This window comes from Nitrospirota bacterium (genome assembly GCA_016180645.1).
In the GTDB taxonomy this organism is placed as follows: Bacteria; JACPQY01; JACPQY01; order JACPQY01; family JACPQY01; genus JACPAV01.
The window spans coordinates 1-56015 of sequence record JACPAV010000023.1 but is presented as its reverse complement, the minus strand read 5'-3'; the positions used below and the strand labels follow the sequence as shown (position 1 = coordinate 56015).

Sequence of the window (56015 nt, the reverse complement as noted above, 5' to 3'; positions counted from 1 at the left end):
CTGAAAGGTCGCACGCCTGACAATCGATGAAAAAGAAACCTCGAAAACATACCCCCACGGCAGCCCCCGGAAAAGCCATATTCACGCCGGATTCAGGTTTAGGCTCCGCCACGGTGCCTTGGGGAAGGCGCCGCCGGAGATTGCGTCCGCCGCGAGTTTATCTATAATCCGTGCCTGGGAGGTCTAAACCCATGCGAATAGGAGGGTCCGGATGAGCGATCAATATAAATTCCTGCTCGAAGAAAGCAAGATTCCCAAGTCCTGGTACAACATCAACGCGGACATGCCGGTGCCGCCCCAACCGGTGCTGCATCCGGGAACCAAACAGCCCGTCACCCCTGACTTCCTGAGCGTGCTCTTCCCTATGAGCATCATCATGCAGGAGGTCAGCCAGGAGCGGTGGATCGAGATCCCGGAACCGGTTCGGGAAATCTACCGGCTTTGGAGGCCGACGCCGATGTATCGGGCGATCCGGCTCGAAAAGGCCCTCGATACGCCGGCTCACATTTATTACAAGTACGAGGGCGTCTCGCCCGTGGGTTCGCACAAGCCCAACACGGCCGTGGCGCAGGCTTTTTTCAACAAGGAAGGCGGCACGAAGGCACTGACCACCGAGACCGGCGCGGGCCAGTGGGGTTCCGCTCTCGCCATGGCGTGCAGTTTTCTCGGCCTCGATCTCGAAGTCTACATGGTAAAAGTTTCCTACCATCAAAAGCCCTACCGCCGAATCATCATGGAGAACTTCGGTGCGAAAGTGTACGCGAGCCCGACCGATCGAACGCAGTTCGGCAAGAAGTTGCTGAGTGAGACTCCGGATTCTCCCGGATCTCTTGGAATGGCCATCTCCGAGGCCGTGGAAGTCGCGGCGACCTCCGGAGGCAAGAAGAAGTACAGCCTGGGCTCCGTGCTGGGGCACGTTCTCATGCACCAGACGGTGATCGGCCTCGAATCTCTCCAGCAGATGGAAATGGCCGGAGAATATCCGGACGTGGTCATCGGATGCGCGGGGGGTGGATCGAACTTCGCCGGTTTTGCCTTCCCCTTCCTCTGGAAGAACTTCACGGAGAAGAAAAAGACGAAGGTGGTGGCGGTGGAGCCGGCGTCATGTCCCAGCATGACGAAGGGAAAATACACGTTCGATTTCGGCGACACCGCGGCGATGGCCCCCATCGTGAAGATGCACACACTGGGTCACACCTTCGTTCCACCGGGCATTCATGCCGGCGGCCTGCGTTATCACGGCATGGCTCCTCTGGTGAGCGCGCTTGTGAACCATGGCGATATTGAGGCGAGATCGGCCAAACAACTTGAAACTTTCGAGGCGGCGGTGCAGTTTTCCAAGTCGGAGGGCATCATGCCGGCGCCGGAGTCGGCCCACGCCATCCGCGCGGCCATCGACGAGGCGCTGGAGGCCAAGAAGAGCGGGCGGAAGAAGGTGATTGCGTTCAACCTATCGGGTCATGGCCACTTCGATATGACCGCGTACGAAGACTACCTCCACGGGAAGCTCACGGACTTCGAATACCCCGTGGAGCGGGTAAATGAGGCCATGGCGCATCTGCCGCAGGTTCCGCCGGGAATGTAGGAACCGTCCGCCTGACCGTCATTCCCAGGATATTCAGATCTGGAGACAGTATACCTACTTCCTGTTTGAAAACCCCATCATTGCGGGGGCGCTTCTCTTGGTAGTCGCACCCTTTACGGGTGCGTCTTCGGACGCAGGCTGAAGCCTGCGTCTACCGGTCCAACGCGTTCTCAAACAGAGCCCAGTCCCGGCGGCGGAAATAGGTCAGTTGGCGTTGCCGGTGGTGGCCGAGACTTCGGTCAGGTTGGAGTCGGTATTCCCGGCCTCATCCCGCGTGCGGACGACGAAATAGTAGGTTGTGTTTCCGCTCAGGCCGGTGAAATCAAACTTCGTCACTCCCGGGGCGGTGACGGCGGTGGCGTTGAACGAAGCGCATACCCCGGCGGTGACGGACCTGCAGATGAGGTACCGTATCGCGAGGGGAGGAGAAACCGCGTCGGTGGCGGTTGACCACGACACGCGCACGGCGTTGGCCGCGCTGATCGCCGATGCCGCTCCCGCGAAGGCGGGAGGTGTCGAATCGAATGTGAAGAGGGAGATTGAATCGCGCGTTTCCAAATTGCCGGCCACATCAATCGCCCGCGAGCGAATGACATACCGTACGCCGCTTTCCCAGGTCGGAACACCCGTGAAGACAAAATTGGATTCCCCCGTCGCTTTGTTCCAGCTTGGCTCGCTCCCCCAAGATGTACCCTCCCAGTAGAGCCCGTCCGTTTCCCGCCGGATCGTCAGGCCCACGCCGGCCACGCCGCTGATGGTATCGGCGGCCGTTCCGCCGATGGCCGACAGGGCCGGGAGCTTGGATCCGCTCTTGGGCTGGAGGATGGTTGATGTGGGTTCGCTCACATCCACCGTGAGACCTGGTGAAAAAACCCAACTTCCGGCGTTTCCTGCGCGATCCGTGGCCCGCACACAGCCGAAGTAGGTTTTCCCATCCTGAAGTTGCAGGCCGGCCGGTTCGACGGCGTGCGCCAGACCGGCATCGCCGGCGGCTTGGATCGCCCCCGTGCAGTCCGATTGAGTGTTGACCTGGGTGTCGAAGGATTGGATGCCGGCGGGCTCATCGGAAAAACCCGTCCAAGCCATGAACAGAATGGAGGTCGAGCGGAGGTAGCTCGATTCGCCCGGACCGGTGGCGGCGACTTGCCCCGGCTTCGGAGGCGTCCGATCCACCAGCCATTCGTAAAGGGCGGGGGACGCATCGCGATTGCCCGCGGCGTCGACTGCGAAAACTCTGAACGCATGGCCGCCCTCTTTGAGCCCGATGAGGGCGAAAGGCGACGTACACGCGAAGGGGGCGCCCAAACCCAAGCCGCACGCGAAGGCCGCCACAGGCTCTGAGGCCGCGAATTCGAAGGTCGCGGTATCGGCCCGCGTGACTCGCGGAGGCGTGGCGGTGAGCTGCGTGTCGGGTGGCACGCTGTCATCACCGGAAAGGGAAATGACAGGCGCGGGGTCAGACGGGGGAGAGTCCACCGGCGATTCTTGGGGTGGGGGGGTCCCACAGGATTCCGACACGCAGACGACATCGGAGACAACATGGAAGACGATCTCCGCCGGACTCAGATCACGGGTGCCGAACTTATCCACGGCGGCGACGAAGAGCCGATGTTCTCCGGTTCGATCACTCTGAAAGTTCAAAGGGCTTGAGCAAACCTCGCCCGCGCGAGAGCCGGCGGGCGACGTCCATGAACAACGGAAGGCGCACTCCGACTTGGAGCAGGTTAGCGTGATGTTCGCCGACTCCGCCACCCGCACGATGGCCCTATCTGCCGTGGCGACCGTATCTGGATGTGAGAAGTCGGCGGGAGCCCACGCGAGCTCCGGGACGTCCTCCGGTGGGACCCCCGAGGCCCTGGCCGTCTGGACGAGTTTTTCACGGAACCGCTCGGCGAGGTCTTCGAAGGCGAATCGAAGCTCGGATGGATCCGGTGCGGTCGGACCGGCCGCCAGGGTGTACGCGGAAATGGGCCACGAAGCCGAGGGATGACAAGTCCGGCGGCGATGCAGGGGCCGCGGGTGGAAGCTTGCCTAGATTGGGGGATTTGTCCTCGAAGGCCGGTGTGGATGGGAACTCGGCGGTCAATGTGAGGGGGACGCGCATGCGGTCGAGTGGATTTGTTTCGGGAGAAGTGTCCGGGTGGAAGATGGACGGAGCCAAGCCCCGGCCGGACGCCAAGCGCACGCCTTCTTGTGTGGCCAATCTCACGCCGAGACGAACGCCGGAGGTATCTTCTGCGCGACGGCCCGCCCGAATGCCGGCGCGAACTCCCAGTCGGACCCCGGCCCGCACTCCCTCGACACCCTCGCCACCGTCGATTGTCAGAAGGGCTTGGAGGTCCGTCTCATCTTCGATTGCACTCATGGCGGCGGCAATCTCCGGATGGAGCGGGAGGACGGCTTCCAGAATCAGGTCGGTGCCCTCCACGGCCTCAGGAGCCTGACGGGCGGAGCCTGGCGGTATCCCCGGCGTACAGCGCCCTGCCATGAGGCCCGCGGCGGCGATGGCGAGCGGAATGAAACAAGATCCGAGTTTCCGGGCTTCCTTGCCCACTGATCCCCCCTTTCGGTTTTCCCTGGGCGTTGCTCCCTAGATTTCAGCTACTGAACTCATCGGCCAACCTGAAGGAAGAGTTTAGGTTGGGGCGACGGGAACGGGTCCTTTGGAAAGCATGCTTGGTCATCGATTTCAAGAACAGAAACGCAACCCGCGTACCACTTCGATCGTGTGGAAAGGACCGACGCAACAAGAGGTTGCAGTTTCCCGAATTCCACGCTCAACCGCCCGGCAATAGGTTCCGGAAGGCCGGACTAACTTTCCCGTGATCTACATCACAATTGAAGACGCAGCTCGAAGATTCTGGCGCTCAGTTCTGGCCGAAAATGTGGAGACCCTGGCCGGAGCCGAGGTAGAGCGCGCGGCCGCGTCCGAGGGAGGGGCTGGAGTCCGATCCGGCGGCTACGGGGGTGCTCCAGAGAAGTTGCCCCGTGGGATCGAGCGCATGGATGACGGCTCCGCCCGTGCATCCGCCGCCGCGGTGCTTGAAGAAAACGTTTCCCTCCACGTCAACGATCGGGCTTTCGGTGACGGGGTTCGAGCAGCCGCCGCCGGGTCTGAAGCTCCATACGGGTGACCCGGATCGGGTGTAGACATCCAGTCCACCTGCGGACTGAACGTAGACGTTGTTCGAGTCCACGCTTGCGGTTCCGCCGCCGGAAGCGTACCAGAGGAGGCCGCCTCCGGAGGTCAGGGCGAAGAAGTAGCCGTTTTGAGTGGATACAAAAACGGTTCCGTTCTCGCTCACCGTGGGCGTCGTCAGCACGGGCCCGGTAAAACCGCGCTCGAAAAGGAGGGCTCCGGAAGCGCTGAACTTCCGGAGCCTGTTGTCTCCCCCGCCCACGTAAATGTTCCCCGCGGCATCCGTTGCGCAGGCGTTCCGCATGGCGTCGCCGAGAGAGGTTTTGAACTTGAGCGCGCCGTCCGCGCTGATCCCGAAGAATTTTCCCGAGGTATCCCCGACATACACGCTTCCGTCCGGGCCGACGCACGGCGTGGCCTGAATGGTATTGGCCACCCAGTACGTCCAAAGAAGCACGCCGGTGGGACTGATCTTGTGGACCACGCCTCCCTGTGATGCCGCGATGACATTGCCCCAACCGTCCATGGCCGCCGAGCCCCGCAAGAGGCCCGTTGGATAGGACCATTTCACCGTCGCGTCACGCTGAAGGGCGTAGAAAGTTCCCGAGGCCGTGCCAAAATGGAGCTCACCTTGATCGTTCAACACCGCGCTGCCGTTGACGCCGCCGCCCGCGGTGAAGACGAATTGTTCGCTTCCGGATGTGGGGCCGAGCGTGGGCGCGGAGCCGGTGTGTCCGGCGTCCGCTCCGAGCGAGGTCCACGTGCGTGTCAGGGACTGGAGTTTGCTCGAGTCGCCGAGGACGTGAATCTTCCCGTCCGATGAGCCGACATAGATCATGCCGTGGGCGAGGGCGGGCGAGGCCCAAGTTTCCACGCCGAGGGCCGTCGAATCGACCAACGATCCATCGGTCAGTTTGAAGCGGTAGACCGTCCCCGGCCGGCTGACCGCAATGGCGTAGTCCGGCGTGACTGCCACGTTGGACCGGATTTCCCCATCGGTGAGGGCGCTCCAAAGAAGTTTCCCCGTGAAGGCGTCGAGGGCGTAGACCTTGTGGTCCCACGAGCCGAAGATGACCTTGCCGCGAACGACCGCGGGCGTGGTGGAAACACTGTGACCGGCCAGGAAGGTCCAACGGCGGACGGCCGTGCCCACGTCATAGGCGGAGAGTCTGCCCGAGAGGTCCCCCACGAACAGCGTGTTGTATTTGGCGGCGGGCGCGGATTGGACCAGGCCGTCGACCACCGTGGTGGTTTCAAAGCCCGTAGGAGAAGCGTTCCAGCGGTCCAGATAGGTTTTTCCGATGGAGGGCATGGGAGTAGCCGTCCAAATCTTTCCGTTGTAGAGGGTGGGGCTGCCGGAGGGGGTGGTTACTTGTCCCCCGTGCACGAGCGCATTCAGCACGGCCGCTCCGGTGTGCAGGCTGAAAACCCGGAGATTGCTCTGGCAGTCGATGGCAGCGACGAGACCATCGGCGATCGCGGGCGATGTGGAGTCGCTGCAAAGGTCCAGGCTTTTCGGCCCCCAGAGGAGACGGCCGGTCGCGACCTCGTAGGCGTAGAGTTCGTTGCCCGTGGTGAACACGATAACGCCTTCGCCGATGGCCGGAGTTGGGTCGTCCGAGGCGTAAGGTACCGGGAGCGACCAGAGTGCTTTGCCCGTGAGGGCGTCGAACGTGTGCAGGCGGTCCGAGGTGGTTGTATACAACAGGCCATCGCTGATGGCCGGCGAGAGGACGGGAATGTTCAGCTCCTGTCCGCCGATGCCTCCTGAACCCGAGGGCCAGATGGAAGGCAGAATATCGAGAGTCGAGGGCAGTCTCGCCGGAGAGAAGTTGTGGTGCGCGGCGTTCGCCCCAAACATCGGCCACGCATCAGCGGAACCCGTATCGCCCTCCCAGACTTCGATCCACACGGTGGCGGTACCCCTCGCTCCGTCGTCGTCGGTGACGGTAAGCTTGACCTCGAAATCCCCCCACACTTTGAACATATGGGCCGGTGTCGACCCGATGCCCTGCGTTCCGTCACCGAAATCCCATTCGAAGGTGACGACCGATCCATCCGAATCCCAGCTCGCCGCGCCGTTGAGAGAAACGGCCAGCGGCACAAACCCGGCTCTGGGATCGGCCGAGAGGACGGCGACCGGCGGTTTGTTGGGCGGCTCCACGACGATGCCGACTTGTGCGCTGCACGAAACGCCGTCGTTGTCGCCGGCGGAGAAGACGGCTGTATAGGAGCCCTGCGTTGTGTAGGTGTGCGTCGCGCCGGCGCCGGCGGTTTGCGAGCCGTCTCCGAACTTCCAGGTCGTGCTCTGGATCGAGCCGTCGGCGTCCGTAGCCGTTCCGCTGAAAGTGACTTGCAGAGGCTGATGGCCTTTGATCGGGGTGGCCGAGGCGGAGCAATTCGGGGCGATCAAGACCTTTTCGGCGACGACCACCGCCGAGGCCGAAGCGGTCGCGCCGTCGTCGTCGGTGACCACCAGTGTGGCGGTGTAGGTTCCGTCTTGTGAGTAGAGGTGTTGCGGAGAAGCCGCTGCGGATGAAGTTCCATCCCCGAAATTCCAGGCATAGGTTACCACCTGACCGTCGGGATCGGAGGTGGTGGCCGTGAATCCGACGTTCAGGGGTTCGGGGCCTTTCGGTGGCGTGGCCGCCATGGATACCGTCGGCGGTTTGTTCGGTGGTTCGATCACGATCGATTGGGTGCTCGCGCAGGTGGCTCCCTCGTTGTCCGTGACCGTCAGCTTGGCCTCAAACGAGCCTGGCGTTGTGTAGAGGTGCGAAGGATTTTGCGAGCTGGATGTCGAGCCGTCTCCGAACGCCCAAAACAATTGGGCTACGCTGCCATCAGAGTCCGAGGCCGTGCCGTAGAATGGGATGTTTCCGGGAACGTGGGCTTTGGCCGGCGAGGCGCTTGCCGCGCAGGTCGGCGGTTTGTTGGGTGGGAGGACCTTGATGGATAGTGATGGTGTGCACGTGTACCCGTCGTTGTCGGCGGCGGTGAATGTGGCCGTGTATTGGCCCTCGGATTGGAAGGTGTGTGTGGAGAAGCCGCCGCCGGGAGAGGAGCCATCGCCGTAGTTCCAAGTGGTCGCCATCACGAACCCGTCAGAATCGGTTGCCGCGCCGCCAAAGGAGACGGTGAGGGGAACGCGCCCTTGGGTGGGTGTAGCCGAGATCGCGCAAACGGGCTTCGCATCCACTTTCACGCTGGAATTCTTGGAACAGGTTGCCCCGCTGCTGTCCTTGGCGGTGAACACCGGATAGTAGGTGCCGGCCTGTGCGTAGCTGTAACTTCCCGATGTGGTGGTGAGGGTGGACCCGTTTCCGAGGTTCCAAGAGGACCCGACGATGGAGCCGTCCGAGTCCGCCGCGTTTCCGGTGAACGTGGTCTGGAGCGGCGCCGGTCCACGCGTCGGGCTCACGGCGGCGGAGCAGGTCGGTGGCATGTTCGGGTTGGCTTGGATTTGGATTTCCTTGATGCACTGTGCGCCCTGCGGATCTTGCGCCGTGAGACGGGTGGTGAAAATGCCCCTAGAAACATAAGAATGGCTGGGGTTCGATCCCGTGCCCGGGTTTCCATCCCCAAAGGTCCACGCGAACGATACCGGCTGGCCCTCGGGGTCCGAGCCCTGTGCGGAGAAGGATACGGTCAGGGGCACCGGTCCAACGACGGGGGTGGCGGAAACCGAACACACCGGCGGCTGACTGGGATTCACGCTTATGTGTAGAGTCTTGGTGCAGGCGGAGCAGAGGGAAGAAGCGATCGGCTCAGGGACGGCCCTGATCACTGTGGGATCGCTTGCCCCGTCTCCGAGTTGACCTTCATGGTCGGACCCCCAGCACTTGATACTCCCACCGGCTAGAAGAGCGCAGGAATGTTCCTCGCCGACGGCAACGGCCTTCGCGTCTTGAAGATCGATTACGGCGACGGGATCGGGCCGGTCCACTGTCGTGCCGTCGCCGAGCTGCCCCGAGGCGTTGCTTCCCCAGCATGCGACGGTTCCGTTGGATGGGATGGAGCAGGAATGGGAGTAGGCCGGGCTCGGGTCTCCAACTCCCGAACTGTCCGCGACAGCGACCGGCACAAGGCTCGACGTCCCGTCGCCGCCCGCCAACCCGCTCAAGTTCCCCCAACACTGGACGGTCTCATCTTGAAGCACTGCGCAGGTCCGATCTCGTCCCGCCCTTAGCTCGGTCACGCCGTTCAGACTGGAAACGGCGACGGGGACATCCCGGTCCACGGTGCTCCCGTCCCCGAGTTCACCCGAACGGTTGGATCCCCAACAGGCCACGGTCCCATCGGCCAGGAGGGCGCAGGTATGTCGATCACCGCTTACGATCTGCTTCGCGGCGCAGGCGGACTTGACGCGCAAGGTTGCGGTTGGCGCGCCCTCGATCCCATAGGTATGCGTGGGGCTCAACTGTGTTGAAAACGCGCCGTCGCCGAAGTCCCACGTAGACGAAACGACATCTCCTCCCGGATCGCTCACGGTACCCGTGAACTGGACCGGAAGAGGCGCGGACCCCCACTCGGGGACTGCCGATGCAGTGCAGGACACGGGGAGGAAAACCTTGTCCACGCGAATGACCGTCGAGGCGGTGGCCGTTGCGCCGTCGTCGTCCGTTACGGTCACCGCGGTGGTGTACTTCCCATCGTTCACATAGACGTGTGAAGGGTTGGCTTCGGATGACGACTGCCCGTCGCCGAAGTTCCATTGGTAGGCGACGATGGTTCCATCGGCATCGCCGGCGTTGGAGGTGAACTGCACCGTCAGCGGCTCGTTCCCGATGGGTGGCGTGGCTTGGAGCGCCAGCGTAGGCGGCTGGTTGGGGGGGCGGACATTGAGCTGCACCGAACCGTGACAGGTGGCGTCGTCGTTGTCCGTGGCCTTGAAATCGGCGGAAAACGTCCCTGCCCTGGAATAAACGTGGGAGGTGGCGGCGCTGTTGGAAGAAGTTCCGTCGCCGAACGACCAGAGTGTGCCGGTGATCGACCCGTCCGCATCGGCGGCGCTGCCGCTGAAGCTCACCGACAGCGGCGCTTTTCCCTGGGTGGGTATGGCCTCGATGGTGCAGGTGGGTGGATGGATGACTTGCTTCACCTGCACCGACGCCTTGGCCGTTGCCCTCGCACCGTCGTCATCGGTTACGGTGACCGTGGCCGTGTAGGCGCCGTCCTGCTTGTACGTGTGGGCGAACGAAGCTTGTGACGAGGTTCCACCATCGCCGGTAGTCCATGCGTACGAGGAGATCTTGCCGTCGGAGTCCCACGCGGTGGCACTGAGTACGATGGGCAGGGGCTCATCTCCGAATGAGGGATTCGCGTTCGCGATGACGGTCGGCGGCGTGTTGGGTGGGAGGACCATAACGCTCGTCTGATCCACGCATGTCGCCCCGTCGTCATCCTTCACGGCGAGGGAGACGGAGTACGTACCCGCGGTTGTGTACAGGAAGCTTGCCTGCGATTGCGTCTGGGTACTGCCGTTGTGGAAGGTCCACAGTGTTGAAGCAACGGTTCCATCCACGTCTTGTGCCCCGGAGGAGAACTGCACGTGCAGAGGTGCTTTGCCGGTGGCCGGACCTGCCGAAGCCTTGCACGTGGGCGCCTTGTTCGGCGGCTCGGCTTGGATGGGGATGATCGTTGTGCAACTGCCGCCATGGGCATCCGTTGCCGTGAATGTGGCGTCCGGATGGCCGGGTGAAATGTACGTGTGCTTCGCGGCCATGCCGGTCGCGGTTCCTCCGTCGCCGAAGCTCCACGATCCGGTCGGGATGGACCCGTCGGGGTCGACGGCGGAACCTGCGAACTCCACTTCGAAGGGAATGTGGCCTTTGAGCGGCAAGGCCGAGGCGTAGCAGGTGGGAAGTCGGTTGACCACTTTGACCTTCGCGTTCGTCACCGCACCCTTGAACTCGGCGACGATCTGCCCTTCGCCGGGGTTCTCCGCAGTGAAGAGGCCGCCCGCGGTGATGGAGCCGACCCCTTGAGCCACGTTCCACGCAGGCGATTCGTTCAGAACCTGGCCGACCTCGTCCTCGATGCGCCATTTCATCTGTTGGGTCTGCCCTTTGATCATGTCGGGCACGATCCCGGGCATGATGACCAGGCTGTAGACCTCGCCGGTTTTCACCGAGATCGTCAAGGAGGCGGGGACCATGTAGTGGGTGTCGCTCACTTTCACCGTGATCGAGTAGGCCCCGACTTTGTCCGGTGCGTTCCATGTGACGGTGGTACCGGTACCGGTGAGCGTGCCGCCGGTGGAGGTCCACGCGTATGAGAGAGGATCGCCGTCCGAATCGGAGGCCTTCGCCGTGATCGTGGAGACGCCCAGGGGCTTCAGAGACGAAGGATCGGCTTGGAGGGCCACCATCGGCGGCTTGTTGCCGTTGGATGTGCACGCCTTTCCAAGGTTGAGGCGACCGGCGCCCAGCGGCTTGTCCGTCTGGATTGAATCCGCCACCGCTTTCAGGAGACTTTCCGCTTCATCGGGTGAGGAGGCGGCCCCCCGTGAAAAAATGCAGCCCACGGCGCCGGTCACCATGGTCGCGGCCATGGACGTCCCGCTCATGTATTTGTAGCCGTTGTTCGGGTAGGTCGACCAGATGTCGACGCCGGGCGCCGATACATCCACGATCGATCCGAAATTCGAGAACGTCGCGCGTTGGTCAGTTGAAGATGTCGCAGCCACCGTGACCGCGGAAGGCGCCGCGGCGGGCAGCATGAAGGAAGCATCGGTATTCGAATTTCCCGCCGCCACCACGGAGAGGGCTCCTGACTTCCGGGCTGAAGCGATTGCATCTTCCATCATTTTGTAGAGATCTTCCGACCGGCCTCCGCCGAGGCTCATGTTCAGCACATCGGCCCCTTGCTGGGCGGCCCACGCAATTCCGTTCAGGACTCCCATCCACGTGCCCCAACCGCCATCGCTCAGCACTTTGACGGGCAGGATCTTGCACTCCCAGCAGCCGCCGGCCATACCTTTTTCGTTGTTGCCGCGTGCCGCGGCTATGCCGGCCACGTGGGTGCCGTGCCCGTGACGGTCGGTTGTGTCGGTCCCTCCATAAACAAAGTCACGCCCGGGGAGCATGCGGTCGGCGAATTCGGGGTGGGAGGAATCGACGCCCGTATCGAGGATGGCGATCACCACCTCCGTTAACGTGGCGGTGGTTTGCCAGGCCGGCCCCGCGCTGATCTTCGCATAGCCCCAATCGTTCTTGGCGTCGCAGTCCTTGAACACCGGGTCGTTTGGAAAACCATCGGGCCAGCCGCAGGTGGACTGAGAGTCCGTTTGATCGCCCTTAGCGATGCCGTTGGGAAAGGCCTGATCGACAGCCGGATTGGCCTTCAGTTTTTCGCGAGCCTCCCCCGGCGTGAGAGCGGCCGGTAATTCGACTTCATATAAATCAAGAGTCGAGTTGAATCCGACGAGCTTTCCCCCGATGGACTGCACGGCGGCCTCGGCGTCCTGCGCCGTCGTGCCCGGCTTGAACGTGACAAGGATCTCGTCCGACACCATTTGAAATCCGGTCGCGGGATCGGTGGCAACTTTTTCTGGGTCGAACGGTCGATTTTCGAGAACGAGTTCATCGGTGCGTACATCAGCCTGTTGTGAAGGCAGGCGTCCGTCTCGGTAACCGATGCGGCCGCCCTTCCCCGTGCAACCTGCAACGGCGAGGAGAAAAGCCGAGCCGATCAGAGCGCGGATCGACAGCCTAGACCAAGAAGGGTTGCCTCGTGCCACTATCCCCAACTCAATGCCTCCAATGGCGTCGTCGGACGGTGCGGGTGAATCGTTAGTGAAATTCACATTGAGTATTTCGCAAAGTCGGGGCCAAGGCGCAGGGACGCCACAATTTCGGCGCGCTCCGTGTTTTCAGGACGTTACAGGCTAAGGGTGAGCAGGCGAGTAGATATCTGTGGACTCTTCTGACAGGCGGCTCCGCGGTGTGGAAATCCAGCACACGGCCGCGACTGTGGCAGGCGCGAACAAATGGGCTATCGCTTGGGCCAGCGCGGGGAGTAGCGGCGGAGGGCTTCGAGAACGATTGGAACCCAGTCGGGTTGCGGCTGGCGCTCGTAAACGAACGCGAACCAGTAGGAGAAGTAGCCGACGACGAGGCCGGCCATCACGTCCGCCACGTAATGCTGTTTGACGCAGAGTACGCTGACCAGCACCGCGGAGGCGAGAATGCGGCAGATGATGCCGAGAGTTCGATTGAAGGAGCCGCAGATCCATGCGACGAGAAAGGACATCCCGATGTGCATTGAGGGAAAGAGATTGACGGGCGCGTCCAGCCAGTAGAAGAAGAGGAGAATTTCCTTCGTCCATGTTCCATCGGCAACGACCATCGGTCGATGCATGGCTTTCACCGGCACCAAAGCGAAGAAGACGAAGTGGATCAGGGCGAGGGCGAGGATGGCCTTGGCCGCTTTTTTCAGCGTGGGCAGGTCCGGTGCGGCGACATAGAGAATCGCGACGAGGGCGATGACGAGCAGGTAGGGATAAATGAGTTCAGGGATGAAGGGGATCATCGAGTCGATCCGCAGCGAGACGTCATAGTAGTATCGGCGATGGAGATTGAATTGGCCCAGGCCGAAGTAGCCGCCGAAATAGAGGCCGAGGAGCGGAAGCAGAATCATCAGGCGTTGGAAGAACGGATAGCCCTTCGGAAGGAAGACTTCCCGAGTCCTCCCCAGAAACCCCCTCATGCCCCTTATGCGGCTGAGTCCCACAACTGAATTCTACAGGAAAGGGAGGGAGGTCACCAATGAATTGGGCGTTGCTGGGTCATGATCAGGTGGATTCAAGACTCCGGACTGGCCGCCCTGAGGGAATTGATCCCCGTTTCCACGGTTGGATTCCTGCCAGGGTTTTGGCGAGGAAATCCTTGGCCCTTGCCGCGTCGTAATCCACCTGCAAGCCGATCCAAAAGCCGTCGGACATGCCGAAGAAGCGTGAGAGACGGAGACCGGTGTCGGCGCTGACCGAACGGGTTCCGGCCACGATCTCGCCGATACGCCGTTGCGGCACGCCGATTTCCTTGGCGAGACGGTACTGAGAAATGCCCATCGGCCTGAGGAATTCTTCCATCAGGATTTCACCGGGTCGTGGGTACGGAATTTTGCGCATGCTCTCCTCCTTCAATGGTAATCCACGATCTCGACGTCCTTCGGGCCGGCCGAAGTCCAGGCGAAGCAGACGCGGAAGCGTTCATTGACGCGTATGCTGTATTGACCGGCCCGGTCGCCCTTCAACGGCTCCAATCGATTTCCGGGTGGCACCCGCAGATCGGCGAGGGTTGCGGCCCGGTTCAACATGGCCAGTTTGCGCATGGCCACGCTCTCGATGTTTGCGAATCGTTTCACCCGTTCACCGTTGAACAGCGCGCGCGTCTCCGCGCATTTGAACGATCGGATCGCCAAGGGAGGATACTAACGCGTAACGTTAGTATCGTCAAGCGTCAGGGATGACCAGGCGCGTGGACGCTCAGGGCAGGCCGAGGACCAGCCAGGAGGGTGCGGCACTCGACCGATCAACCCGACTCAGGATGAGGAGGGAATGTTTGGCGAGTGCCAGCCAGGAAGGTGCGGCACTTGTCCGATCAGGCCGAGCCACGAAGGTGAGGCGCACCAGGATAAGTGCGTGGACGGTTACGGAAGATTCAGCACCTGGACGGGGGTGAGGCGATTGGTTGTGGTCCCATCGCCTAGCTGTCCACTGCCATTGTTCCCCCAGCATCTGGCTACTCCTTCCGCCACGAGTCCACAGGCGTGGGAGTAGCCGGCAGTTACGGAAGTCGCACCCGTGAGCCCCAAGACGGGCACAGGTACGCCCCGGTTGGAAGTGGATCCATCTCCTACCTGCCCGTAGAAATTGTCTCCCCAACAATTCACCGTACCGTCCGATACGAGTGCGCAGGTGTGGTAAGAGCCGCAGGATATTCCCTTCACTTCAGCGCCTTGGAAGACTTGCAGTGGTGTGGAAAGATTGATGAACGATCCATTCCCAAGCTGACCTTCCCAGTTAAGCCCCCAACACTTCATGGCTCCCTCTGCCTCGAGCGCACATGTGTGATAGAAGCCCGTGGCTATGGCCACGACGTTTGTCAGAGAGGAGACATGTACAGGGGTCTTGCTTCCCGTCGTGGTTCCGTCTCCGAGTTGTCCGTACCAATTTGCCCCCCAGCACCATACCGTTCCTTCGAGTAGAAGTGCGCAGGTGTGGGAATTTCCCGCCGAGAGCGCTACGACGCCGTGCAGGCCAGAGACTTTGATGGGCACTAGGTTCTTTTCCCCCGATCCAGTCGCCCCCCAGCAACTGGCCGTTCCATCTGCAGCAAGTGCGCAAGTGTGGGAAGGTCCGCTCGATATCGCGACAGCATCCGTAATCGAGCTAACAACCTGGGGTGTTAGTCTGTTCTTAGTTGTCCCATCACCGAGTTGCCCAAAGAAGTTGTCGCCCCAACATCGAACCGACCCATCCCAGGAGGCTTCGCAGGTGTGATTCAATCCGGTAGAAATTGCCGCAGCGCCAAGGGAAAAGGGAACGGTGATGGGGATGGGTCTACTAGTTGTTGTCCCATCTCCAAGCGCTCCGTAGCCATTGGATCCCCAACACTTGATTTCTCCGTTAACGGCCAATCCGCATGTGTGGGCGCCCCCCGCCGCAATGGCCGTAATCTTTGGCTGGCTGCGCAGGGCGGAAGCTTCTGCCGAATAGGGGGAGATTCCCTTGGCAGAGTAAGCGGCGACGCGGTACCAGTAGTCGGTGCCCTCGGTCAGGCCGGAATCGGTGTAGGGGGTGGTGTTGGCGGCAGTTGAAGCCAATTGAGTGTATGAGTCGGTGGAGCCGATCTTTCGCTCGATGATGAAGCCGGTTTCGTTGGTGGAGTTGTCGGTCCAGTTGAGGCGGATGGAGCTGGAAGATATGGCCGTCGCGGTGAGGTTGGAAGGGGCGGCGGGAATGCAGACGTTGTCCTCGTCCGTCTGGCCGTCGCAATCGTTGTCGAGGCCATCACAGAGTTCAGGTAACGGTGCGCCCGCGAACACGGAGCAGGTCGAACCTGAACCGTCCGCGAGGCAGATGAACGCGCCCGTTGTCTTGCATTCGCCAGCGCCGGCGGAGCAGGATTGGCCCAGATTTGTGAACGTCTCGTCCGTGGAAGCGTCGCAGTCATTGTCGAGGCCGTCGCAGGACTCGGCGGAGGGCGATAGGCGTTGGGCGCAGGTGAGAGCGCCGTTGGAGCAGGCGAAGGTCCCTGCGGAGCAGACGCCGGATTGTCCGGTGCTGCAACTTCCGCCGCCCGTCTCCTCATCAATCGCGGTGTCACAATCGTTGTCCTGGCCGTCGCATAGTTCGGCACCCGGAGTTTTCTGGCCGGAGCACATTCCCCAATTGCCACTCGAGCACGTCTGGGTGCCCGAAGTGCAAAGTCCCACGCCTTCGGTATTCGCCGGACCCATGTAGCAGGGTTGCGTGGCGCCGTCGAGACAGTTGCACCCTTCATCCGTGAGGCCATCGCAGTCGTTGTCGAAGGCGTCGCAGGATTCAGGGGTCGGAGGCCAGGGGTCAGCCGAACAGATCAGGACCGAGCCATCGGAGCTACATTGGAAGGTTCCCGTGGCCTGGCACATCCCAACTCCCTCCGAGCACGCATGACCCTTGCTGAAGAAGTCTTCGTCGGTGCTGCCATCGCAATCGTTGTCCAGTGAGTCACAGAGTTCAGGTGCCGGGGGGCGGGGGGCAGCGGAACAGACCGTGCCCGAACCGTCGATGGTACAGACCACAGATCCCGACGCCTGACACTGGCCGATGCCCACCATGCAAATCTGGCCCTTGGTAGAGAACGTTTCGTCCACCGACCCGTCGCAATCGTTATCGAGGCCTTCGCAGATTTCGGCGGAGGGCGATAGGCGTTGGGCGCAGATGAGAGCGCCATTCACGCAATTGAGAGTCCCTTCGGCACACAGGCCGGGCTTGCCTGTGGAGCAGGCGGCCCCGCCTGTGTTCTCATCCACTTGGCCGTTGCAGTTGTTGTCGAGACCATCGCACACTTCCATCGCCGGAGTCGTTTCCCCTGCGCAGATGCCCCATTGACCGCCGGGGCATGATTGGGATCCCATCGAGCAAAGGCCAGTGCCCGCTGTTCCGGCCAGACCTGAGTAGCAGGGGCGGGAAGTCCCGTCCACGCAAGAACAGCCGTTGTCGATCACGCCGTCGCAATCGTTGTCCACCGTGTCGCAAAGTTCGGGACTGGGGGACAGCGGGACCGCGGAACAAAGCGTGCCTGTGCCATCCGCGGAGCAAGAAATCACCCCCGCCGCCTGACATGCGCCGGTTCCAGCGAGGCAATTTTGTCCCCTATTCAAGAAATCCTCGTCCGCGAGGCCGTCGCAGTCATTGTCGAAGCCATCGCACAGTTCAGGGGTCGGGGATCGGGGGTCGGCCAGACAGGTGACGGACGTTCCATCCGTGCTGCAACCTACGACGCCCTCCACTTCACAGGCGCCGGTGCCCGTGGAGCAAGATTCCCCTTTAGTGGGGAAGTTCTCATCGGCAAGGCCGTCGCAATCGTTGTCGAGGCCGTCGCACCTCTCGGCGGAGGGCAGCGCGAGGGGAGCGCAGACGAGGGAACCCGAGGCGCATTTCATGGCGCCTTGGGCGCACACGCCCGGCTGTCCCGTTGAGCATGAGCCGCCGCCCGTCTGTTCGTCCGCCTGTCCATTGCAATCGTTGTCCACCCCGTCGCAAATCTCCGGGGCGGGGAGCTTCTGGCCTGCGCAAACACCCCATATGCCGCTTGCACAGGTCTGAGTCCCCGCCCTGCACACTCCCACGCTGTTCGATCCGGCCGGCCCGGTGTAGCAAGGCTGGCTTTTTCCGTCGATACACTCGCAATTCTCATCCACCGTCCCGTCGCAATCGTTGTCGAGGCCGTCGCAAGATTCGGCGGTGGGCGCGAGGCGCGGGATGCAGGCCATGACGCCGTTCTTGCAAGCCATATCTCCCGTGGAGCAGAGCCCCGGCTTGTTTGCGTTGCAGGCTTGTCCGCCGAGGTTTTCGTCGATCAAACCGTCGCAGTCATTGTCCAGGCCGTCGCAGGATTCGGCGGTGGGCGATAGGCGTTGGGCGCAGGCGAGTGTGCCTTTGGCGCAGACAAGTGAACCGGAGGAGCACGTGCCGGCCATCGTTGTGTTGCAGGAACCGCCGCCGGTGTTCTCGTCGATTTGACCGTCGCAGTTATTGTCCAGCCCATCGCAGATTTCGACGGCGCCGGGTGTCACGACGCTGAGATCATCCCGGCAATCGCCTCTCTTCGCGGTCTGAGTCCAGCCGGGACCCACCGGGCAGCCCTTCAAGAAAGTGCCGTCCGTGTACCCGTCGCCGTCCTGGTCCTTCCAGAAGACCATTGTGGCGGGAACGTCATCGACCTTCCCGTTGCAGTCGTTGTCGGTCTGATCGCAGATCTCCGGAGCGCCGGGGTGGACACTGGAGTTCCGGTCGTCGCAGTCGATCTTCTCGATGAAGCCGTCGCCGTCTTGATCCTGTCCGACGGGGATCTCCACGCTTGCGATGGCTGTTGCGCCGCGATCGTCCTTGGCGATGACGCTGACGGTGTATACGCCGGGTTCCGCGGGGGCTTTCCAGGTGATTTGGCGGGTGGGACCAGCCTGAGGTGGGCGTTCACTCCCACCCTGACCCTCCCCCGTCGAGGGGGAGGGGGAAGCTGTGTGAAGCGGGTTCCCTATCGTCCCTTCCCCCCTTGAGGGGGAAGGTGGGGATGGGGGGTGCTGGCCGGAAATCTTGGAGTTTGGGGCTTGGACCTCACCGCCGGTGGAGGACCAGACGAAGCCCATCTCTGCGTCTTCGGGATCGGTCGCTCGGAGCGTGATTTCGGTTTCTTCGGATGGGTCCACGCGCTTGTCCCTCGCCTTGATCGAATCGATGGCCGGTGGCTGGTTGATGCGAATGGTTGCGTCATGCGAAGTGCAATTCTTCTTTGCGTTCGCGCTGCACAGGCCGGGACCGCTGGTTTCGACTTCGACGGTTTCCTCAGATTCGGATGCGGCGCCGCCGATCCCGGAGAAGGCTCTGAATCGAATGCTCTGCTTCGCGCGGGCTTGGGCCTGGATGCAATAATGACCGGTTTTATCGGTGGTGACCATTTGGTTGCCGATCTGAACAACCGCGCTGTCGAGGGGCTTGCCTGCTTGGTCCTTGACCGTGCCGGAGATGCAGGCATCTCCGAGTTCCACGACGATATCCGCATGGACGCACCGTTCGTCCCCTCCGCCGCAATAGCCGCCTCCCACGATTTGGTAGGGGGCTTTTTTCGTGTGGAGGCGGCCGCGGCCACGATCATACAGACGAAGGTTGAGTTCCTGCGCGCCGGTGAGCGACTCCAGGCAGTAGTTCCCGCCTCGGTCGCTTTGGACGAAACTTCCGCCCAAGGCGAGATTGGCATTTTGGACCACGTTCCCCGTTTCGTCCACGACTTTCCCTCGCAGACATCCTGTTTCCGTGTTCATGGGAATGTCTCCAAGATCGATCGGGGGGAGCTGTTCGCACTTGCCCGGCTCGGGGGTCACTCCGGGAATGTTCGCCCCGCGCGTAGTCTGGCCGAACTTTGCGCCCTTGGGGTGGGTGAAAGAAATCGTGAGGTTCTCGGTTGGCTCACTTCTGAGTTCGAAATGACCGTCGCCCGCCGCCTCAAAAACCCTCCCATTCACACTAACCAGGGCGTGGCCCACCATCTCCCCCCCCTTGTTGACAATTCGGCCTACTACTCGGCGTAGAGAGCGGAGCACCACCACGTCCCCGAGGTCCGTGCATGCGAGTGGTGATTGGCCGCATGTGGCCTCCGTACCCGATACGGAGAGCTGTTTCTGCCAAAGGACTTCATCGAGATCGAATCTTCCCTTGTAGATCCCGCCCCGACCGACTTGGAGATCGACTGTGCTACCCTTCAGGATGTCCAAGCAAAATAATCCTTCCTGTCCCAGCCCATCTTCTCGCTTGTAGACGAACTTGGTCGCACCGCGACAACTTGCCCCCTGGAAACTCACTCCGTTGGCACAGACGCTCACATTGGTAACGGGCAGATTGCATGGGTCGATTACCCTTCCGCGCAAACAATGCCGTGTGGAAATGGGCTGGTCCAAATTCCACCACGTAAAATGTTTCGCCATGAACTCTGCCTGTAGACCGGTATCGGCTCCCAGGACGGTCCCGACGGTCTGCTCACCCTTCTCATCGATTTCCGGGACCCATGTGCCAGCGTCGGGATCGATGTACCACATGGGGACCGTATCGCCGATCTTGAACGGCGCGTTGGTGGCGGGATTCAGCGTGCCAGGCGTGATTTTCATTCTTACCTTGGCGGGTGAGTTCAGCTCATGAATCTCGTTTCCGGCGGAATCACGGAGGGTAATGTCCGCATAGGCGACCGAGGCGAGCTGAACAATCTCCTCTGGTCCGGGCCCCGAACGGCGAACAGCCTGCTTTCGCACGTTTTCACCCCCACCCTGACCCTCCCCCGTCGAGGGGGAGGGGGAAGGGGTGCGGGACAGAATCGCCATGAATCCGCCGGGCATGGGCACATCGGCGCCGCCTGAAGAAGGTGAGGAGACTTCCACTCGAATCGGACCGGTCGTTCCCAGTGCTCGGGCCGGGTCGGGAATCTCGATGGAGACTGAGTTGTCGGGAAGGTCGATCTTGAGTTCCGGGGTGTCGGCCTTGATTTCGTAGTCCTTCACAAAGTGGATCGCGGGAAGCGTGAGAGACAAGCTCGTGCTCTGCTCGACAAGATCGACAATCGTGCTTTGAGTGGCGAATCCTTCAGCCGTGGAAGACACCGCCACGGTTTCGAGTTGATCCCAGTCGAAGGAGAAAACTCCATTGCCGTCCGCCATCGTCTCGCGCGAAAGGCTGGAATCACCAAACCGCATGACCTTCACCTTTGCGCCGGGAACCGGTTCGCCGGATTCGGAAACGACTCGGCCGAGAATCCTTGCGGATGCAGGCGATATTTCGCCGGTGATGGTGGCATCAGCGGGAGATTCGGAGGCCTTCCCTTCATTTGGAGAAGATGTCGTCCGCGGGGTTCGGAGCAAGCGACCGCCCTTTCGGGTGCACGAACTCAGATTCAACAGCAGGATGGCGGCGAGAATGGCGCTAATGAAAGTTGCGCGAGTCAGAGAGTCCAAAGTCACTTCGGGAAGCATTGAAAATTGCAAACGCAAGGAGATTGCCAAGATGTGATCTGAATCACTGAGTGAATAACAAAGAAGTTATGAAGGGTTATGCAGCGTGTCAATGGCAAAGATCGTTTCCTCGTTGGCGCTCCCCACAATCTTCAGAAGTTTGTTGAATTTTCCAACAAGGACTGTAGGATTGGGTCAGGAGGAATAGGCGCAGGGGAGTGCGAACAGGGCCCCGGCGCTTCAATCGTGATGGCTCGACGACCGCAGGTGTTGGTAGTGGACGATGATCCCGCGGTCACCGACTACCTCGCCCATAAGCTGAAAGATGAATACGAGGTGTCAACGGCATCGAGCGCGGCCGGCGCGCTGGAACTCCTCGTGCAGAAATCCATCGATCTCGTGCTCCTCGATCTTTGCCTTGGGGATCAGAGCAACGCGGGCCTCGGACTTCTCCCCAAAATCAAGGACATCGATTCGACGATCGAGGTCATCGTGATCACCGCGGGGTACGAGCCGGAGAACGCCTTCGACGCGGGCAAGCGCGGCGCGTTCGATTACGTGCAGAAACCCATCGATGACGAGCAACTCACACGGCTCCGACTGACCGGACGGAAAGCCTTGGAGAAGCGGCGAATGAATCGCGAATCGATGGCGTATCGCAAAGCGGCGGAGGAGCAACACCCGCACCAGATCCTGTTCGAATCTTCCGCGATGCAGTCGGTGATGCGCGCCGTGAAAGAAGTGGCCCCGACCGATACGGCCGTTCTCATTACAGGCGAAACAGGCGTGGGAAAGGAACTTGTCGCCCGAGCCGTGCATCGACTCAGTCGGCGGGCGGAACGTCCATTCGTGGCCGTTCATCTCGCCGCTGTGCCGGACAACCTCCTTGAAAGCGACCTCTTCGGCCACGAGAAAGGCGCCTTTACAGGAGCGATGAATCGCCGGCTTGGAAAATTCGAGCTGGCGGACAACGGGACACTGTTCTTCGACGAGATCGGCACCATGTCGCCGCAGGTGCAGGTCCGTCTCCTCCGGGTTCTGCAAGAGCGGGAGATCGAACGGATCGGCGGCGAGAGGATGATTCCGGTGGACGTTCGCGTCATTTCCGCCACGAACATGGATCTCCAGAAGGCGATGGATGGCGGGCAATTTCGAACAGATCTCTACTATCGGCTCCACACCGTGCCCATCCACGTACCGCCTCTCCGCGAGAGGCAGGAGGATATTCCCGTGCTGGCGAAAGCCTTTCTGGCGCGTTTCGCCTCCCGATACGGCAAGAAGTTTTCGTCGCTCAGTCCGGAAGCCGCGAGAAGTCTCTCGGCTTACTCCTGGCCGGGGAACGTGCGCGAGTTGGAACACGTTGTCGAACGGATCGTGTCCATGCACGAGGGTGAGACCGTGGAGGAGCGACATCTCCCGCTTGAACTGGGACTTCACGCCGGCGGAACCGGCTCGTCGAATGCCAGATTGAAGAGCACTCTGGAGAATGCGGAACGACAAATCATTGTCGAGGCCCTCTCGGCAAATGCGCACAATCAGTCGCGAACGGCGGAAACGCTGGGAATCGATCGCACCACGCTGATCTATAAGATGAAGAAGCTCGGAATCCGCTCGTCCGTGCAGTGAGGAAAGGCGGATGACCCGACTGGCGGCCGTGGTGGTTCTCGCCGCCATGTTGTGCCTGGCGCTCACGGGTGTGGCGTGGCTATCTCTGGTCCGAGACCGCGATCCTGCCGAGGCGACGGCCGAAGCTCTGATTGCGGCCGCCGTGGAATTGGCGGAGTTTGCGTCCATTCGTGAGGTCGACTCCGAGCCGGCCAGGCAGGCATTGGAACGGCTTCGGTCCCTTGGAACATCGGGGCTGCTCTCGAAGGCACTCCGCGCACAGTGGGCGGAGGGTATCGAGGCGCTCCGGTCTCCAGCGGCTTCGGGCGATCCAGCGCTTCATGCCGATGCAGTGCGCCGGCTCCGGCGGCTGATCGATTCAGAGCAGGGCGCGATCCGATGGTCGGAGCAGGAATCCCGGAGGCGATTCCGGCTCCAGCTAGCCGGTGCCGGCGTGTTGGCGCTGATCCTGTGCGCTTGGGGTTTGTTCGAAATCAACGCCGGTGTCCGAATCCCGCTTCGGAGGCTGACCGGCTTCGCGGCTGGAATCTCGCATGGCGCCGTGCCTTCCCACGTACCGCGCATGAGCCGGGGGGGGTGGAAGGCCGCCGCGCAGTCCCTTGCCTCGATGGCCACGGAGGTCGAGGGCCAACGCCGCAAGTTTGAAGCGCAGGCCAAGGTTCGCGAGGTACAGGCCGAACAGATGGTGGCAGACCTGCGGCGGGCCAACCGTCTAAAATCAGAGTTTCTGGCCAACATGTCCCACGAGATCCGCACCCCGCTCAACTCCATCGTGGGCTACACCGCGCTCCTCCGCGACGAAGTGTACGGCTCCGTGTCCGACAAGCAGAAGGAGGCCTTGCAGAAAATCACTCACAGCAGCCAGAACCTTCTCAGGCTCATCAGTGACGTTTTGGATCTCTCTCGCGTAGAGGCGGGAAAAATGCCGGTTAAGATTGAAACCGTCCCCCTGAAGGATCTCTACGCGAGCGCCCTCACCACCTTCATGCCGCTGGCCGAGGCCAAGAGTTTGTCCCTCAAGACCGACGAAGTCCCGGGCGATTTGCACGTCCGGTCCGATCGGGGGAAACTCCAGCAGGTGCTCTACAATCTCCTCTCCAACGCGATCAAATTCACGGCCCAGGGAGAGGTTCGAATCACCACCCGGCTCTTCACCCCGGACGGACTCCGGGAGGAGTGGGTTCAAATCCATGTGTCGGACACGGGGATCGGCATCCGGGAGGATGACCAACATCTCGTTTTCGAGGAGTTCCGACAGGTCGACTCGACGGCGACGCGCGCGTACGGGGGAACGGGTCTCGGCCTCGCCATCAGCCGGAAGCTGATGGGACTTGTCGGGGGCCAGCTCACCGTGCACAGCCGGGTGGGAACGGGGTCCACATTTTCCATGGCGTTTCCAAGGGAATTCGGAGGGGTTTCCGCATGATGGCCAAGGTGCTCGTGGTGGAAGACAATCCCGACACGCGCGACATCTGGACGACCTTGCTCGAGGCGAGTGGATTCGAAGTTGTGGTGGCGGAGGACGGCGCGCGAGGAGTCGAGACGGCGCTCGCCCATCGCCCGGACGTAATCCTGATGGATTATTCCCTCCCGGTCATCGACGGATGGGAGGCCGCCCGCCGAATTCACCTGAATCCCGAAATGCGATCGACCCCGGTCATCGGGATCACCGCGCACGCCTACGTGGCGGATCGCGAGAAAGCCCTGCGCGCCGGCTGCGCCGATTTCCTGACCAAGCCCTGTGAACCGAAAGAAGTACTGGCCGCCGTGCGGCGCGCGCTGAACGCAAAGGCGGCGGCATGAGCGCCAAGATCCTGGTGGTGGATGACAACGCTACCAACCTTGACGTGCTTGGGGAGGTGCTGAGATCGAAAGGATACACCGTCGACTCGGCCTCCGACGGCGCCGAGGCGATGGCCAAGTTTAAGAAGGACCCGCCGCACATGGTTCTACTTGACCTCCGGATGCCGGGCCTCACCGGATTCGACGTTCTCTCCCGGATGCGGGTGGACCCGGCTCACGGCGATATCCCGATTCTCATCCTCTCCGGCAGCGAGGATCTGCCGACCAAAGTGCAGGGGTTGGACGCCGGCGCAGATGATTTCCTCACCAAGCCCGTTGAGCCGAAAGAGCTCATCGCCCGGGTCCGGGCCCACCTTCGGGCAAGGGATCTGACCGAACAACTGAAGGCCAACCTCGAACGGGCCCGGCAATTTGCGGAATTCAGCCGGCATGTGACGGTCCTCGACCGTTCCAAGCTATCCGAAACGCTCAAGGCCGATCTCCCGGCGCTCCTCGGAGTGAATCTCTTCTCGCTCTATGTCTTGACCACGCAAGGCGAGATTCTTGAACACTGGGCGGACAACCACCCGTCGCCTCCGCTCGATCAGTATGTGGACGTTGAACGGCCGGGGATGATGTCACAGGCCGTCAAATCCGGCCTCCCGGTCATCGTGTCGGACTACTCGAAACTCGATTTCCCCACCGGCTCCGAAGAGGTGAAGTACACCCAATCATTCGCCGCTTCCTACCCGCTGCTCCTGGAACAAGGGTCCGCCATCGGGGTGCTGAATCTCAATGACCTCCAGGACGGATCTTTCGATCCCATGGACCAACTAAACGTCTCGCGGATGAGCGACCAGCTCGCGCTCGTCGTCAACAACATCCTCATGCACGAGCGCGCCCAGGAATTATCCCGTAGGGACTCACTCACCGGACTCCTGAACCACGCGACGTTTCAGCTTGAGATGGACGCCTTGTTCAACACCGCCGCGCGATACAATCGCGATCTTTCGGTAGTCATGGTGGATCTGGATCATTTCAAGCTCATCAACGACAAGTACGGCCACCTCTTTGGCGACAAAGTGCTGGTCTCGGTCGGTTGGAACATCCGACAGCTTTGCCGTCAGGCGGACATCTCCGGCCGTTACGGGGGAGAGGAATTCATCCTTGTCCTCCCGGAAACCGATCTCGAAGGCGCGGTGAAAATGGCGGAACGGCTCCGCGAAGGGATCAAGGGGACTCGATTCCTACGGGAAGGGCTCCCGGTGGAAGTGCGCGCGAGCGCCGGGGTCAGTTCCATCGCCTCGGGCCGGCCGCGGGACAAGGCCGAACTGATTCAGCAGGCGGATCAGGCGCTGTATCTGGCCAAACGGAACGGCCGCGACCGAGTCGAGACCTTCGCCGCCTGACCTTCCTTGCGAAAAGTCGCGTGTTGGGGCTAGGATTGCGCCGCAAAGACCCTTTGGTGATTGGAACTTGGTAGCCGCGGCCTTTAGGCCGCGTTCTTTGTCGCAGGCTGAAGCCTGCGGCTACCCTGCAATATCGTTGGAAGCCCCAAGCAGGCTTCAAGTGTGGGAGACACAAAGGCGCGGAAGGCGCAGGAGGTTTTCATGGCATACGAACCTGAAAAAGATAAGGCGATCAACGAAGAAATGATCGATGTGGACGGCGCGCGGATCCGGGCGGGCGTCTACAGCTACAACGGTGGCGAGAAAAAGATCGGATTCACGCGGATCGTTCGGAAGAAGGACGGAATGGAATCGTTTGCCGCGCTCGGCCGGCTGAAGAAGGGCGAGGCCGAACGCGTTCGCGAGGCTCTCGACCGGCTGATTCCGCTTCTCAGCTAGAAGGCGGCTTCGCGGGGTTCCGGACTCGAAGCCAGAACACCAGGCCAGCCACCACCGAGAAAAGGACGATGTTGAGCCAACCGAAAACCCGGAAGGCCGCATCCGGTGAGGAAATCGCTCTCGGCGTCATGAGGACGATGCACGCCCACACGCCCCCGGCCCACGTCAGGCTGATGTCCTGCGAGCTTTTGCGCCGGACCAGGTGCCAGATGAGCGGTAGATTGAAGAACGGCAAAATGACGCTGGCCCAATACCCGATTTCGTTCGCCATGGATCGGACCCTTGTACACGCTGCGAGCTGAATCGTCAAAACCGTCGATGGCAAGAAAGATTCTTCTCTCCTGGAGCAGCGGAAAAGACAGCGCGTGGACCCTCCACGTTTTGCGGCAGTCGGGTGAATTCCAAATCGCCGGCCTGCTGACGACGGTCAACGAGGCGTTCGACCGAGTCGCGATGCACGCGGTTCGTCGCGAGCTTTTGGAAGCGCAGGCCGCCTCCGCGGGCCTACCCCTCTGGCCCGTTCCGCTCCCCTGGCCGTGCCCCAACGAGGAATACGAAAGCAGGATGAGAACGGCATGCGAAAGGGCCGTGCGCGAGGGAATCGAGGGCGTGGCCTTCGGGGACCTCTTCCTGGAGGACGTGCGCCGCTATCGCGAGGAGCAACTGGCCGGGACCGGGCTTCAGCCGGTTTTCCCACTCTGGCAGATTCCCACCGATCGGCTCGCGCGGGACATGATTTCCGGCGGGCTTCGCGCGCGGCTGACGTGCATTGATCCGAAAGTCCTTTCGGCCGCCTTCGCCGGGCGCGAATTCGACTCCGCGCTCCTTTCAGATTTCCCCGCCGGCGTCGATCCCTGCGGCGAGAAAGGGGAATTCCACTCCTTCGCCTACGCCGGCCCAATGTTCAGGGAGCCGGTTTCCATTCGATCCGGTGAAGTGGTCGAACGCGATGGCTTCGTCTTTGCCGACCTCCTTCCCGGCGCCGCCGAGTTGCCTCGTTCGCCTTCCTGAATGGGGGCTCATGAGATGAAAGTCGATCACATTGCATTTGCCGTCGAGGACATCGAGAAGGCCGTCGAGTTCTTCACGAAGTACCTGGAGGCCAAAGTGGGCACGAGCCGCACGCCGGGGTACGACGGGCGGTTCAACTTCGCCAATCTGAAGATCGGTGATTTCAAAATTGAGCTTCTCGAGGACGGGGGGCACGAAAGCTTCGTGAAGAAATACATCGAGAAAAGGGGCACGGGATTTCATCACATCACGCTGTACGTGGACGACCTCGATGCGGTTGTGTCGCGATTGGAAAAGGACGGCATCCGGGTGGTGGACCGGTGGGAGATGGGCGGCTGGAAGACCGCCTTCATTCACCCCAAATCCGCGTTCGGCATCCTGGTGCAATTCTGGCAGAAACCCGCCAAGGGAGCGGAGGAAGAATAGCTGTGCTACACTTGAGGCCCATGGGATGGGTGGGCTTCATTCTGCTTCTGTTCCTGGCCATGCCTGCGGCGGGCCGGGCCTTCACGCTCGAACCTGTGGACCATGCCACAATCGACACTCTACTCCGAAAAGGCCCGCTCCTTAGTCTTGAGCAGGACGAATTCGGGAATATCACCTGGACCCTGGCCGGCACGATCATCCACGCGCCTCCCGAAGCGATCTGGGAGGTGCTCAACAATCTGGACGACTACGAAAAGTTCGCCCCCCACACCGAAGAAGTCCGGGTGCTCAAGAAAGACGGCAACAAGTCCATCGTCAACTTCCGGATGAAGATCAAGTTTTCAGTTCTCTCCGTTGGTGTCGATACCACCGATGAAGTTATCCTGGATCGGGACAAATGGAGCCTCGACTGGACGTATCTTCGTGGAGATTTCGCCGGATCGCGGGGCGGTTGGAATCTTGTGCCGCTTTCGGACTCGGTGTCGGGCGCCGGGACGCAGAAGCACACCGCCGCCTTCTATCGCTTCCATGCAGACCTGCGCACGCTGGGATTTGGCGTGAGGCTTTTGCTGAGGACTCACCCCGAAGTGGAGATGGGCGTGCTTACCGCCATGGCCGTGCGTTTCGTTCAGGCCCTGAAAGATCGAGTCGAACACCCGGAACGATACGTGCCGGAGGGGGCGCAGGCGTTTCAGTAGGAAATGCTCAGTGGTCAGTTATCAATGTTCAGTGCTTGAACAACCCATTGATAATTGAGCATTGACAACTTACTACGATTTCTTCCGAAGAAAATACCACGCCGCCAGCGCACCCGCGGCGAAGGAAATCAGGATGACCGTTGAGAAGCTGACGCGGACGATGTCCCAGTCGATGATCTGAAGGTTCTTCTTCACATCGAAATTGCTCAGAATGAAGATCGCGGCGAGGCCGATCCCGACGGCGGCCAGGGCCTCCTTCGGATTCTCCATCGCCTTGTTCAGGAGCTTGGGGGCCTCCTTCTTGAAGGAGGTGAGGAGGGTGAAAAGATTTCCTTTTTTCTCTTCGGTCATGGGGTCTCGAAGGCCCCCGCGATGTGTTGGATCATCGGGCGGTCATTCTGCCAATCGATGGCCACCACGTCAAACCTGAAATCGAATCCATCCCATTTTCCGGACGCGAGGTAGGCTTGCGCCGCCTTGATGATTTGCCCCTGTTTCCGGGGCGTCACGGCCGCGGCCGCCGGCCCGAACCGGGCGGATCGGCGCGATTTCACTTCTACGAAGGAAATCGTTTTGTCGTGGAGGGCGACGATGTCGATCTCACCGAGGGCGCATCGGTAGTTTCGAACCAGGATGCGATAGCCATTCTGCTTGAGGAATCGGACGGCCAGGGTCTCGCCTTCGTCGCCGACATCCTTCTTTGATAGGACCCGGAGGCGGCGGAAGAACGCCAAGGAGTAGGAGCTAGGCTTTTCCTTCGGAGGAGGGAACCGCGGCCTCGGCGGCGGCGACTTCGGCCTGGATCTCCTCGGTGGTCACGGGCGGCTTTTCGGCCACGGCCATCTGGAGAACGGATTCCTTCAGCCGCGCCTTCCGCCCCTTGAGTTTGCGGAGGTAGTAGAGGCGCGAGCGGCGAACCTTCGCGCGGCTGACGAGATCGATTTTCTCGATGAGGGGAGAGTGAAAGGGGAAAGTCCGTTCGACGCCTACGCCGAAGGAGACTTTGCGAACGGTGAAGGTCTGCCCCATTCCAGAGCCGCGCTTGCGCGTGACGACGCCCTGGAACTGCTGAATCCTTTCCTTGTCACCTTCGCGGATTCGAAAATGAATGCTGACGGCATCGCCCACACGGAAGGCCGTTCCGCGGACCTTCAAATGGGCCTGTTCCGCGAGTTGGATAGCTTTCATGGTCGGTCACCGTCATCCTTTCTTCCGAGGGAGTACTTCATACCCTTGTTCTCGCAAGAATGCAACATCCTCATCGGTCAGATGGGCGTGGGGCAGAAGATCGGGCCGGGTTCGGGCGGTGGCGATCAGGCTTTGCTGACGGCGCCAGGCCTCGATTTTCTTGTGATCGCCGTCCAGGAGAACGTCCGGTACGCTGTGGCCTCCGAACTCGCGTGGCCGGGTGTATTGGGGATGTTCCAGGAGCCCCTCCGTGAAGGAATCGTGCAAGGGTCCGTCGGCCGCACCCAGGACGCCGGGCAATAGTCGCGCAACGCTTTCGAGCACCACGAGAGCCGCCAATTCGCCGCCGCTCAGTACGTAGTCTCCGATGGAAATCTCCTCATCGACCAGTGAGGTGGAAACTCTTTCGTCCACTCCCTCATACCGGCCGCACAGGAGGATGAGGTGCGAATTTGAGGCGAGCCTCCGGGCGATCTCCTGGGTGAAAAGGCATCCGCGCGGGCTCAGCAGGATGGTCCGTCCGGCTCCCGTGTTCCGGCGCACGGCTTCCAGCGCATCTGCGATCGGTTCGGGTTTCAGCACCATTCCCGCCCCGCCGCCGAAGGGGGAATCGTCTGTTGTGTGGTGCTTGTCGGTCGAATAGTCGCGAATGTTCCAAATGCCGATCTCGATCTTTCCCCCATCCTGCGCGCGCTTCAGGATGCTCTCCCGGAGATAGGACTCGAACATGCCGGGGAAGAGGGTGAGGATGTCGAAACGCATGGGAGAGGAGCCAACCCTCACCCGACCTCCGGTCACTCTCTCCCCGCAAGGGAGAGGGACGGGGTGAGGGGCCGGGCTATTCCAAGATTTGCAGGATGGACCTTTTGTTGACCCGGCTCGACGCCGCTCCCAGGATCGTCCGCATCGCGTGAGCGGTCCGGCCTTCCTTCCCGATGACCTTCCCAAGGTCTTCCTTGGCCACCCGAAGTTCGATGACGGACGTTTGCTCTCCTTCGATCTCCTTGATTTCGACTTTATCAGGATAATCCACGATGAGTTTCGTCATCGCTTCAACCAGGCTCTTCAATGGGGATTCCGCCATATCCACCTCCATCTCGATCCGAATGGTCCGCCCCGCCGCTCGGCCGCTCCGTGCTCTTGCCCTCTTGCGGCACTTCCTCCCTCCTGGAGGTCCCCGGAGGTCCGAGTTTACGCTGCGGTTGCGGCTTGCTGTTTCTTCAGCTGAGTATAGAGCTTCTTGAGCAGGACGGACGGCACGGCGCCCTTCTGAATCCACTTCTCGTACGCGTCCATCCTCAGAAGGAGTCCCCCCTTCTTGTCTTTGGGGTTGAACGTGCCGAGGTTTTCCAGGTAGCGGCCGTCTCGCTTCGAGCGGGTGGGCGTCGCCACGATCCGATACTTCGGGATTCCTCTGCGGCCGATGCGTCTCATCCGAATTGCAACTGACATCACATCCTCACATTCTCATGCCCATCCGGCTTCCGAGCGCTTTCATCATATCGTCCTGCTCGAAGGCCGCGGGCCCGCGTTTCGACATGTCGAGAAACATCTTCTTGAACATGCCGTACTGATTCAATACCCGATTGACGTCCTCCACCTTCGTCCCGCTTCCCTTGGCGATGCGGCGTCTGCGCCGTCCGTCCAAGAGAACAGGCTGGGCGCGCTCCTTTCGGGTCATGGAGTCTATCACGGCCAGTGTCCGCTTGAGGTCCTTCTCGGCCTTGGACATGTCGGCTCCTCCTCGGAGCATCTTGCCGACTCCAGGGATGAGTTTTAGCACACTTTCGAGCGGCCCGAAAGACGTGACCTGCTGGATCTGCTCCCGGAAATCGTCCAGCGTAAATCGGCCGGAAGCCATCATGTCCTTGAATCGCGCCTCCTTCTCGGCGCTCACGCGCTCCTGAACTTTTTCGAACAGCGTCTGGAGGTCGCCGTAGCCGAGGATGCGCGAAGCCATCCGTTCCGGGTGGAACTCTTCGAGGGCGTCGAGTTCCTCGCCCACGCCGGTCCACACGATGGGCTTTCCGGTCACCGAGGAGATGGAAAGGGCCGCGCCTGCGCGCGCGTCACCGTCCAGCTTGGTGAGGATGACACCCGTGATGCCGATGGATTCGTGGAAGGTGCGGGCCTGCACGGCCGCGTCCTGTCCGACGGCGCCGTCCGCTACGAAAAGAATTTCCGCGGGCTGGGCGATCTCCCGGATCCGTTTCAGTTCATCCATCAGCTCCTGGTCCACGTGCAGGCGGCCCGCGGTGTCCAGAATGACGGGGGTGAGTGCTTGTTCGCGGGCAAGCGCGAGGGCATCGCGCACGGCGTCTTCTAGGTGTCGATGCTTCTCGGCCGGACGGAAGACGGGGACGCCCAAACGTCGTCCGAGGACCTCCAACTGCTCGATGGCGGCGGGCCGTTTCCAGTCCAGCGCCACGAGGATCGGCTTGCAGCCCTGCCGCTGTGAGAGCCGGGCGAGCTTGGCCGCGGTGGTGGTCTTGCCGGTGCCTTGGAGTCCGACCAGCATGACGACCTTCGGTTCCTCCGGTAAGAAAGAGATTTTTCGAGCCTGCCCTCCGAGAAGATCGACCAGATGCCGGCCGACGAGGGAAAGGAGTTGTTCCGTGGCCGTGACGCCGGCGATTTTCGCCTGATCGAGGGCCGACTTGCCCAGGTCCTCGACGACCTTCTTGACCACGTCGAGATGGACGTCGCCCGCGAGGAGGACGCCGCGCAGTTCATCGAGGAATTGCCGGACTTCCTTTTCGGAGAGGGTTTTCCGGTCCGCGAATTTTCGGAAGAGTCGGTCGAACCGGTCGGTCAGCGCTTCAAACATGATTGAGATTCCTCTAGCACTTCATGTTGCGCTCACCCTTCGACAGGCTCAGGGTGAGCGGTTTCTCCTGCTCGTGCTGAGCGCCGTCGAAGCAGGAGCGGGAAGGATGACGGAGATAATCCCTCAGCGAATCCCGCGTGCTCGGGAAGGCGAGGTCCGGCCATGGGATCTTGTCTGGCGAGAAGATCCCCACTTCCAATGTTTCGTCGCCTGCCGCGGGAATTCCCTTCAGGATTTTGGCGGCGTAAACGACGACGATCACGATGCTCTCTGGATAGGAATACACGTTTACAAGATCGGTGACCTCGATCGTGACGCCCGCTTCCTCCTGGGTCTCCCGAACGCAGGTTTGCGCCGGGGACTCCCCGCGCTCGACGAAGCCGCCGGGGCAGACCCACTTGCCCAAGGAAGGCTCGATCCCGCGTCGCGCCATGACAATGCCGCCGTTCGATTGAAAAACCGCCACGGAGGCGATCTTGGGATCGACGAAATACGTGTAGTCGCATCGCGTGCAAACGAGACGGGCCGGGTCGCCGTCCTTGAGGATCTTTCGCTCGAAGGGAGATCCGCACATCAGGCAGAATTTGTACCTGCTCGAATCGTCGAATCGCTTGGACATCGGCGATAGTCTACACCGGGGTACACACCCAATTCCATTGGCCCTATCCCGTCATTCCCGCGGATGCGGGAATCCAGAATCTGGGTCCCCGTTTTCACGGGGACGACGCTGCAGGCTCTCCATGGTTTGTCTCTTTCCGTGTTAGCCTCTACGATGTCCCCCCATGCGCTATCGTGTGGCCGTCATCGGAGCGAGCTTTGCCGGCGTCGCCGCGATCCGGCAACTCAAAGAACAAGTGCTGGTCCTCGATCGCGCCCAGCCGGGGGCCTTCCAGTCGTCGGCCTGTGGTCTGCCTCAGTCATGGGTGGATTACGTCGGACTTGGCTCCTCCATTCTATTCGCATGTCCTCGTTTCCGATGTGTGATGAACGGCTATGAGGTGCCGATCGACATCGAGGAGCCGTTTTGCACGATCAACTACAAGACATTCTGTGAGGAAGGCACGCGGCGGCCTCATGTAGATTTCGTGCAGACGAAAGTCACCCGCATCGACGGCAACACCATCCGAACGGAGCAGGGATCATTCGAGGCCGATGTGATTCTCAATGCCTCCGGTTGGAATGCGGTGGGTCGCGATTCCCCGCCGGCGCTCAAGGGAGTGGGAATTGAAACGGAGATTCCGGACCGTACGCCGGATTTTCAGTTCCACTTTGACGATGCCTTCATCCGGAACGGCTACGGATATGCGTGGGCTTTCCCGTGCGGCGAGACCACGCGATTCGGTGTGATCAAGTACTACGGCGAGCACAATCTCAAGGAGATTCTCGGCGCATGGCTGGAGAAGAAGGGATTGAAGATGGGCAAGTTGCACGGCGGGGCCGTGCCGGCAGTGCCCGCGAGTCCCGTGGTTCAGGGGGCCGTTTTCTACATGGGCGACTCGGCGGGGCACTGTTTCCCGCTGACGGGCGAGGGGATTCGACCCTCCATGTACTTCGCCACGTTTCTCGGCTGGATGATCCAGGAGTGGATCGAGGGCCGGCGTTCACTCGACGAGGTGAAGCGAGACTACGTGGGGCTGGTCGAGGCCCAGACGCGCCGGCTACGCCAGGTTCTTTGGATTCAGCAGGTGGTGAACGTTTTTCCCAAGGGTATGGAAATTCTTCTGCGCCGGGGTACGCGCGGGAAGTTCTTCAAATACGCCGCCGGCAAGTACCTCCACTGCTACCGCCCGCCGTTTGATCCGGCGGCTGACCTCCGCGCCGCCATCCTGCCACTGGCCTGACGGCTCAGATCGGATCCACGGGACGCCCGTGGCCTATTTGGATCCGGTCAGGCAGCCGAGTTGCGTCGGTGAGGTGTAGTTCGAATTCTTGGCCGAAAAGTCCGCGCACACTTTCGCAAAGCCGCCGCTGCTAGGGAGGAGATAGACCTTCAAGCTGGATATCTTCATGACCTGCTGCCCGCCCTGGGTCTTGACGTCCTCGCCGATCTCCTCATCGGCCGAGTCAATCAGAGTGGTGTAATCGTCGGAGTAATATCGGACTGTGGCCTGGGTTGCAGAGCCGTGGTCCGAGTCGCGAACGACCGTCCCCGTGACGACGGCGTAGTTGAGGGAATCCTTGGTCAAGGCGAGATTGCTCACTGTGTACTTGGGATTGAAACATCCCACCTTGGTCGGGGTGGCGTAGTTGGAATTCTCCGAAGAGAAATCCACACAAACCTTGAAGAACCCGCCGGTGGCTGGAAACACGTAGACCTTCAAGCTTGAAACCTTGATCCTTTCTCGGCCCCCCTTTGCCGTGATGCCCGCCCCAAGCGTCTGTTTGACCGAATCGATGACCGTCACATAATCATCCGAATAGTAGTTGACGGTCGCTTTTGTGCCCGTTCCCGCCTCTGAATCACGAGTCACCGCGCCCGATACATTGACGTAGTGAAGTGTGGGGTCCTCTTCCCATTTCAGATCGGTAACGGTGTATTTCGGCGATGAGGCCGCGCTGGAAGTCGACGTTGTCGTCGAGGACGAAGTTGAAGTGCTGCTTGATGATGTGTCGCCGGCTTTCCCCGTCTCTTCATCCTCTGCCGAACAGCCCGCGACCACGAACAACACGGCCCAACAAACGGAGCGAACGGTTTTCATGGGTGTCCTCCTTCGTGACTTTGGCGCGAATGGGCGAGGCCGTTGTCCCGCCGGCCGATCGATCGTGTCCATCGCGTTACGCGGCTCGAATACAACTACAGGTTGCATTTGTCAAGCATAATAACGCAACCATTAAGTGGTGGTGCGGATGAACCGCCGGGGTAGGCTTACACCGATATGGCCGTGCGGGAACACAACTTGCGGTTGCGAAAGCACCTTGGTGAGAGAATGCGGAACAGGCGGCGGGCGCTGGGATTGTCACAGGAGGCTGTGGCGGAGAGGCTTGGGATCAGCTATCAGCAGGTGCAGAAGTATGAGAAGGGAGTCAGTAGTTTTTCCGTCGAGCGACTGACTCAATTGGCGACGATCATGGACGTGGGGCCGGGTTACTTTCTGGGGGCAGGTGTTTCAGCGGACTTGCAACCGGCAGCAAGAAAGGTACGCGGGCGGGCTGAAACCTTGCTGACGGAAGCCGAATGGCGGTGGATCAGGCTCTTTCGCCGAGTTCGGCGGCCGTCTCAAAGGGCCGCCTTCATGGCACTTCTGAAGGCGCTTGCCCGGCCTTGATCGGGGGCTACATTCGCGCGGATTCCGGGGCGGTGAGGGTTCTATTCTTTCAAGATCGCTTCGAGCAAGAGCATGAGTTCCGGCAAGTCGCGCTCGACAACGGCCCACACGCGATCCACGTCCACCCCGAAGTAGTCATGGACCAGGATGTTCCGCATTCCGATGATTTTCGACCAGGGTATTTCGGGATGTTCATCTCTGAACTTCGGGGAGAACGCCCGGCAGGCCTCGCCGATGATCTGTAGGTGGTGTACGACCCAGTTCTGAATCAGCTCGTCGCCTTCGAAGGATGCCCGACCTTTGTCGGCGTACTTCTGTATCCGTTCAATGGCCTCTCGAATATCACGAAGGCGCTCATGCTCATCTCTCATAGGGGCCTGGCATCGCGAAGCACGCGTGTGCGTATGCGTTCCCGCAGGCCTTTCTCGGTGACGACATCCACTTCGTGATCCAGCAGCTCCCGCAGGTCCATCAGAAGGCCTCCCAGGTCGAGGAGACTCCTGCCCGGTTCAAGATCCACCAGGAAATCGAAGTCACTTGCCTCATCGGCGTCCCCCCGCGCAACGGAGCCGAAGACCCGTACGTTGTGCGCGCCGTGCCGGGCGGCAATGCCGAGGATTTCCCGGCGATTTCTTTGCAGAAGTTCATGAAGATCCATCGGAAACAGGATACCCGATGCCTCCGTTGGATTCAAAAGACGCCGGAGATCGGTGACGGATGAGTGGTTCAGGAGACCAATCGGCTATTGCGGGACCGGGAGCTTGCGGCGGGGACGGCCCGATGGAGGCGGTGCTCCAAGTATCGAGCGATGTTCAGAATCGACGCAGGTACTCCTCGTGGCTCCCGATCCAGAACCACGTGATTGTTTCTTTGTCGAAGACGCCCAAGGCGCGGAATCCGAGGGTGATTCGAACGGACCACACCCGCTCGACCGGATGGACGCACTTGAAGTGAAGCGATGGGTGGAAGGGGTTATCGCGCCAGAGGCGGTATGCCTTGCGCGCGGCTTTCCTGGTGTTATCGGAGAGAGTGGAATACGAATCCCAGAAGCTGGGGAGAGTCTGGGATGTCACAATTTGTCATATTCCATGGGACGCGATTTCCCAGCGGCAATTTCCTCATGTGCCCGCCGAGCGGCGGCGGCAAGCCCGTCCGATCTCTCCACGAATGCTTCGTCCCATCGACCTTCGTCGCGGGCCTCTTCGATGATCCCAGCGAGCGACTGAACCACGCGATCCTGTATCTCCTCCGGCAGGGACTCCAGCATTTTCAGGGCCGTCTGGGCAGCGTTGGTCATACCTGCTGCATGATACCAAGCATGGCTTGTTTTTCCAACGAGCCGGAACGGACCCGTCCCTTCTCTCTCATCCCCGCTCAAATCAACCGGATGTTGCGGAGGGCGGGGAGCTCGCGGCGGAGGGTGGCGAGGTAGGCGAGGTCGAGTTTCACGGGGAAGACGCCGGACTTCTTGCCGGCATCGAAAAGGACTCGACCCCAGGGATCGATGACGCAGGCGTGGCCGAAGGCGATCCAGCCATCCGGTTTGGCACCGATCTGCGCCGGGGCGACCACGAAAGCCTGATTCTCGATCGCGCGCGCTTGCAGGAGTGGAAACCAATGATCCTTCCCTGTGAAGACGTTGAAATTCGCCGGAACGCACAGAATTTCGGAGCCTTTCAGAGTGAGTTTGCGGTAGAGTTCCGGGAAACGCAGGTCGTAGCAAATGGAGAGGCCGATTCCCACTCCCCCGATCCGGGCGGTAACCATGGCCTTGCCCGGTTTTACCGAGTCGGACTCGGTGACACTCGGCCCGGTCCGGAAATGGCTTTCGAACAGATGGATCTTTCGGTAGATCGCGGCTATGCCGCCCCTTGAGTTGATCAGGACGGAAGTGTTGTAGACCCGCTTCTCGCCCCGGATTTTCTCTCGAAAACTGCCGATGAGAACATGGACCCTTGCGCGAGCGGCCGCCCGTTGCAGCGACCGAAGTTCGGTGCCTTGGAGATTCAGACCGACCGACTTGTCCTTGCCGAGGTAGAGGCAGTGCTCGGGGAAGGCGACGATCTGCGCACCTCGCCGCCGGCCTTCAAGGATGAAGCTCTCGCATTGGCGCACATTTCCGACCATGTCGTCTTGCGCGTCCATCTGGACCAATCCGACGGTCAAGGATTCTCGGGGTTTACCCATCGATGTCGCAGTCTAGCGTCATGGAGCGACTTTCTGCAAACCATGACCCCGTGTCTTGACGTTTGCCATCAGCGGATTCGGGGAATAGAATGCGGGCATGATTTGGGCGGGCTTTACCATCCTGTCCGCGGCCTTTTCCATTGGCGTGCTTCTACTTCAAATCCGGGGAACCATTGACGAGCGCGGGGCGTCCCTCGCTATGATCGGTGTGGTGGCCACTCTGACGATCGGTTTCCTGGGAGTGGTAGACCGGAAGCTGGACAAGATCCTGAAGCTTCTTTCGGACTCCGCGGGCAAGAAGTAGTCATCTGATTGGACCAAGGTTCCGGGCGCGTCGCCGCGTCGATGGACGGCCATCGTGGGCCGCCCTCCCGCGCGGTGCCATACCGTCCGTGGCATGGTACAATCGCGTCGGGGCCGGGCCTGCGACGGACCATCGTGTGAACCCCGCCAGATCCGGAAGGAAGCAACGGTAAGCAAGGATATCCGGCTGCGGAAATCCCGGCCCCTCCCTACGCCATGAAAAAATCGATGAGTTCGTCCTTCCGCTTCTCTGCGTCCTTCATGCCGAGGTTCATGAGTTCGCGGGCGTAGTCGCCGTCGAAAAGCAGGTAGCTGAGAAGGTCGGCTTCCCGCCGGCCGGTTCCAAGCTTCATCATTCTGCGAAGGGTCCAATCCAGCAGCCCCTTCATCCCCGGCGTGAGCTTGCGTTTGCTGTATTTGGCCGCGATGGAGCCGATGTCGTCGGATGGCCGGATGAGAAGATTCGTCACCCTTTTGAAGGGCGCGCCCCGGACGGGGATCGTGATCTGGTCCATCATTTTGAAGAATTTCTTTCCGAACGATTTCTCGCCGCCTTCAAGCAGGGCATTGAAAAGCTGGAGCCGGGAAATGTCGTAATCAACGTGATCGAGCAGGAACGCGTTCAGGACTTTTCCGAGGAGATAGCCGGGATGGTTTGGAACGTCGGTGATTCTCAGGGGCCGCTCGCGCGTACTCTCCTGTTTGGTGGGCTGGTGATGGAGGCCGATGATCAGCGCCTTGTCCGCCCCGAGCCGGAGAGCGGGGCTCAGCGGCGTGTTCTGCCGAAGGCCGCCGTCGCAGTAGTACCGACCTTCGATGAGCACGGAGGGAAAAAGGAGGGGAATGGCCGCGGAGGCCAAAGCGTGGGAGGGCGTGATGCGCGAGGTCTTGACCTCCATATAAGGGTTCATGCTCCACGCGGGAAGCGGATCGGCCATTTCGACAAAGACGACGGTGTGTCCGGATTGAAGGTCGGTAGCCGACACGCTCAGGGCCGTGAGGACCCCGGATTTCAAATTCCTGCTGATGTTTTTCCAAGGAAGCGTTTTCACCACAACCCGTTCGAGCGGTTTGGTATTGAGAAATCCCCCCATGCGCCTGGGCAAGAGGCCTTTTTGGAGGGTTTCGCGGGCACTCCGCCCTAGATTCCATTTCAGAACGCTCCAAAGTTGGCCGACTCCGAACGAGTAGACCGAATCGAATCGGAAACTGGTCCAGACGTCTTCGAGCCGCTTGCCTTGGCTCTCCGGGTCATCCGCGGTGGCCGCCATGAAACAAGCATGGATGGCCCCCACGCTCGTTCCGGAGATGATGTCGAATCGCGCATGTCCCTGCACGCTGGGTGGAAGCTTCTGACGGATGAATCGGATGATTCCCGCTTCATACGCGCCGCGGGCGCCACCGCCGGATAGAATGAGGGCGGTCTTTTTCTGTTTCGCTTCCTTCTTCAAGGTGGGTGCACATTATACTGAATCGGCAGACCTGCAAACCATTTGTGCTACTATCCCCGGGTGCGAACGTTCAAGGCGGCGGCGCCGGCCAAGCTGAATCTCAGCCTCCTCATTCTTGGAAAGCGGGACGACGGATATCACAACATCTATTCGGTCATGCAGAAGATTGGGCTCGCGGATGAAATCGGGGTGACGGTGACGAACGTGAGGGGCATCCGCATCCTTTGTGATGATCCGGGGGTGCCCGCCGATGAGCGGAATCTTGCCTTTCGCGCGGCGGATGCGCTGTTCAAAGGGCTGGACAGCTCGATGGGCGTGCGCATCACCATTCGCAAGAAAGTGCCCGTGGCGGCGGGACTGGGCGGCGGTAGCAGCGATGCCGCTCAGACGCTCCTCCTGCTCAACCGCGCCCTTGCGCTCGGACTGACGGACAAAGACTTGATGGAAGTCGCGGGGACATTGGGCTCGGACGTTCCCTTCTTCATCTCCCCCCATGGCACGGCCCTCGCCACCGGGCGGGGAGACATTCTCCAACCGATCGAATCGGCCGATGCCTTCCGCTACCTCATCGTTTTTCCGGGTTTCGGAATTTCCACGCGCGATATCTACGAGTCTTGGAATCAGGCGGGGCGTCGTCCCTCCAGACCTCGATCGACCTTCACGGCCCTTTCGGCGTCACTCTCCGATGGAACGTTCTGGCGCCGGTTTGCCCGCAATGATCTTGAGCCGGTGGCCGTGGCACTCCATCCGGAAGTCCGTGAGCTGAAACGTGTTCTCACGGAGACGGGAGCCGTCTATGCCGCGATGAGCGGGAGCGGGCCGACCGTCTTCGGCGTCTTTGAAACGGCGAAGGATTGCCGGAGGGCCCTCCAGCGGACCAAGGAATCGGGATCCTGCTCCGCGTGGATGGTCGGCGGTGCTTGATTTCATGGCCTTCCGATCACCGTCCTTGAAACGCAGTGGAAAGGGAGGCGCATGACGGAAGACCGCGTTCCTTCGTTCCTCTCGCTGGGCCACTTCGTTCGATGGGGAATCCCGATCGGTCTCGCGGCCGGAGCCGCCGTCGATTTCCTTGTGGGCGGCACGATTTCAGCCCTCCTGGGGACTCCGGTGGCGGCGTCCATCACCATTTCTTTCACGATGGATCAGATTCGGTTCATCCGGCTGGAGGGAGTCAAGCACTTCAAGCTGCATTGGCTCAGGAGCCTGATGACGGTGCTGGTCCTTGTGCTGGTCGAGGAACGCGTGCGCGAGCTTTTCCTGGTGGAGTCCTTCGAGACGATACGCGCCCCCGGGTATCACGTTGCCTTCTATCTTTTGAGTTTGGGCATTTACGCCAGCCGGCTGAGGAAATTCTCCGAATGGCGGGCAGCGTTGGAACTCCGGCCGGCCCAGACGGCCGTCACGGGCTTCGCCACGTTGATCCTGGTGGGCGCGGTCCTCCTATCCCTTCCGGTCATGACCGAGTCCGACCGCGGAATCTCATTCATCGATGCCCTTTTCATGTCCACCTCGGCGGTCTGCGTCACCGGATTGGTGACGGTGGACCCCGGCATGACGTTCAGCCTCCCCGGAGAGATCGTGCTCATGATTCTCATTCAAGTGGGCGGACTCGGCATCGTCACGCTCGGCGCTCTACTGCCTTTCCTGGCCGCGCGGCGGATGCAGCTACGCCATGAGCTCGCGCTGAAAGAAACTCTGGACCTTCCCGGCATCGGATCTCTCGGGGGCGTGTTGAAGTCGATTGTCATCGTAACATTCTGTGTAGAGGCGCTCGGGGCTTTGGGCCTGTACGCCGCCTGGCGGGGGTCGCTCGGCGACGCGCGCGGACTCTACCTCGCCGTCTTCCACTCCATCTCGGCTTTCAACAACGCCGGATTCGCCCTCTTCCCGGACAGTCTCATGTCGTTTGTCGGCAGCCCGGTCGTCAATCTTGTTGTTCCCGGTCTCATCATCGTCGGGGGTCTGGGTTTCCCCGTGTGGCTCGGTGTGGCGCATTGGATCGGCTGGCCCCCGCGCCTTCCCCCTTGGCTTCGCTTCGGGGGCGGCGAGCGGAATTCACGTGGGTTCTGGGCGCCGCGAGGCCCAAGGCCGGTAACCTCCCTCCATCTGCGGCTTGTGCTGTGGACGAGTGCCGTGCTCATCGCGCTCGGCATGGTCCTTTTCCTGGGGTTGGAGTGGAATCATTCACTCGCCCCATTGTCGTTCGGGCAGAAATTGTGGGCCTCCTGGTTCCAATCGGTCACGCCGCGCACGGCCGGATTCAACACCGTCGATTTTTCCCAGATCTCCTCCGCGGCGGCACTCCTGGTGATGCTTTTCATGTTCGTCGGAGGATCGCCCGGTGGTACCGCCGGAGGGATCAAGACGACCACGGCGGCCGTGATGTGGATGACCTTCAGCACGACCATGTTCCAGCGACGCTCGGCCGTCGCGTTCCGCCGGACCGTCAGTCCCGAGGTCATCGCAAAGGCCACGGCACTCGTCTTCGCCAGTTTCGGCATCGTCATCGTACTGGGCGGCCTGGTCATGATGGTCGAATCGCACCCGTTCAATGCCGTTCTGTTTGAGATCGTTTCGGCGTTCGGAACGGTCGGCCTTTCGCTGGGCATTACCCCTTTGCTGACGCCCCTTGGGAAGATCCTCATCGCGGTGATGATGTTCGTCGGTCGATTGGGCCCCCTGACGCTTGCGTTCGCCCTGGCCAAGCCCAAGGAGCGGGGAAGTATTGAATATCCCGAGGGAAGGCTTATCATCGGCTGATCCCAAGGGACGTAAATGAGAACCATCGTGATCGGACTGGGACGTTTCGGCCTGCCGCTGGCCAAAACCCTCGCCAAGCGCGGCTGGGAGGTCATTGGGATCGACTCCTCGGCGTCCGCCGTCGATCGCGCGAAGGACGTGCTGCCGTTTTGCGCCAGGGTGGACGCGATGGACGAGCCTTCCTTGCGAGAAGTTATTGGGAAGGGCGTCGAACTGGGCGTGGTGGCCATTGGAGATGACTTCCAGTCCGCCGTACTGGCGGTCACGCTCCTGAAGGATATGGGAGTTCAGCAGATCATTGCCCGCGCCAATTCGGAGCGCGAGGCCCACGTGTTGAAGATGATCGGAGCCTCACGCGCCGTCCAAATCGAGGCGGAGATGGGAGAGCGGCTGGGGAAGGGTATTCTTTCCCAAGGCATTGTCGATTTTCTCCCGCTGCAAGACGAAGCGGCGTTGGTGGAGTGGAAGGCGCCGGAGAACTATTGGGGGCATACCCTCCGTGAGATGGACCTGCGGAAATTGCACGGCATCAATGTGGTGGCCATCTGGTCGAGCGATCTCAAGCGGTGGGACTTCAGCCCGGACCCGGAAGACCGCATCCACAAGGGCGATGTCCTCATGCTGATTGGACCGGAGGACAAAGTCGAAAAACTGACCGGCGCGTAGGGGCGAGGCATGCCTCGCCCCTACCGGGAGAACTCGTACAGGACCAACTTCTCCTCCCGGAAAGCCCACTCGGGCACCCAGCGCCGCTTCTCATTCCACCAAGGATCGCGCAGGAGAGCTTCCTGGCGTTTTGGCGGTCCGTAGGTTCGCTCCATCTCAAGTCGAAGCTCTTCGAATGCCTTCACCGAATCCGGCCTGTAGGAGCTGAAGCTCTCCATCAGCCAGACGGATCCCGCTCCGAGCGGGCGAGCCTCAGCGATATCATCGAGCCAGACCAACCTCGCGCGGGCGGGTCGAAGCTTGTTGTAATGCGTGAGGACCTCCGAGCGGTGGATCACGGTGTCGTTTTCGCTTGTGCTTCCCGCGATTCGCGCGTGAACCGCGCGCCAGGGCTCGAGCATGCCAATTTTCAAATATTCCCGGCCCGACTGGAAATGGAGGATCGAGAGTGACCAGGCGGGGAAGAGAAGCGCGAGGCAAAGCACCCACCGGGAGCGGACGGCGCTCATCGTTCGGAACCCGGCGGCGAGCATGATCAGAAAAGGGACGACGAACGGGTAGGCGCGGTACGGGGCGAGAGAGCGGGTTGCCAGACCCGCGACGAGCATCAGTCCGATTTGGGAGATCCAGAGGAACGAGAGCCTCCGATCGGATTTCGCCACCCCCGCGGTCACGAGCCAGAGAACGGCAAGCCAGAAGAGTGAAACGGGAAGGGTGTGGGATGGGAGGAGCGTCTCTCCAAGACCGAATGAATAGAAGACATAGGCCATGGTTTTCAGTCCGCCCAGCGCTTCGGGCAGGTTGAGGATGGATCGCAAATGGCCGAATTGGCGGAGCACGGTAGGAATCCATGGTGCGAACAGGAGCACCGCGACAAGTTGGGCCGCCAATGCCCGGCGGGCGAGGTTTCGCTTGAAAAGGAGGACGTAAGAGGCGTGGCTCAGAAGCAACGCGACGGCGTAGTAGTTGGTGTAGAGCGCGAGGAGTAGCGAGACCCCATACAGGAGGGCGTATCGCCGGCCGCGATCCAGCTTCAGAAGCGCTCCATTTGCCATCAGGAGCCACGCCATCATCATCGGGTACCAACCGGCGGCACGGCCCCAGAGGAGAACGAACGGAGAGGTGGAATAGAGCAGCACAGCCGCGCGAGCGGTCCCAACGTCGTAGACGGATTTCGCCACTCCATAAACGAGCGGAATGCATGCGAGTGAGAAGAGCAGGCTGAGGGACCGCAAACCCAATTCCGTCTCGCCGAAGGCTCTCATCCAGTAGTGCTGCACGATCCCGAATAACGGGGGCCTCACGAGATGCCCGCGGACCATGTAGGATACGAATTCCAGCGGCGATTTTTCGTACTGGGTCAGTTCCATGACCTCGTCGTGGTAGAAGCTGAGGTTCAGGGTTTGCGGAAGGATCAGGGCGAGAAAGAGAAGGGAAGCGAGGAGAAGGAAGCCGCCGCGCTTAGGCAAAGGGATTCTGGAGAATAATGGTGTCGTCCCGTTCCGGACCGATCGATACGATCGACACGACCGCCTCGCATATGTCCTCGATGCGCTTCAGATAGTCCCTCATCGTGGGTGGGAGATCGGCGTGCGACCGCAGGCGATCCAGTTTGTCCACATTCCAACCGCGCAGGGTTTGATAGACCGGCTTGCACTGCTGAAGAATTCGAGTCTCAAACGGGAATTCGGTCAGCGTGGAATTCTTCCAGCGATAGGCCGTGCAGATTTGGATCTCGTCGAAGGCGTTCAGTACATCGAGTTTGGTGATGGCCAGCCCCGTGAAGCCGTTCAGCCGGGATGCATATCGGAGTGCCACCGCGTCCAGCCAACCGCACCGGCGGGGCCGCCCCGTGGTTGCCCCGAACTCGGTCCCCTTTTCCCGCAGTTTCTTTCCGATCGAATCTTTCAATTCGGTGGGGAAGGGTCCGCTCCCCACGCGAGTGGTGTAGGCCTTCGTGATGCCCAGCACCGATCGAATGCTTCTCGGCCCGATGCCGGATCCGGAGCAGGCGGCCCCGGCGATCGTGTTGGAAGACGTGACGAAGGGATACGTGCCGTGATCCACGTCGAGGAGCGTTCCCTGGGCTCCCTCAAAAAGTACTTTCCTTCCCGATTTGATCGCTTCATGGAGGAGGAGCGACGTATCGGCCATGTAGGGACGGAGTTTCCGGGCGTAAGGCTCCAGCATTTTCGCGAGGGCCGAGGGTTTGAGCTTCGCCTTCTTGAGGTAGTCGCGGAAGAAATGGTTCTTGTATCCAAGATTCTCGCCGAGCTTCGCCTTGAGCTGGGGGGGACTGATGAATTCGCAGAATTGCACGCCCACGCGCTCGACTTTGTCCTCGTAGGCAGGGCCGATTCCCCGGCCCGTCGTCCCGATCTTTCCGTTGGCGAGAAATTCCTCGCGATACTCTTCGCGGCCCACGTCGATCAGACGGTGGTAGGGGAGGATGAGATGGGCCCGGGCGGAGATTCTCAGTTCGGCGTCATTCTTGAGGTAGCCGTTGGCCTTGATACGGTCGATTTCTTCTGAGAGGACGATGGGATCGATGACCACGCCGTTTCCGATGATGCACGTGGTGCCCGGATGGAGCACGCCCGACGGGAGGAGATGGAGGACGAATTTTTGTGTACCCAGCACCACGGTGTGGCCGGCGTTGTTTCCGCCCTGAAAACGGGCGACAAAATCGGCCTCTCCCGAGAGCAGGTCAACAATCTTTCCCTTCCCCTCATCGCCCCACTGGGCGCCGACGACGACCACCGTACTCATCGTGATCCCGTGAGCCCGTGAACTCGTGAGCCCGAAGGGACCAGCTTGGAAAGCGTGGAGAGGTCCACGGCAAACCCGGTCGCGGGCAAATCTCTGCCGAACTTCTTGAGCAGGCCGTCGTAACGGCCGCCCGTGGCCACCGGATCCGTCGTGTCGGGATGAAAGACTTGGAAGAAAAGACCGGTGTAGTAGTGCAGGTCCCGGACTTCGCCGAGGTCCACGTGAACTTGAAACCCTTTTCGATCGCGGAGAATGGCGCGCAGGCTTTGCCGGAGTCCGGTCAGCGCGGCGCGGGCCCGACGGTCCCGGACGCTTCGCGCGAGCCGCGCCAGAACGGCGGGAGATCCTTCGAGGACCGGCCGGGTTCCTCCCGGTCCGGCGGCGAGGCCGCCCAGATGCAGAGCCGGCCATTCTTTCTTTCGGAGAGATCGCGCCGAGGCGCCGCGCGCCACGGAGTGGAGAAACCTTACGTCTCCCACCTGCACGACGAATCCCTTCAAGCCGGAATGGCGGAGCACCGAGACGCAAAGCTCGATAATTTCACGATCGCCCTCCACACCCCCGCGCCCGATCAGCTCGGCGCCGAGTTGGAGTTCCTCGCGCTTTTTGGTGCTTTTTCTCAAGTCGAATTTCAACACCGGCCCGCAATAGCTGAACCGGAGCGGCGGCTTGCTCCCATCCGCCAGGGAGGCGGCCAGTCTCGCAATCGGCGGGGTGAAATCGGTCCGGAGCGCCATGATCTTTCCCGTTTCCCACTCGATGAGCTTGAGCGTTCTTTCGTCGAGTGCGGGTTCTCCGGAAGCGGAAAAGGTTTCTAGGTATTCCAGTAGCGGCGTACGGACCAGCCGATACCCACGTCGGGCCAAGTGAGGAACCAGCCGGGAGGCCAGGAAGAACGAGGGTTCCGCTTCGTCGGGAAGCGCGTCCCGGAGGCCCTTCGGCGGGGTCAGCATGTCTGAAAGCGATCAGCCGTCAGCATTCGGCTCTCAGCCCACGGTCCAAGAGTGATGAGGATGTTTCAGTAGCTGACCGCGGATTGCTGAATGCTGACCGCTTCATAGTTGCACCTGAAGGGCTGAGCGGATGTTCGGAAGCTTCGCGAGCTCGTCGAGCAGCGCGGGCGGGACTTTCGAATCGATGTTGTAAAGCGCGATGGCCCGTCCCCCGGAGCTCAACCGGCCATTCGCCATCCCGGCGATGTTCACACCGTTCCGGCCGAGCGTGGTGCCGACGTTCCCGATGACGCCCGGCTTGTCGTCATTCTCGAAAATCAGAATCGTTCCCTCGGGTACGGCCTCCAGGATGAAATCATTGATGCGCACGAGCCGGGGCTCCTTCTGCCCGAAAAGAGTGCCGGCCACGCTGAGGCGGTTCCGCCCATCGCCCACGGTGATCGTCAGGAGGCTGACAAAATCTTTGGCGGCTTTCGATTTCGATTCTTCCACGCGGATTCCTCGCTCGCGGGCGATAACGGGGGCATTCACAAAGGTGACGCGGTCGGTCAGAAGGGGAGTAAAAAACCCCTTGAGGGCCGAAAGGGTGATGGGCTCGGTTTCATATTCCGCAACGTGTCCGGAGTATTCCATCCGGATCTCCTCCACCTTGCCCCGAAACATTTGCGACTGGAGCAGGCCGATTTTTTCCGCCAGGTTCATGTAGGGCCGGAGGAGATCGAGCGTTTCCGGGGAGACCGCGGGGAAGTTCACCGCCCCGCGGGCCACGCCGTTCGCGAAGAACTCGATAATTTGCTGCGCCACGGCCACGGCCACGTTCACCTGCGCCTCCTTCGTGGCGGCGCCGAGATGCGGCGTGGTGATGACGTTGTCTAGGCCGAGCAACGGATGGTCGGCCGGCAGCGGCTCCTTGTGGAACACGTCGAGAGCGGCGCCGGCGACGCGCCCGGATTTCAGCGCGCGAATCAACGCGTCCTCATCCATAAGTTCGCCCCTCGCGCAATTGACGAGCAGGACGCCCGTTTTCATTTTCTCAAACACCGCGTCGTTCAGAAATTTGGTGGTTTCGGTCGTTAGGGGCGTGTGAACGGTGAGGATGTCCGCCCGGCGAAGCACGTCGTCCAGCGATCCGATCTCAACGCCCATCTTGCGTCCGGCTTCGGCGGTGACGTACGGGTCGGTGGCGATCACGTTCATCTTGAAGGCGAGCGCGCGCTCGGCCACCACGCGTCCGATTTTTCCGAGACCGACCACGCCCAAGGTCTTCCCGAACAGTTCGGTTCCCATGAGCTCGCCCTTGGCCCACTTGCCCTTGTGGAGAAGCATATGGGCTTGCGGAATCTTGCGCGCGAGGGACATGATCATGGCAAAGGTGTGTTCCGCGGTAGTGATCGTGTTCCCGCCCGGCGTGTTCATGACGATGATCCCTTTTTTCGTGGCCGCTTCAACGTCGATGTTGTCCACGCCCGTCCCGGCCCGGCCGATCACTTTCAGATTGTCCGCCGCCTCGATAATCGGCTTGGTCACTTTGGTTCCGCTTCGCACTACGAGGGCGTCGTAGGACTTGATCAGGCCAATGAGTTCTTTCTCGGGAAGACCCGGCTTCACGTCCACCTTCAGGTTGGAAGCGGAACGAAGGAGTCGCAACCCCTCCTCCGAAAGCGTATCGGACAGCAGAACTGAAACGGCCATATTCTCTGACCCCTGCTCTCTGGTCCCCGGCCCCTATTGGGCCAGCATTTCCTGCATCTTCTTCACGCCCGCGCCGATGGAAAATTCGTGTCCAAGATCCCGCAACGTCATTTCGACCGCGGACATGACCATCACCATGTCAAACGGATTGTAGTACCCCAGGTGAGCGATGCGGAAGATCTTGCCTTTCAACTGGGACTGACCGCCCGCGATCGTGATGCCGTACTTCTCGCGGATGTGCTTGGGGATTTTTTCACCATCCACGCCCACGGGCACTTTCACGGCGGTGCAGGCGTTCGATGGCGTTTGGGCGAAAAGCTCCAAGCCGATCGCCTTCATCGCTTCGCGGGTGGCGCGGGCGAGCTTGTCGTGCCGGGCGAAGACATTTTCCAGTCCCTCTTCTTTGATCATCTTCAGAGCTTTGCGCAGGGCGACGATCAGTGTGATCGCCGGCGTGAATCCGGTTTCGTTCTTCTTCTGAGATTCCAGCTCCTTCGACAGATTGAAATAGAATTTCGGCAGATTGGACGTCTTGGCTCTTGCCCACGCTTTTTCGCTGAGCGCTGCAAATCCCAAACCTGGCGGCAGCATGAAGGCCTTCTGCGAGCCGGAAACCAGCACGTCGATCCCCCACTGATCCATGGGGACGGGGAAGACGCCGACCGCGGTAATGCCATCGACCACCAAGAGCGTGTCGGGCATTGATCTTGTGATTTCGGCGATCTCCTTCACGGGGTGCATCACGCCGGTAGATGTCTCGCTGGCTTGGACGAAAACGGCTTTGACGTCTTTCCCGTTCTGGACCGCTTTGCGAACAACGGCAGGGTCCACCGCTTTGCCCCATTCCACGTGGAGGACTTCCGCCTGAACGCCGTAGGCCTTGCAGACGTCCGCCCATCGTTCGCCGAACTTTCCACCCTCAACCACGACGGCCTTGTCGCCTTTGGACAGGATGTTGGTCACCGCGCCTTCCATCGCGCCCGAGCCGCTCGACGTGAGTACCAGCACGTCCTGTTTCGTCTGGAAAACCGTTTTCAGATCCTCGCGAACTTCCTGAAGGATGGCCTTGAACTTGGGTCCGCGGTGATAGGTGATCGGCTGGGCCATCTCGAGAAGAATTTCCTCCGGTAGCTGCGTTGGCCCGGGTGCGAATAGATATTGTCTGGCCATGGCGGGCGGCATTTTAGGCACAACCCCCGTGGAATGACAAACACCTCTGCTTGCGGCCTGGATTAAATGACCGGGCCATCCCCGCATTCCCCTTTTCGCGAAGGGGGGTAAGGGAAGATTCGAAACAGGTTCCAGGGTCAATTCCCTCCCGGGGAAAGTACGTGGGCGGCCGTGAACGGCAAGATCTACGCCATCGGCGGAAGTAACCCAAGCAATCTAACGACGAACGAAGTCTACGCCCCGCCTCTGCCTTGAGGGCATGGCCGGGCGGGCTGCCTACTCCGCCGAAGCGGCTGCGATGGCTGGATGCCGACCCGTTCTTGAGGGGTGAAACCACCGTCCATGTCGCCGCCAGTTCCGTAGCGGATCGCGCCCCGCCTTTACATCCCACGCTCACCGGCGTACCCTTTTCCTGTGAGCAAGCCGATTCGGGATACGGAGATTGAGACGTGGGACGGACGTCGAGCGCAGGTCCGGGCCGTTGTGGATTCAGGCTGCTATCCGACCATCGTGCGACAGGATCGGCTCCCGGAAGGAACGCAAGTGATCGGAGGCGTAACCCGGGAAATGCGCACCGCCGCGGAAGGGGGAAAACTTCGCATCGTGGGCGTCACCTTCCTTGTCATGAAGCTGGAGGGTCGGATCATAGAAGATGAAGCTCTGATATCGCCCGACTTGGCCCAAGATTTGTTGATCGGGGCCAAGACCATGCAAGCGTGGGATATCCGTATCTTGAACAACAACGGGAGTACGACGGTCAGGATCGGACGCGACACGCGCGACCCTGAAATCACCGAAGTGGATTAAGTACTATTGAGGTTCGGCCTCGATAGGTCAGCAGTCGGCTACTCCGAGACCATCCGAGGAATGATCCCGCCGGGACGTCCGTAGTGCGGGACGAAGCTGCCGGGGACAGCGCGATCCGGGTTCACGAAGCGACTTTGTTCGGATGAGTAGTACAGGCACCCGATTTCATCAGGTGGACGCCTCCCCACGAACGATTCCGCGCCTTCCAGCGCCTCCAACCAGGCGGTCTTGATTTCATGCACATCGAGAGACACGGTCAGGTGGAGGCGTGCCAGATCTTCCGGCCTGATGCTCCCGCGCCGTTTGAGCAGCTCTATGATGAGTCGGGGAGACAGCCCGGGGTCCTTGCCGGAGGCCGCCCATACCAATGGACCGAGCTCCAGGATATCCCGATGGCACTGCAAGGCGTCCAGGATGTCGCGGGGTTCATCGCGGCCGGCGACGGTGAGGACCTTGTTGGTGGCCAGGTCGATCGGGTGTAACTGGTAACCGAAGGCGTCGCTCCGGATGACCGGCATGAATCGCCAACTGGATTCGTGTGCCCATTCCACCTTGGTCGCTTCACGGCCCCGACGGATGACCGCGCGGACATACCCGGGCAATACGATGTCGGGATGGACGGAGTGCCCGTCTGCGTCTAACGTCCGGCGATCGGCTTCGAAGGCCGTGGCCACGCGCGTCGGGGAATCATGGAAATAATCGAGGTCCTGGCTGAAACGTTGCGAATGGGGTTGGGAGAGCAGGGCGGCGCCTCCGGCCAGATAACTGTCCTCGCTTCGATTGGCCGCAAGCAACCGGCCCAACGCCGCCTGATAGTCGGTTAACGGCACAGTCGGCTCCCGATTTCCCAGGCGCGTCGACCGCCGTGCTTCATCAACTGCGCGGCCACCCAAGGCACGTCTTGCGCCGTGATGTTGAAGTTCGGATCGTACGACCAGAAACACTGGGCAAAAAACAATCGATATGCCCGTCGGGCGTCGCGGATCTTGACCATCATTCGGGCCGTCTCGACGCTAAGAGTGCGCCGACTGACACTTCCCCCACGCCGTCCAATCATCGCCAAGTACTTCCTTACGGATGCGTCCATGGAATATATCATAAGCTGGTTATGATAGGAATTCAAGTGCGGAAACCGAGACTATATCTCGATCCGATTGGGGGCTAGCATCGAAATTATGGCCGAATATCATTTTTGATACCGGTTCTCCCGCTCGCGCCTTATTTCACATGTAAATTCAAGGGGGAACGCCATGGGACGCTGGCACGGGCGCCGCTCTAGGAAGGACATGATCAACCTAGGCTTCGGTCGGCTTGGCAAAGCGGCTTTATGTGCGTTCGTGTTTGCCTTCCTCACCTCCGAGGAAAGTGGAAGCTGCGGGGGTGGGGGCGGTGGTGGAGGCGGAGGCACACCCTTTCAACCACCCCCCATTTGGAACGGCTCCGGCGGTTGGCAGGCGAATGCAGACGGCACGTTGCCAGCCGGCAAGTGCTTCGGCGATCTGTCCGCGGGCGCGGAATTCTGCAAGGTCGAGTCCGGCAACTATAGCGATGCGAATGTCAGCACCTATCAACCGAACAGCGTTCGTTTGATCTCCTGGAACGTGGCCCACGGCGAAAAACTGGATGACATGATCTCGAAGTTCCAGACCGAATCGAACCTCAAAAACGCCTCGATCATCAACGTGCAGGAGATCTACACCGAGTCCGAAGCCACGGGGAATCGAAATGCACCGCGCGAGCTGGCGAAGGCCCTCCGTATGAACTACTACTTCTGCCGCGAGTTCAGCTATGCGCCCGGTTACAGCGGCAACGCCGTCCTGAGCAAGTTCCCGCTTCACAACCCGCAGGTCGTTCGCCACATCTACAAGCGCGAACTGGACTCAAATCCGCCCCTCGGCACCCGCTGCGCGATGATGGTCGATGTCTCGATCAGCGGCCGCCTCGTCCGCTCGGTATCCGCGCACCTCGAGGTTAAGACGATGGCGGGAACGCGAAAGGAGCAGGGACAGGAGATCATCGCGGCGATCCCCAACCCGGACTTTACCAAGATGCATCTCGTATCCGGCGACTTCAACACCGCGGGCGGCGAGCTGGAACCCGTCGTGGGCGCGTTCAAGGACGCCGGCTTCACGAACGTCGAAGGCTCCGGGATCACGCAGACGATTTTCCACCTCGACTACATCTTCGTCCGCGGCTTTCCTTCCGGTACAAAGGGCGGCATCCTCAGTGGCTACGGCATCAGCGACCACAAGGCCGAGTTCGTCGACTTCGACGCCTCCTCGTTCTACAACATTCTAGGATAGCTCTCAGCAGTCAGTTTTCAGCGGTCAGCGAGGATTTCCTGATCCATCCCGATCCTTCGCTTTGCTCGTAACGACGCGCTAGGATGTCTTTCTGAGCGAGCGGAGCGAGTGAAGAATCTCAGATTTCTCCAAACCCCGTGGCAGCGTGCGGGCCTTGGTCTCGGCGTTCTCGCCTTCTCGGCCTTCGCTTTCCTGCCCTCCGGCCTCCACCGGATTGAAGGATTTGGCTCAAGGCCCGCCTACGCAGCGGCCGTGGCCGCGCTCATGGCCGTCTGGTGGTTCACCGAAGCCTTGCCGATGGCGTGGACGGCGGCGGTGCCGCTTGTTCTCTTCCCCACCCTCGGCGTATTTGGCGGCGGCCTCGTTCACAACGTCGCCCAATCCTCTTCGCCCTACTTCGACGCCTACATCTTTCTATTCCTCGGAGGGATGATGATCGGTGCCGCCATGGAACAGTGGAATCTCCATCGTCGAATCGCCCTCCACATCATGAGGGTCATCGGCACGGACCCCAAGCGGCTGCTCCTGGGCGTGCTTGTGGCGACCGCCATTGTTTCTCTCTGGATCTCGAATACGGCCACGGCCGTCATGATGATGCCGATCGGGATGGCGCTGATTGCCCAACTGGAAACCGAGTCGGGAGGACGGAGGCTCCACCACTTCGGAAGCGCCATCATGCTCGCGGTAGCCTACGCGGCAAACGTCGGCGGAATCGGCACAAAAATCGGCACCGGCACGAATTCGATTTTCTGCGGTTTCCTCGCCGACAAGCTCGGCGTGGAAATCAGTTTCGCAAAGTACATGGCGGTTGGCGTCCCGTTCGTGGTGTTGTTCCTCCCAGTAGTCTGGCTGGTGCTTTGGCGCACGGGCCGGAAAGATAGGATCCCTGAAGGGCAAGGGGGCTCCGTCTTGCAGCGAGAGATCGTGGCCTTGGGTCCGATGAAGCGCGAAGAGAAGCGCATCGCGCTGGTTTTTGGGCTCGCCGCCGTCCTGTGGATCGCAGGAAGTCCGTTGCGCCAAACCATCGCCCCTTTTGTCCCGGAGTTCTGGACGGGTTTCAAGTTTCAGGGCAAACATTACGAGTCGTGGGTGGCAATGTCGGCCGGCCTCTCGCTCGTGGGGATGCGACTCGTGTCCTTTCGATCGATCCGACGTCTTCCCTGGGGAACGCTCGTTCTCCTCGGCGGCAGCTTTGCGATGGCCTCGGGAATCGAGGAGAGCGGACTCTCTGCGTGGCTGGCCGGGCAATTGCGGGCGCTCGCGGAGTTTCCGTTGATCTGGCAAATCGGCCTGACAAGTGTGGCGACGGTCCTTCTCTCCGCCGTCGCCTCGAATACGGCGACAGTAAACGTGATGTTAAACGTCCTCCCCCGTTCGCTCCCCGTCCTCTCGGCCTCCGCCATCGCCGCCTCTTGCGATTTCATGCTCCCCGCCGGCACGCCGCCGAACGCCATTGTCTTTGGCTCCGGCTACATCCGACTCCCCGTCATGATGCGCACGGGCTTCCTCCTCGACCTCGCCGCCGCCGTGCTGGTGACGCTCTACGTCTTCCTCTACGTCGGCCCGATCCTGTTTCATTGAACCCCCCAACGGTCTTTGCCTCCCCTCGGGGACTTTGACACCTTGCTCGGACCGGTGCTAGATTCGTGATATGGGAGCGGTTCTAGTGAGGCTGATTCTCGGGCAAGTCGAGCGGCGAAACGGGGATCTGGAGTTCAGCAAGAGAACGGAAGTCGAGGCACAAGTGGACACGGGGGCGACGTTCTCCTGCCTTCCGTCGAAAACCCTGTCGATTTGCGATGTTGTTCCGGAGAGAGCCGTCGCACTGAAGCTCGCGGACGGGCGCGAGGTGGAAAGGAAACTCGGCCATATCTGGATGGTGGTCGAAGGAGTGAGAGTCCACACTCCCGTTCTTTTCGGCGAGCCGGGTGATCCAAGCCTTCTTGGGCTTCTCGCGCTTGAGGAGGCCAACCTCATGGTCGATCCTGCCCGCCCGCAGGATGTGGAAGCGGTGCCGGAAGCGACCAGGAAGGTCGCCCCGGCCTCCCGCCGCCTCATCCGCGGCACGGCGTACACTCACTACTCTTCAACATCGGGGCTTTGACTCAAAGTAGTCAAGGATGCTACGGGGACCAGCCGATTATCCTACGCTGATTCTCCACCATTGGGCGCTGCTCCTATTCAGCATTGCGTTGTGCAGTCAGGTTGCTTCTTGTGCCTATTTCAACGTTGACGACACTTTCAACAGGAAGGTGCAGATCAGGCTCAAGACAGTCTACCTCCATGACCAGAGATTCCCCTCCCTTCCCGAAGAACAACTCCGGTTGGTATTCACACATGCCCTCCTTGCGATGAGAGATGAGTTTCAAAGCACGAATATCAGCTTCTCCGACATGAACACGATGCCCATCGAAGACTACTTTCAAGAAATAACCGGCGACAGGCACAATCCGTTCATGTCGCTGGAGCTTTTCGGGGGAGCGCCTGACACCCAACTGTCGAGTCAGCAGCGGCATACGCTTGAGCTGTACCCGGTTGACGAGCTCAAGGCAGCGGTCCCGGAGGGCATGAATGTGACATTTCGCGACTACCAGACCTATTACAGTTGGCTGCTGGGCAAGTGGGTGGAGAAACGGGACAGATTCCGGTCCCTACTCGTGGACGGTCAACCCATCGTTCGGAGAGACACCGTTGCATACCAAACGCACACGGGATGGAGGTTCATGTTCAGTCTTCAACGTGACTATGACGTGTTTATTACGAATGTGCCGGTGTTCTTCGATTCTCTGGACATTCCGGTCCCGCACGGTGTGTTGATACCGAGGCTTGCACAGTCTGGGTTTGCCAATGAGAGTCCCGGCGCCCCTAGCGGGGCAGGAGTGGCGCTCATGATCTCGACCATATCCTTCCTGAATTTTCCCGGCTTGGCATACGATGACGTCTCACCTAGCGCTGTGCCTCAGGCACTGGGGATCTATTACCTAGCTCATGAACTTGGCCACATGCTCTTTCTCCTCCCCGAACATTATGATCACCCCGATCACTGCCTGATGAACACTCCTCCGGTCAACTGGGACCGCGAAAAGGCAGTCAAAACGTTCTTGAGCCACAAGGGTCCATGCCCAAAATGCCGGGCGGGATTGACGAAGGGCAAGCGATGGTGGCTACGCTTGCGGGACTACTGGTTCTAGGTCGTAGCGCCATTGCAACTGCTGCAACCCGGCGCTACCCTGAACGGATGAAGAAGGGCAGAATGAAGTTACCCCCGTTTTTTGGACAGGTGGTTAAGCCAAGATTTTGGCAGAATCGAGGTTCAAGAAACGGAAGGAGAGATCATGGGACAGAAGCGGAAA

General features: G+C 60.8%; 51 protein-coding genes and 1 other RNA gene. 22 read left to right on the top strand and 30 right to left on the bottom strand.

The window, feature by feature from the left end; genetic code table 11:
- Positions 1–211: 211 nt before the first annotated feature.
- Positions 212–1585, top strand: a complete 1374-nt coding sequence (locus HYT87_14210; GenBank protein ID MBI2060917.1) for a TrpB-like pyridoxal phosphate-dependent enzyme — start codon at positions 212–214, stop codon at positions 1583–1585.
- Positions 1586–1789: 204 nt separating this feature from the next.
- Here HYT87_14210 and HYT87_14205 read toward each other — a convergent pair whose 3' ends face one another.
- The 7 genes from HYT87_14205 to HYT87_14175 all read right to left on the bottom strand — a co-directional run bounded on the left by HYT87_14205 (position 1790) and on the right by HYT87_14175 (position 20837).
- The gene (locus tag HYT87_14205) at positions 1790–3343 is read right to left on the bottom strand and encodes a fibronectin type III domain-containing protein (protein MBI2060916.1); all 1554 of its coding nucleotides are present in this window, start codon (positions 3341–3343) and stop codon (positions 1790–1792) included.
- A 118-nt stretch (positions 3344–3461) separates the two neighbouring features.
- Complete coding sequence (locus tag HYT87_14200) at positions 3462–4139, bottom strand: hypothetical protein (protein MBI2060915.1); 678 nt, start codon at positions 4137–4139, stop codon at positions 3462–3464.
- Positions 4140–4452: 313 nt separating this feature from the next.
- Positions 4453–12465: a PKD domain-containing protein gene (locus tag HYT87_14195; protein MBI2060914.1), complete on the bottom strand. Its 8013-nt coding sequence runs from the start codon at positions 12463–12465 to the stop codon at positions 4453–4455.
- 254 nt (positions 12466–12719) lie between these two features.
- Positions 12720–13433, bottom strand: coding sequence for a phosphatase PAP2 family protein (locus tag HYT87_14190; GenBank protein ID MBI2060913.1), 714 nt, complete (start codon positions 13431–13433; stop codon positions 12720–12722).
- Between the two features lie 85 nt (positions 13434–13518).
- Entirely contained in the window at positions 13519–13854 is a 336-nt protein-coding gene (locus HYT87_14185; protein MBI2060912.1) for a HigA family addiction module antidote protein, read from the bottom strand.
- Positions 13855–13865: 11 nt separating this feature from the next.
- The gene (locus tag HYT87_14180; GenBank protein MBI2060911.1) at positions 13866–14147 is read right to left on the bottom strand and encodes a type II toxin-antitoxin system RelE/ParE family toxin; all 282 of its coding nucleotides are present in this window, start codon (positions 14145–14147) and stop codon (positions 13866–13868) included.
- A gap of 228 nt (positions 14148–14375) precedes the next feature.
- Positions 14376–20837 (bottom strand): carboxypeptidase regulatory-like domain-containing protein, encoded by a 6462-nt coding sequence (locus HYT87_14175; protein ID MBI2060910.1) that lies wholly within the window; start codon positions 20835–20837, stop codon positions 14376–14378.
- A gap of 339 nt (positions 20838–21176) precedes the next feature.
- Here HYT87_14175 and HYT87_14170 point away from each other — a divergent pair, with 339 nt between their 5' ends.
- The 5 genes from HYT87_14170 to HYT87_14150 all read left to right on the top strand — a co-directional run bounded on the left by HYT87_14170 (position 21177) and on the right by HYT87_14150 (position 26182).
- Positions 21177–22553 (top strand): sigma-54-dependent Fis family transcriptional regulator, encoded by a 1377-nt coding sequence (locus tag HYT87_14170; protein ID MBI2060909.1) that lies wholly within the window; start codon positions 21177–21179, stop codon positions 22551–22553.
- A gap of 10 nt (positions 22554–22563) precedes the next feature.
- A complete protein-coding gene (locus HYT87_14165; protein ID MBI2060908.1) occupies positions 22564–23979 on the top strand; it encodes a hypothetical protein in 1416 nt (471 codons plus the stop codon).
- Positions 23979–24356 (top strand): response regulator, encoded by a 378-nt coding sequence (locus HYT87_14160; protein ID MBI2060907.1) that lies wholly within the window; start codon positions 23979–23981, stop codon positions 24354–24356. The genes HYT87_14165 and HYT87_14160 overlap by 1 nt, the downstream gene beginning before the upstream one ends.
- Positions 24353–25744: a diguanylate cyclase gene (locus HYT87_14155; GenBank protein MBI2060906.1), complete on the top strand. Its 1392-nt coding sequence runs from the start codon at positions 24353–24355 to the stop codon at positions 25742–25744. The genes HYT87_14160 and HYT87_14155 overlap by 4 nt, the downstream gene beginning before the upstream one ends.
- Positions 25745–25945: 201 nt before the next feature.
- Positions 25946–26182, top strand: a complete 237-nt coding sequence (locus tag HYT87_14150; protein MBI2060905.1) for a hypothetical protein — start codon at positions 25946–25948, stop codon at positions 26180–26182.
- Here HYT87_14150 and HYT87_14145 read toward each other — a convergent pair.
- Complete coding sequence (locus HYT87_14145) at positions 26175–26453, bottom strand: hypothetical protein (protein MBI2060904.1); 279 nt, start codon at positions 26451–26453, stop codon at positions 26175–26177. The two genes, HYT87_14150 and HYT87_14145, sit on opposite strands and share 8 nt — an antisense overlap.
- Positions 26454–26500: 47 nt before the next feature.
- On the opposite strand from HYT87_14145, the gene HYT87_14140 reads away from it, so the two are divergent.
- The 3 genes from HYT87_14140 to HYT87_14130 are packed head-to-tail and all read left to right on the top strand — an operon-like array spanning position 26501 to position 28317.
- Entirely contained in the window at positions 26501–27193 is a 693-nt protein-coding gene (locus HYT87_14140; protein ID MBI2060903.1) for an adenine nucleotide alpha hydrolase, read from the top strand.
- A 15-nt stretch (positions 27194–27208) separates the two neighbouring features.
- The gene (locus HYT87_14135; protein ID MBI2060902.1) at positions 27209–27619 is read left to right on the top strand and encodes a VOC family protein; all 411 of its coding nucleotides are present in this window, start codon (positions 27209–27211) and stop codon (positions 27617–27619) included.
- Between the two features lie 20 nt (positions 27620–27639).
- Positions 27640–28317, top strand: a complete 678-nt coding sequence (locus HYT87_14130) for a hypothetical protein (GenBank protein MBI2060901.1) — start codon at positions 27640–27642, stop codon at positions 28315–28317.
- A 72-nt stretch (positions 28318–28389) separates the two neighbouring features.
- Here the strand turns inward: HYT87_14130 and HYT87_14125 are convergent, their stop codons facing one another.
- From HYT87_14125 to HYT87_14090, 8 genes are all read right to left on the bottom strand, one after another.
- A complete protein-coding gene (locus HYT87_14125; GenBank protein MBI2060900.1) occupies positions 28390–28668 on the bottom strand; it encodes a hypothetical protein in 279 nt (92 codons plus the stop codon).
- A complete protein-coding gene (locus HYT87_14120) occupies positions 28665–29051 on the bottom strand; it encodes a YraN family protein (protein ID MBI2060899.1) in 387 nt (128 codons plus the stop codon). Before HYT87_14120 ends, HYT87_14125 begins: the two co-directional genes overlap by 4 nt.
- A gap of 10 nt (positions 29052–29061) precedes the next feature.
- Positions 29062–29505: a 50S ribosomal protein L19 gene (rplS, locus tag HYT87_14115; GenBank protein ID MBI2060898.1), complete on the bottom strand. Its 444-nt coding sequence runs from the start codon at positions 29503–29505 to the stop codon at positions 29062–29064.
- A gap of 12 nt (positions 29506–29517) precedes the next feature.
- Positions 29518–30267: a tRNA (guanosine(37)-N1)-methyltransferase TrmD gene (trmD, locus tag HYT87_14110; GenBank protein MBI2060897.1), complete on the bottom strand. Its 750-nt coding sequence runs from the start codon at positions 30265–30267 to the stop codon at positions 29518–29520.
- 76 nt (positions 30268–30343) lie between these two features.
- Positions 30344–30589, bottom strand: coding sequence for a KH domain-containing protein (locus tag HYT87_14105; protein MBI2060896.1), 246 nt, complete (start codon positions 30587–30589; stop codon positions 30344–30346).
- A 107-nt stretch (positions 30590–30696) separates the two neighbouring features.
- A complete protein-coding gene (rpsP, locus tag HYT87_14100; protein ID MBI2060895.1) occupies positions 30697–30957 on the bottom strand; it encodes a 30S ribosomal protein S16 in 261 nt (86 codons plus the stop codon).
- 7 nt (positions 30958–30964) lie between these two features.
- Positions 30965–32332 (bottom strand): signal recognition particle protein, encoded by a 1368-nt coding sequence (gene ffh / locus HYT87_14095; protein ID MBI2060894.1) that lies wholly within the window; start codon positions 32330–32332, stop codon positions 30965–30967.
- Positions 32333–32345: 13 nt separating this feature from the next.
- Entirely contained in the window at positions 32346–32951 is a 606-nt protein-coding gene (locus HYT87_14090; protein MBI2060893.1) for an NUDIX hydrolase, read from the bottom strand.
- Between the two features lie 163 nt (positions 32952–33114).
- On the opposite strand from HYT87_14090, the gene HYT87_14085 reads away from it, so the two are divergent.
- Positions 33115–34173 (top strand): hypothetical protein, encoded by a 1059-nt coding sequence (locus HYT87_14085; GenBank protein ID MBI2060892.1) that lies wholly within the window; start codon positions 33115–33117, stop codon positions 34171–34173.
- A 33-nt stretch (positions 34174–34206) separates the two neighbouring features.
- Here HYT87_14085 and HYT87_14080 read toward each other — a convergent pair whose 3' ends face one another.
- Complete coding sequence (locus tag HYT87_14080) at positions 34207–35031, bottom strand: hypothetical protein (GenBank protein ID MBI2060891.1); 825 nt, start codon at positions 35029–35031, stop codon at positions 34207–34209.
- Positions 35032–35259: 228 nt separating this feature from the next.
- On the opposite strand from HYT87_14080, the gene HYT87_14075 reads away from it, so the two are divergent.
- Positions 35260–35598: a helix-turn-helix transcriptional regulator gene (locus HYT87_14075; GenBank protein ID MBI2060890.1), complete on the top strand. Its 339-nt coding sequence runs from the start codon at positions 35260–35262 to the stop codon at positions 35596–35598.
- A gap of 41 nt (positions 35599–35639) precedes the next feature.
- Here HYT87_14075 and HYT87_14070 read toward each other — a convergent pair whose 3' ends face one another.
- The 5 genes from HYT87_14070 to HYT87_14050 form a co-directional block, all read right to left on the bottom strand.
- Positions 35640–35969, bottom strand: a complete 330-nt coding sequence (locus HYT87_14070; protein ID MBI2060889.1) for a DUF86 domain-containing protein — start codon at positions 35967–35969, stop codon at positions 35640–35642.
- On the bottom strand, positions 35966–36256 hold the full coding sequence (locus HYT87_14065; protein MBI2060888.1) for a nucleotidyltransferase domain-containing protein: 291 nt from the start codon (positions 36254–36256) through the stop codon (positions 35966–35968). Before HYT87_14065 ends, HYT87_14070 begins: the two co-directional genes overlap by 4 nt.
- A 154-nt stretch (positions 36257–36410) precedes the next feature.
- Complete coding sequence (locus HYT87_14060) at positions 36411–36671, bottom strand: hypothetical protein (GenBank protein ID MBI2060887.1); 261 nt, start codon at positions 36669–36671, stop codon at positions 36411–36413.
- Entirely contained in the window at positions 36668–36895 is a 228-nt protein-coding gene (locus HYT87_14055; GenBank protein MBI2060886.1) for a hypothetical protein, read from the bottom strand. Before HYT87_14055 ends, HYT87_14060 begins: the two co-directional genes overlap by 4 nt.
- Positions 36896–36972: 77 nt before the next feature.
- Positions 36973–37785: a carbon-nitrogen hydrolase family protein gene (locus HYT87_14050; protein ID MBI2060885.1), complete on the bottom strand. Its 813-nt coding sequence runs from the start codon at positions 37783–37785 to the stop codon at positions 36973–36975.
- A 97-nt stretch (positions 37786–37882) separates the two neighbouring features.
- Between HYT87_14050 and HYT87_14045 the strand changes: the two genes are divergently transcribed.
- Together HYT87_14045 and ffs are read left to right on the top strand one after the other, a co-directional pair.
- Positions 37883–38089 (top strand): hypothetical protein, encoded by a 207-nt coding sequence (locus tag HYT87_14045; GenBank protein MBI2060884.1) that lies wholly within the window; start codon positions 37883–37885, stop codon positions 38087–38089.
- Between the two features lie 110 nt (positions 38090–38199).
- Positions 38200–38296, top strand: an RNA gene (ffs, locus tag HYT87_14040) — signal recognition particle sRNA small type.
- A gap of 1 nt (position 38297) precedes the next feature.
- Here the strand turns inward: ffs and HYT87_14035 are convergent.
- Positions 38298–39539, bottom strand: coding sequence for a patatin-like phospholipase family protein (locus HYT87_14035; protein ID MBI2060883.1), 1242 nt, complete (start codon positions 39537–39539; stop codon positions 38298–38300).
- A 60-nt stretch (positions 39540–39599) separates the two neighbouring features.
- On the opposite strand from HYT87_14035, the gene ispE reads away from it, so the two are divergent.
- Genes ispE through HYT87_14020 form a run of 3 tightly spaced genes read left to right on the top strand, consistent with a single transcriptional unit; the run spans position 39600 to position 42968 of the window.
- Entirely contained in the window at positions 39600–40463 is an 864-nt protein-coding gene (gene ispE, locus HYT87_14030; GenBank protein MBI2060882.1) for a 4-(cytidine 5'-diphospho)-2-C-methyl-D-erythritol kinase, read from the top strand.
- Positions 40464–40514: 51 nt separating this feature from the next.
- Positions 40515–42302 (top strand): hypothetical protein, encoded by a 1788-nt coding sequence (locus HYT87_14025; GenBank protein MBI2060881.1) that lies wholly within the window; start codon positions 40515–40517, stop codon positions 42300–42302.
- Between the two features lie 15 nt (positions 42303–42317).
- Positions 42318–42968 carry a TrkA family potassium uptake protein gene (locus HYT87_14020; protein MBI2060880.1) on the top strand — a complete coding sequence of 217 codons (651 nt, stop codon included), beginning with the start codon at positions 42318–42320 and terminating at the stop codon, positions 42966–42968.
- Between the two features lie 20 nt (positions 42969–42988).
- Here HYT87_14020 and HYT87_14015 read toward each other — a convergent pair whose 3' ends face one another.
- The 5 genes from HYT87_14015 to HYT87_13995 all read right to left on the bottom strand — a co-directional run bounded on the left by HYT87_14015 (position 42989) and on the right by HYT87_13995 (position 49552).
- Positions 42989–44437 (bottom strand): glycosyltransferase family 39 protein, encoded by a 1449-nt coding sequence (locus tag HYT87_14015; GenBank protein MBI2060879.1) that lies wholly within the window; start codon positions 44435–44437, stop codon positions 42989–42991.
- On the bottom strand, positions 44430–45737 hold the full coding sequence (locus HYT87_14010) for an adenylosuccinate synthase (protein ID MBI2060878.1): 1308 nt from the start codon (positions 45735–45737) through the stop codon (positions 44430–44432). The genes HYT87_14015 and HYT87_14010 overlap by 8 nt, the downstream gene beginning before the upstream one ends.
- A complete protein-coding gene (locus HYT87_14005; protein ID MBI2060877.1) occupies positions 45734–46690 on the bottom strand; it encodes an ATP phosphoribosyltransferase regulatory subunit in 957 nt (318 codons plus the stop codon). Before HYT87_14005 ends, HYT87_14010 begins: the two co-directional genes overlap by 4 nt.
- A 102-nt stretch (positions 46691–46792) precedes the next feature.
- The gene (locus tag HYT87_14000) at positions 46793–48382 is read right to left on the bottom strand and encodes a phosphoglycerate dehydrogenase (protein ID MBI2060876.1); all 1590 of its coding nucleotides are present in this window, start codon (positions 48380–48382) and stop codon (positions 46793–46795) included.
- A gap of 33 nt (positions 48383–48415) precedes the next feature.
- Complete coding sequence (locus tag HYT87_13995) at positions 48416–49552, bottom strand: alanine--glyoxylate aminotransferase family protein (GenBank protein ID MBI2060875.1); 1137 nt, start codon at positions 49550–49552, stop codon at positions 48416–48418.
- Between the two features lie 117 nt (positions 49553–49669).
- Here HYT87_13995 and HYT87_13990 point away from each other — a divergent pair, with 117 nt between their 5' ends.
- Together HYT87_13990 and HYT87_13985 are read left to right on the top strand one after the other, a co-directional pair.
- Positions 49670–49807: a hypothetical protein gene (locus HYT87_13990; GenBank protein MBI2060874.1), complete on the top strand. Its 138-nt coding sequence runs from the start codon at positions 49670–49672 to the stop codon at positions 49805–49807.
- Positions 49808–49966: 159 nt separating this feature from the next.
- Positions 49967–50359: a hypothetical protein gene (locus HYT87_13985; protein MBI2060873.1), complete on the top strand. Its 393-nt coding sequence runs from the start codon at positions 49967–49969 to the stop codon at positions 50357–50359.
- 38 nt (positions 50360–50397) lie between these two features.
- On the opposite strand, the gene HYT87_13980 is transcribed toward HYT87_13985, so the two are convergent.
- Positions 50398–51189: a hypothetical protein gene (locus tag HYT87_13980; GenBank protein MBI2060872.1), complete on the bottom strand. Its 792-nt coding sequence runs from the start codon at positions 51187–51189 to the stop codon at positions 50398–50400.
- A complete protein-coding gene (locus HYT87_13975; GenBank protein MBI2060871.1) occupies positions 51180–51446 on the bottom strand; it encodes a hypothetical protein in 267 nt (88 codons plus the stop codon). The genes HYT87_13980 and HYT87_13975 overlap by 10 nt, the downstream gene beginning before the upstream one ends.
- A gap of 199 nt (positions 51447–51645) precedes the next feature.
- Between HYT87_13975 and HYT87_13970 the strand changes: the two genes are divergently transcribed.
- From HYT87_13970 to HYT87_13955, 4 genes are all read left to right on the top strand, one after another.
- Positions 51646–52662 (top strand): endonuclease/exonuclease/phosphatase family protein, encoded by a 1017-nt coding sequence (locus HYT87_13970; GenBank protein ID MBI2060870.1) that lies wholly within the window; start codon positions 51646–51648, stop codon positions 52660–52662.
- Between the two features lie 45 nt (positions 52663–52707).
- Positions 52708–54243, top strand: coding sequence for a DASS family sodium-coupled anion symporter (locus HYT87_13965; GenBank protein MBI2060869.1), 1536 nt, complete (start codon positions 52708–52710; stop codon positions 54241–54243).
- 70 nt (positions 54244–54313) lie between these two features.
- The gene (locus HYT87_13960) at positions 54314–54766 is read left to right on the top strand and encodes a hypothetical protein (GenBank protein ID MBI2060868.1); all 453 of its coding nucleotides are present in this window, start codon (positions 54314–54316) and stop codon (positions 54764–54766) included.
- 16 nt (positions 54767–54782) lie between these two features.
- Complete coding sequence (locus HYT87_13955) at positions 54783–55853, top strand: hypothetical protein (GenBank protein MBI2060867.1); 1071 nt, start codon at positions 54783–54785, stop codon at positions 55851–55853.
- Positions 55854–56015: the final 162 nt, after the last annotated feature.

What these genes read in the sequence shown, in the direction of transcription:
- HYT87_13960 (MBI2060868.1), top strand. Translation starts at nt 54,314, where the DNA reads ATGGGAGCGGTTCTAGTGAGGCTGATTCTCGGGCAAGTCGAGCGGCGA.
- HYT87_14055 (MBI2060886.1), bottom strand. Translation starts at nt 36,895, where the DNA reads ATGACCAACGCTGCCCAGACGGCCCTGAAAATGCTGGAGTCCCTGCCG.
- HYT87_14005 (MBI2060877.1), bottom strand. Translation starts at nt 46,690, where the DNA reads ATGCTGACCCCGCCGAAGGGCCTCCGGGACGCGCTTCCCGACGAAGCG.
- ffh (MBI2060894.1), bottom strand. Translation starts at nt 32,332, where the DNA reads ATGTTTGAAGCGCTGACCGACCGGTTCGACCGACTCTTCCGAAAATTC.
- HYT87_14190 (MBI2060913.1), bottom strand. Translation starts at nt 13,433, where the DNA reads ATGAGGGGGTTTCTGGGGAGGACTCGGGAAGTCTTCCTTCCGAAGGGC.
- HYT87_13975 (MBI2060871.1), bottom strand. Translation starts at nt 51,446, where the DNA reads ATGGACGCATCCGTAAGGAAGTACTTGGCGATGATTGGACGGCGTGGG.
- HYT87_14210 (MBI2060917.1), top strand. Translation starts at nt 212, where the DNA reads ATGAGCGATCAATATAAATTCCTGCTCGAAGAAAGCAAGATTCCCAAG.
- HYT87_14135 (MBI2060902.1), top strand. Translation starts at nt 27,209, where the DNA reads ATGAAAGTCGATCACATTGCATTTGCCGTCGAGGACATCGAGAAGGCC.
- HYT87_14010 (MBI2060878.1), bottom strand. Translation starts at nt 45,737, where the DNA reads ATGAGTACGGTGGTCGTCGTCGGCGCCCAGTGGGGCGATGAGGGGAAG.
- rplS (MBI2060898.1), bottom strand. Translation starts at nt 29,505, where the DNA reads ATGAAAGCTATCCAACTCGCGGAACAGGCCCATTTGAAGGTCCGCGGA.
- HYT87_14165 (MBI2060908.1), top strand. Translation starts at nt 22,564, where the DNA reads ATGACCCGACTGGCGGCCGTGGTGGTTCTCGCCGCCATGTTGTGCCTG.
- HYT87_14140 (MBI2060903.1), top strand. Translation starts at nt 26,501, where the DNA reads ATGGCAAGAAAGATTCTTCTCTCCTGGAGCAGCGGAAAAGACAGCGCG.
- HYT87_14090 (MBI2060893.1), bottom strand. Translation starts at nt 32,951, where the DNA reads ATGTCCAAGCGATTCGACGATTCGAGCAGGTACAAATTCTGCCTGATG.
- HYT87_14085 (MBI2060892.1), top strand. Translation starts at nt 33,115, where the DNA reads ATGCGCTATCGTGTGGCCGTCATCGGAGCGAGCTTTGCCGGCGTCGCC.
- HYT87_14105 (MBI2060896.1), bottom strand. Translation starts at nt 30,589, where the DNA reads ATGGCGGAATCCCCATTGAAGAGCCTGGTTGAAGCGATGACGAAACTC.
- HYT87_14000 (MBI2060876.1), bottom strand. Translation starts at nt 48,382, where the DNA reads ATGGCCGTTTCAGTTCTGCTGTCCGATACGCTTTCGGAGGAGGGGTTG.
- HYT87_14160 (MBI2060907.1), top strand. Translation starts at nt 23,979, where the DNA reads ATGGCCAAGGTGCTCGTGGTGGAAGACAATCCCGACACGCGCGACATC.
- HYT87_13970 (MBI2060870.1), top strand. Translation starts at nt 51,646, where the DNA reads ATGATCAACCTAGGCTTCGGTCGGCTTGGCAAAGCGGCTTTATGTGCG.
- trmD (MBI2060897.1), bottom strand. Translation starts at nt 30,267, where the DNA reads ATGCGTTTCGACATCCTCACCCTCTTCCCCGGCATGTTCGAGTCCTAT.
- HYT87_14025 (MBI2060881.1), top strand. Translation starts at nt 40,515, where the DNA reads ATGACGGAAGACCGCGTTCCTTCGTTCCTCTCGCTGGGCCACTTCGTT.
- HYT87_14130 (MBI2060901.1), top strand. Translation starts at nt 27,640, where the DNA reads ATGGGATGGGTGGGCTTCATTCTGCTTCTGTTCCTGGCCATGCCTGCG.
- HYT87_13995 (MBI2060875.1), bottom strand. Translation starts at nt 49,552, where the DNA reads ATGGCCAGACAATATCTATTCGCACCCGGGCCAACGCAGCTACCGGAG.
- HYT87_14145 (MBI2060904.1), bottom strand. Translation starts at nt 26,453, where the DNA reads ATGGCGAACGAAATCGGGTATTGGGCCAGCGTCATTTTGCCGTTCTTC.
- HYT87_13955 (MBI2060867.1), top strand. Translation starts at nt 54,783, where the DNA reads ATGCTACGGGGACCAGCCGATTATCCTACGCTGATTCTCCACCATTGG.
- HYT87_14170 (MBI2060909.1), top strand. Translation starts at nt 21,177, where the DNA reads ATGGCTCGACGACCGCAGGTGTTGGTAGTGGACGATGATCCCGCGGTC.
- rpsP (MBI2060895.1), bottom strand. Translation starts at nt 30,957, where the DNA reads ATGTCAGTTGCAATTCGGATGAGACGCATCGGCCGCAGAGGAATCCCG.
- HYT87_14045 (MBI2060884.1), top strand. Translation starts at nt 37,883, where the DNA reads ATGATTTGGGCGGGCTTTACCATCCTGTCCGCGGCCTTTTCCATTGGC.
- HYT87_14155 (MBI2060906.1), top strand. Translation starts at nt 24,353, where the DNA reads ATGAGCGCCAAGATCCTGGTGGTGGATGACAACGCTACCAACCTTGAC.
- HYT87_14080 (MBI2060891.1), bottom strand. Translation starts at nt 35,031, where the DNA reads ATGAAAACCGTTCGCTCCGTTTGTTGGGCCGTGTTGTTCGTGGTCGCG.
- HYT87_14150 (MBI2060905.1), top strand. Translation starts at nt 25,946, where the DNA reads ATGGCATACGAACCTGAAAAAGATAAGGCGATCAACGAAGAAATGATC.
- HYT87_14125 (MBI2060900.1), bottom strand. Translation starts at nt 28,668, where the DNA reads ATGACCGAAGAGAAAAAAGGAAATCTTTTCACCCTCCTCACCTCCTTC.
- HYT87_14070 (MBI2060889.1), bottom strand. Translation starts at nt 35,969, where the DNA reads ATGAGAGATGAGCATGAGCGCCTTCGTGATATTCGAGAGGCCATTGAA.
- HYT87_14185 (MBI2060912.1), bottom strand. Translation starts at nt 13,854, where the DNA reads ATGCGCAAAATTCCGTACCCACGACCCGGTGAAATCCTGATGGAAGAA.
- HYT87_14065 (MBI2060888.1), bottom strand. Translation starts at nt 36,256, where the DNA reads ATGGATCTTCATGAACTTCTGCAAAGAAATCGCCGGGAAATCCTCGGC.
- HYT87_14050 (MBI2060885.1), bottom strand. Translation starts at nt 37,785, where the DNA reads ATGGGTAAACCCCGAGAATCCTTGACCGTCGGATTGGTCCAGATGGAC.
- HYT87_14075 (MBI2060890.1), top strand. Translation starts at nt 35,260, where the DNA reads ATGCGGAACAGGCGGCGGGCGCTGGGATTGTCACAGGAGGCTGTGGCG.
- HYT87_14020 (MBI2060880.1), top strand. Translation starts at nt 42,318, where the DNA reads ATGAGAACCATCGTGATCGGACTGGGACGTTTCGGCCTGCCGCTGGCC.